39 protein-coding genes and 1 pseudogene are annotated in these 41,521 nt (G+C 71.7%); 29 read left to right on the forward strand and 11 right to left on the reverse strand.

Annotated elements, in window-relative coordinates; genetic code table 11:
- Positions 1-122: 122 nt before the first annotated feature.
- Positions 123-4,673 carry an FtsK/SpoIIIE domain-containing protein gene (locus AFL01nite_RS14050; RefSeq protein ID WP_146828453.1) on the reverse strand — a complete coding sequence of 1,517 codons (4,551 nt, stop codon included), beginning with the start codon at positions 4,671-4,673 and terminating at the stop codon, positions 123-125.
- A gap of 198 nt (positions 4,674-4,871) precedes the next feature.
- On the opposite strand from AFL01nite_RS14050, the gene AFL01nite_RS14055 reads away from it, so the two are divergent.
- Genes AFL01nite_RS14055 through AFL01nite_RS14100 form a run of 10 tightly spaced genes read left to right on the forward strand, consistent with a single transcriptional unit; the run spans position 4,872 to position 13,579 of the window.
- A complete protein-coding gene (locus AFL01nite_RS14055) occupies positions 4,872-5,636 on the forward strand; it encodes an SAF domain-containing protein (protein WP_146828455.1) in 765 nt (254 codons plus the stop codon).
- Complete coding sequence (locus AFL01nite_RS14060) at positions 5,633-6,409, forward strand: CpaE/TadZ family protein (protein WP_146828457.1); 777 nt, start codon at positions 5,633-5,635, stop codon at positions 6,407-6,409. Before AFL01nite_RS14055 ends, AFL01nite_RS14060 begins: the two co-directional genes overlap by 4 nt.
- The gene (locus AFL01nite_RS14065; protein WP_146828459.1) at positions 6,409-7,716 is read left to right on the forward strand and encodes a TadA family conjugal transfer-associated ATPase; all 1,308 of its coding nucleotides are present in this window, start codon (positions 6,409-6,411) and stop codon (positions 7,714-7,716) included. Before AFL01nite_RS14060 ends, AFL01nite_RS14065 begins: the two co-directional genes overlap by 1 nt.
- Entirely contained in the window at positions 7,716-8,570 is an 855-nt protein-coding gene (locus tag AFL01nite_RS14070) for a type II secretion system F family protein (RefSeq protein ID WP_146828461.1), read from the forward strand. Before AFL01nite_RS14065 ends, AFL01nite_RS14070 begins: the two co-directional genes overlap by 1 nt.
- The gene (locus AFL01nite_RS14075; protein ID WP_146828463.1) at positions 8,567-9,466 is read left to right on the forward strand and encodes a type II secretion system F family protein; all 900 of its coding nucleotides are present in this window, start codon (positions 8,567-8,569) and stop codon (positions 9,464-9,466) included. The genes AFL01nite_RS14070 and AFL01nite_RS14075 overlap by 4 nt, the downstream gene beginning before the upstream one ends.
- Before the next feature lie 28 nt (positions 9,467-9,494).
- Positions 9,495-9,698: a Flp family type IVb pilin gene (locus AFL01nite_RS14080; protein ID WP_146828465.1), complete on the forward strand. Its 204-nt coding sequence runs from the start codon at positions 9,495-9,497 to the stop codon at positions 9,696-9,698.
- A gap of 4 nt (positions 9,699-9,702) precedes the next feature.
- On the forward strand, positions 9,703-10,092 hold the full coding sequence (locus tag AFL01nite_RS14085; RefSeq protein WP_146828467.1) for a TadE/TadG family type IV pilus assembly protein: 390 nt from the start codon (positions 9,703-9,705) through the stop codon (positions 10,090-10,092).
- Positions 10,089-10,508 carry a TadE/TadG family type IV pilus assembly protein gene (locus AFL01nite_RS14090; protein ID WP_146828469.1) on the forward strand — a complete coding sequence of 140 codons (420 nt, stop codon included), beginning with the start codon at positions 10,089-10,091 and terminating at the stop codon, positions 10,506-10,508. The genes AFL01nite_RS14085 and AFL01nite_RS14090 overlap by 4 nt, the downstream gene beginning before the upstream one ends.
- A complete protein-coding gene (locus AFL01nite_RS14095) occupies positions 10,505-10,909 on the forward strand; it encodes a TadE/TadG family type IV pilus assembly protein (RefSeq protein ID WP_146828471.1) in 405 nt (134 codons plus the stop codon). Before AFL01nite_RS14090 ends, AFL01nite_RS14095 begins: the two co-directional genes overlap by 4 nt.
- Before the next feature lie 21 nt (positions 10,910-10,930).
- Positions 10,931-13,579: an AfsR/SARP family transcriptional regulator gene (locus tag AFL01nite_RS14100; protein WP_146828473.1), complete on the forward strand. Its 2,649-nt coding sequence runs from the start codon at positions 10,931-10,933 to the stop codon at positions 13,577-13,579.
- On the opposite strand, the gene AFL01nite_RS14105 is transcribed toward AFL01nite_RS14100, so the two are convergent.
- The 3 genes from AFL01nite_RS14105 to AFL01nite_RS14115 all read right to left on the reverse strand — a co-directional run bounded on the left by AFL01nite_RS14105 (position 13,580) and on the right by AFL01nite_RS14115 (position 16,086).
- Complete coding sequence (locus tag AFL01nite_RS14105; protein WP_146828475.1) at positions 13,580-13,822, reverse strand: hypothetical protein; 243 nt, start codon at positions 13,820-13,822, stop codon at positions 13,580-13,582.
- 111 nt (positions 13,823-13,933) lie between these two features.
- The gene (locus tag AFL01nite_RS14110; RefSeq protein ID WP_146828477.1) at positions 13,934-14,371 is read right to left on the reverse strand and encodes a hypothetical protein; all 438 of its coding nucleotides are present in this window, start codon (positions 14,369-14,371) and stop codon (positions 13,934-13,936) included.
- Between the two features lie 5 nt (positions 14,372-14,376).
- Complete coding sequence (locus AFL01nite_RS14115; RefSeq protein WP_146828479.1) at positions 14,377-16,086, reverse strand: alpha/beta hydrolase; 1,710 nt, start codon at positions 16,084-16,086, stop codon at positions 14,377-14,379.
- 111 nt (positions 16,087-16,197) lie between these two features.
- Between AFL01nite_RS14115 and AFL01nite_RS14120 the strand changes: the two genes are divergently transcribed.
- The 3 genes from AFL01nite_RS14120 to AFL01nite_RS14130 are packed head-to-tail and all read left to right on the forward strand — an operon-like array spanning position 16,198 to position 19,602.
- Positions 16,198-17,406 (forward strand): cysteine desulfurase family protein, encoded by a 1,209-nt coding sequence (locus AFL01nite_RS14120; RefSeq protein ID WP_146828481.1) that lies wholly within the window; start codon positions 16,198-16,200, stop codon positions 17,404-17,406.
- Positions 17,403-18,500 carry a tRNA 2-thiouridine(34) synthase MnmA gene (gene mnmA, locus AFL01nite_RS14125; protein ID WP_146828484.1) on the forward strand — a complete coding sequence of 366 codons (1,098 nt, stop codon included), beginning with the start codon at positions 17,403-17,405 and terminating at the stop codon, positions 18,498-18,500. The genes AFL01nite_RS14120 and mnmA overlap by 4 nt, the downstream gene beginning before the upstream one ends.
- Positions 18,501-18,537: 37 nt before the next feature.
- Complete coding sequence (locus tag AFL01nite_RS14130) at positions 18,538-19,602, forward strand: NAD(P)-binding domain-containing protein (RefSeq protein ID WP_371862839.1); 1,065 nt, start codon at positions 18,538-18,540, stop codon at positions 19,600-19,602.
- On the opposite strand, the gene AFL01nite_RS14135 is transcribed toward AFL01nite_RS14130, so the two are convergent.
- On the reverse strand, positions 19,590-20,117 hold the full coding sequence (locus tag AFL01nite_RS14135) for a GNAT family N-acetyltransferase (protein ID WP_146828488.1): 528 nt from the start codon (positions 20,115-20,117) through the stop codon (positions 19,590-19,592). The two genes, AFL01nite_RS14130 and AFL01nite_RS14135, sit on opposite strands and share 13 nt — an antisense overlap.
- Before the next feature lie 41 nt (positions 20,118-20,158).
- On the opposite strand from AFL01nite_RS14135, the gene AFL01nite_RS14140 reads away from it, so the two are divergent.
- The gene (locus tag AFL01nite_RS14140; protein ID WP_246119731.1) at positions 20,159-21,091 is read left to right on the forward strand and encodes a uroporphyrinogen decarboxylase/cobalamine-independent methonine synthase family protein; all 933 of its coding nucleotides are present in this window, start codon (positions 20,159-20,161) and stop codon (positions 21,089-21,091) included.
- Positions 21,092-21,095: 4 nt separating this feature from the next.
- Here the strand turns inward: AFL01nite_RS14140 and AFL01nite_RS14145 are convergent, their stop codons facing one another.
- On the reverse strand, positions 21,096-22,097 hold the full coding sequence (locus AFL01nite_RS14145) for a DNA topoisomerase IB (protein ID WP_146828492.1): 1,002 nt from the start codon (positions 22,095-22,097) through the stop codon (positions 21,096-21,098).
- Between the two features lie 94 nt (positions 22,098-22,191).
- Between AFL01nite_RS14145 and ligA the strand changes: the two genes are divergently transcribed.
- The 4 genes from ligA to gatB all read left to right on the forward strand — a co-directional run bounded on the left by ligA (position 22,192) and on the right by gatB (position 27,892).
- Positions 22,192-24,468 (forward strand): NAD-dependent DNA ligase LigA, encoded by a 2,277-nt coding sequence (gene ligA, locus AFL01nite_RS14150; RefSeq protein ID WP_146828494.1) that lies wholly within the window; start codon positions 22,192-22,194, stop codon positions 24,466-24,468.
- A 120-nt stretch (positions 24,469-24,588) separates the two neighbouring features.
- On the forward strand, positions 24,589-24,891 hold the full coding sequence (gene gatC, locus AFL01nite_RS14155; protein ID WP_146828496.1) for an Asp-tRNA(Asn)/Glu-tRNA(Gln) amidotransferase subunit GatC: 303 nt from the start codon (positions 24,589-24,591) through the stop codon (positions 24,889-24,891).
- On the forward strand, positions 24,888-26,393 hold the full coding sequence (gene gatA / locus AFL01nite_RS14160; protein ID WP_146828498.1) for an Asp-tRNA(Asn)/Glu-tRNA(Gln) amidotransferase subunit GatA: 1,506 nt from the start codon (positions 24,888-24,890) through the stop codon (positions 26,391-26,393). The genes gatC and gatA overlap by 4 nt, the downstream gene beginning before the upstream one ends.
- Complete coding sequence (gatB, locus tag AFL01nite_RS14165; RefSeq protein ID WP_146828500.1) at positions 26,390-27,892, forward strand: Asp-tRNA(Asn)/Glu-tRNA(Gln) amidotransferase subunit GatB; 1,503 nt, start codon at positions 26,390-26,392, stop codon at positions 27,890-27,892. The genes gatA and gatB overlap by 4 nt, the downstream gene beginning before the upstream one ends.
- 6 nt (positions 27,893-27,898) lie before the next feature.
- On the opposite strand, the gene AFL01nite_RS14170 is transcribed toward gatB, so the two are convergent.
- Complete coding sequence (locus tag AFL01nite_RS14170; protein ID WP_186813962.1) at positions 27,899-29,104, reverse strand: HNH endonuclease signature motif containing protein; 1,206 nt, start codon at positions 29,102-29,104, stop codon at positions 27,899-27,901.
- Between the two features lie 134 nt (positions 29,105-29,238).
- Between AFL01nite_RS14170 and AFL01nite_RS14175 the strand changes: the two genes are divergently transcribed.
- Genes AFL01nite_RS14175 through AFL01nite_RS14185 form a run of 3 tightly spaced genes read left to right on the forward strand, consistent with a single transcriptional unit; the run spans position 29,239 to position 31,566 of the window.
- Positions 29,239-29,541: a DUF1540 domain-containing protein gene (locus AFL01nite_RS14175; RefSeq protein WP_146828504.1), complete on the forward strand. Its 303-nt coding sequence runs from the start codon at positions 29,239-29,241 to the stop codon at positions 29,539-29,541.
- 52 nt (positions 29,542-29,593) lie between these two features.
- Positions 29,594-30,073 (forward strand): pyridoxamine 5'-phosphate oxidase family protein, encoded by a 480-nt coding sequence (locus tag AFL01nite_RS14180; protein WP_146828506.1) that lies wholly within the window; start codon positions 29,594-29,596, stop codon positions 30,071-30,073.
- Between the two features lie 32 nt (positions 30,074-30,105).
- Positions 30,106-31,566 (forward strand): protein adenylyltransferase SelO, encoded by a 1,461-nt coding sequence (locus AFL01nite_RS14185; RefSeq protein ID WP_146828508.1) that lies wholly within the window; start codon positions 30,106-30,108, stop codon positions 31,564-31,566.
- A gap of 143 nt (positions 31,567-31,709) precedes the next feature.
- Here AFL01nite_RS14185 and AFL01nite_RS14190 read toward each other — a convergent pair whose 3' ends face one another.
- The 4 genes and pseudogenes from AFL01nite_RS14190 to AFL01nite_RS14200 form a co-directional block, all read right to left on the reverse strand.
- The gene (locus AFL01nite_RS14190) at positions 31,710-32,513 is read right to left on the reverse strand and encodes an alpha/beta fold hydrolase (protein ID WP_146828510.1); all 804 of its coding nucleotides are present in this window, start codon (positions 32,511-32,513) and stop codon (positions 31,710-31,712) included.
- Between the two features lie 90 nt (positions 32,514-32,603).
- The gene (locus tag AFL01nite_RS14195; protein ID WP_146828511.1) at positions 32,604-32,954 is read right to left on the reverse strand and encodes a nuclear transport factor 2 family protein; all 351 of its coding nucleotides are present in this window, start codon (positions 32,952-32,954) and stop codon (positions 32,604-32,606) included.
- Between the two features lie 416 nt (positions 32,955-33,370).
- Positions 33,371-33,550, reverse strand: coding sequence for a hypothetical protein (locus AFL01nite_RS15655; protein ID WP_371862840.1), 180 nt, complete (start codon positions 33,548-33,550; stop codon positions 33,371-33,373).
- 39 nt (positions 33,551-33,589) lie between these two features.
- Positions 33,590-34,113: pseudogene (locus AFL01nite_RS14200) on the reverse strand (SDR family oxidoreductase); the annotation flags it as partial.
- 144 nt (positions 34,114-34,257) lie between these two features.
- Here AFL01nite_RS14200 and AFL01nite_RS14205 point away from each other — a divergent pair.
- From AFL01nite_RS14205 to AFL01nite_RS14240, 8 genes are all read left to right on the forward strand, one after another.
- The gene (locus AFL01nite_RS14205) at positions 34,258-35,097 is read left to right on the forward strand and encodes a helix-turn-helix transcriptional regulator (RefSeq protein ID WP_146828513.1); all 840 of its coding nucleotides are present in this window, start codon (positions 34,258-34,260) and stop codon (positions 35,095-35,097) included.
- A gap of 81 nt (positions 35,098-35,178) precedes the next feature.
- Positions 35,179-35,430, forward strand: coding sequence for a type II toxin-antitoxin system Phd/YefM family antitoxin (locus tag AFL01nite_RS14210; RefSeq protein WP_146828515.1), 252 nt, complete (start codon positions 35,179-35,181; stop codon positions 35,428-35,430).
- Positions 35,427-35,687: a Txe/YoeB family addiction module toxin gene (locus tag AFL01nite_RS14215; protein WP_146828517.1), complete on the forward strand. Its 261-nt coding sequence runs from the start codon at positions 35,427-35,429 to the stop codon at positions 35,685-35,687. The genes AFL01nite_RS14210 and AFL01nite_RS14215 overlap by 4 nt, the downstream gene beginning before the upstream one ends.
- A 98-nt stretch (positions 35,688-35,785) precedes the next feature.
- Positions 35,786-36,784 carry a patatin-like phospholipase family protein gene (locus AFL01nite_RS14220; RefSeq protein WP_146828519.1) on the forward strand — a complete coding sequence of 333 codons (999 nt, stop codon included), beginning with the start codon at positions 35,786-35,788 and terminating at the stop codon, positions 36,782-36,784.
- 52 nt (positions 36,785-36,836) lie between these two features.
- Positions 36,837-37,451, forward strand: a complete 615-nt coding sequence (locus tag AFL01nite_RS14225) for a SatD family protein (protein WP_246119734.1) — start codon at positions 36,837-36,839, stop codon at positions 37,449-37,451.
- Entirely contained in the window at positions 37,451-38,143 is a 693-nt protein-coding gene (locus AFL01nite_RS14230; protein WP_146828523.1) for a hypothetical protein, read from the forward strand. Before AFL01nite_RS14225 ends, AFL01nite_RS14230 begins: the two co-directional genes overlap by 1 nt.
- Positions 38,144-38,184: 41 nt before the next feature.
- Complete coding sequence (ilvD, locus tag AFL01nite_RS14235; RefSeq protein WP_146828525.1) at positions 38,185-39,879, forward strand: dihydroxy-acid dehydratase; 1,695 nt, start codon at positions 38,185-38,187, stop codon at positions 39,877-39,879.
- Positions 39,880-40,026: 147 nt separating this feature from the next.
- A complete protein-coding gene (locus tag AFL01nite_RS14240; protein WP_146828527.1) occupies positions 40,027-41,454 on the forward strand; it encodes an SDR family oxidoreductase in 1,428 nt (475 codons plus the stop codon).
- Positions 41,455-41,521: the final 67 nt, after the last annotated feature.

Here is a 41,521-nt window from a genome sequence, read left to right on the forward strand (position 1 = left end):
TGCCAAGGAAGCCGATCAGCACCCGGTGCTGACGCCCCTGCAGTCGCCTCGCTGACCTGACTCAGCGCAGCACGAGCCCCCGGATCATCGATCCGGGGGCTCTGTCGTCGTCCGGGCGCCTGTCAGGCCTTCGGCACCTGCACCCAGCGGTAGCCCGTGGGGTTGATGAGCAGGCCGCGCCCCGGCGGCACGGCGGCACCGACCGAGCGGGGGAGGCGGGCGTTGAGCACGTCACCGTCGTTGGACGCCCGCGGCGACAGGACCAGACCGGTGCGCCCCCGCTTGAGGTCGGACGGCAGGCCACGGTAGACCGCGCCCAGCTCGTCGATCCCGCCCGCGATGATCATCGCGTTCGCGGTGTCGCGCATCCCGCCGTACGTCTCGCCGAGCAGCTGACCCAGCGGCGAGTCCGCCCCCACCACCTCGAAGTCGTCGACGACCACCAGGTGCTGGGTGTTCAGCCGCGAGAGCGCCTCACGGATCTCCTCGAGGGGCTCGGAGCCGGTGAAGACCTGCAGGCGCTTGTCGTCGAGGTCGCGCAGCGGTGAGCGGCGCGGGGCGATGACCAGCACGTCGCGACGGGCGTACAGGTGCTGACCCACGGGGACGAGCAGGGCCGAGCTGCGACCCGAGCGCGGCGGGCCCGCCACGAGGAATCCCGGCCCCGTGGCGAGGGGGTCGAAGCCCTCGAGGCTGAGGGTGTCGCCGCCGACGCCGATCGGGATGAAGCTCGGGCTCAGGGCCGCGTCCGACGGCTCGAGGCCGAGCGCCTCGTCGAGGCTGATCGCGACGGGCAGCTCGTCGATGCGGTGCGGGCGCAGCCCGCGGGGGAGGTCGCCGTACCGCTCGGCGATGGTGCGGCCCAGCTCGTGGATCGCCCGGACCTGGGCGGTGCCCTCGCCGGAGGCGTCGATCATCGCGAACTGCACCTCCTGCGGGCGCTCGCCGGCGCGGAAGCCGCGGCCGGGCGGGATGTGCGCGGGCACCTGCTTGGTGGGCAGGCCCACGACGGAGAAGTCCGAGGGGTCGCTCATGGACAGCACGATGCGGTCGTCGACCAGGAGCGAGTAGCGCCCCAGGATGCCCGAGCGGTCGGCGCCGATCACGAGGCGGATGCCGGAGCCGACGCCCTCCTGGAGCAGGCCGACGAGACGCTCGAGCAGGACGCCGCCGTCGACGGACTCGAACGCGGTGGTGAATCCCTCGAGCCGGTCGAGCAGGACCACGAGGTACGGCATCCGCTCGGGACCGTCGACCGCCGCGCGCTGCTCGGCGATGTCGGCGAAGCCCTGCTCGGCCAGCGTCTGCTGGCGCTTCGTCAGCTCGCGGCCGAGGTGGTCGAACAGCCGGAAGATCCGGTCGATCTGCGTGCGGGTGACGACGGCGCCGACGTGCGGCAGCGACATGAGGGGCAGCAGGGCGTTGTTGCCGGCGTCGATGCCGAAGACGTGCACGTCGGTCGGCGCGGTCTGGCGGGCGATCGCGGCGGCCATCGTGCGCAGCGACCACGAGCGGCCCGAGCGCGACTGGCCCGCGATCACGAGGTGGCCGTCGCGCTGCAGGTCCCAGCTGGCGACCTCCTGCTGCTGCAGGTGCGGCAGGTCGCCGCGGCCGAAGACGATCGGGGGGATGTCGGCGCGGGCGCCGATGTCGGGAGCCGGCTCGACCTCGAGCTCGTGGAGCGTCAGCGTCTCGGGCAGCGGCGGCAGCCACGGCTTGCGCATGGGCGGGAGGCCGACGACGTCGTTGGCCTCGCGCAGCGCAGCGACGAGGGTCGCCAGGTCGGTGGGCACCGAGACGTCGTCCTCCTGGGCCTTCGCGGTGGGCGGCGCGACCAGTTCGTCCACTCCGAAGCCCCGCGAGCGCAGCTCGGCGCGCTCGTCGCCGGCGGGGCGGCCGCCGACGCGCGAGCTCTGGAACGGCGTGAGCGAGGAGTGGCCCAGGCGGGCGTACGCGCGGCCCGGGAACGACTTGGGGATCTCAGCGGCCACCTTCGACTCGATGACGTCGTCGGAGTCGTTCGCGTCGGTGACACGCAGGGCGATGCGCAGGTTGGTGTTGGACTTGATCTCGGCGTTGACCACGCCGGCGGGACGCTGGGTGGCGAGGATCAGGTGGACGCCGAGCGACCGGCCGCGCCGGGCGACGTCGACCAGGCCGGTGACGAAGTCGGGCAGCTCGGCGACGAGGGCCGCGAACTCGTCGATGATGATCAGCAGGCGCGGCATCGGCTCGTCGCCGGGCTTGCGCGCCGCCAGGTAGTCCTCGATGTCCTTCGCCGCGGCGTCGGCCAGCTGGTGCTCGCGGTAGCGCAGCTCGGCGCCCAGCGACTCGAGGGCGCGGGTCGTGAGGTGGCCGTCGAGGTCGGTGACCATGCCGACCGTGTGCGGCAGGTGCTGGCAGTCCATGAAGGCCGCGCCGCCCTTGTAGTCGATCAGCACGAAGTTGAACTCGTCCGGGCGGTTGCCCACCGCGAGCGACGCGATGATCGTCTGGAGCAGCTCGGACTTGCCCGAGCCGGTGGTGCCCGCGATGAGGCCGTGCGGTCCGTCGGCGCGGACGTCGATCCGGAACGGGCCGTCCAGTCCCTCGCCGATCACCGCCTGGGTCGTGCGGCCGCCGCCGGCCCAACGGCGCGCGAGCGCGTCGCCCGTGGGGGCGTCGAGTCCGAGCACGTCCAGCAGGCGGCTGGCGGCGGGCAGACTCGAGCTCAGGTCCTCGGTGCTGACGTCCCGGATGGGCGCCAGGGCCCGGCCGAGGCGCTCGAGCCAGCGCGGCTCGACGATGTCGCGTCGCACGCCGTCGATGTGCTTCTGGGCGGTCGTCTCGAGGTCGAGCAGGTCGCCCTTGAGCTCGATGACGGCGCGGCACTCCTCGGGCAGCTCGCGGGCCGTGCGGTCGAGGCAGACGAAGTAGACGTGGACGAACGCGCCCGACTTCAGCAGCGACGTCATGCCCGGCGCCATGCGCAGCTCGCGCGCGCCGTCGAGCACGACGACGACCGAGGGGAGCGCCTCGCGCTCGTCGGTGTCGAGCTCCTTGCGGCGGTCGACCAGCGCGGTGAGCTCGGCGATCATGCTCGAGCGGTCGTCCTCGTCGAAGGCGAGCCGCGCGGCGCGGCGGTGGTCCTCGCTCGTGCGCGCGTGCGGGAGCCACTTGACCCACTCCCAGGCCGGGGCGTTCTCGCGGTCGGTGAAGACCCACAGGGACGCGTCGGTGGGGGAGTGCAGCGCGGCGACCTGGGCGACGAGCCACGAGGTGGTGGTCAGGCAGTCCTCGCGGGTGCCGCACACGCCGAGCACCGCGGTCGGGGCGAGCGGCACGACGACGGGGACGTCCGGGGCGGTCCAGCGCAGCGGGCCCTCGTGCTGCTCGCGCGTCGGGTCCTTGACGATGACGTCGGAGGGCAGGTCGCTCGTGCCGAGCCGCAGCTCGAGGAAGTCGGGGTCCCACCGGCGACGCTCCCACAGTCGCGACCGCGGACCGGTGGCGAACAGCAGGACCGACGCGGGGTCGGGGTAGATGGAGCGCCGCTGGCCGCGCTCGTCGGTGATCGAGGCGACCGCCGCCTGCTCGATGTCGGCGCGGCGGCGGTGGAACTCGGCCAGCTGCTCCTGGTAGCGGACCTTCTGCTGGCGCCGGGTGCCCGTGGCGTTCAGCAGCATCATGATCGGCATCAGGATCATGAACATCAGCGAGAAGATCGAGCCGGTGCGCCAGTACATGAAGCCGCTCATCACCATCGGCGACAGCATCATGAGGACCGGGATGGGCGACTTCTCGGGCCGCTTCGGCTCGGACGGCAGCGAGAACTCGCGCATGCGCTCGGGCGGGTGCAGCCGCGGCGGTCGGTTGTAGTCGAGCTCGGGGCCGTTGGCCGACGGCGACAGGGAGGCGTCCGGCGCCTTGACGCCGCCCAGCTCGAACAGGACGTCGGCGACGCCGAGGACCATCCCCTCCGACCACGGCTTCGAGCCCGTGACCGGCTCGCGGTCGAGCCGGACGAGGGGCACCGGAGCACCGGGGTCGACCTGACGACCCTCCTGCAGCGCGCTGACTCCCGGGCGCTTGCGGCGGAAGCGACGCTGCGACCGGGTGGCGATGCTCGCCTCGAGCACGATCGGCTCGCCGGCGGGCTCGCGCCGGGGCGGCACGGGGAGCGTGACGCCGTGGGCGGACGCGTCGGCCGTCACCTCGACCCGGCCGTGGGCGTCGACCTCGAGCCGCGCGGCAACGTCGGGGGCGTGGGCGACCCGGATGGCGCAGTGCTCGGCCGAGCCCACCGTCCACGTGCCGATGCCCAGCCGGTGCACGCGCCCGGCGCCGCGGCCCGAGCTGAGGCGCACCTCGACGACACCCTGCGGCTCCTGCGCGCGGTGGCGGCTGGGTCCGCCCAGTCCGACGACGGCGCCGTGGCGGATCCCCGCGGTGGCGAGCGTCGCGTTCGGGTCGAGTCGGCGTCCGCCCAGGTACAGGCCGGGCCCGTGGCGATCGGTGCCACGGCGCGCATCGAGGTCGATGACGTCCGCGACGTCGGCGTGGGGACTGCGCTGGCCGAGGAGCTGCTGGAGCAGGGACTCGAGGTCACCGACCGTGCTCGTGGGGGAGTAGGCGACGATGGCATCGCGGCTGTCCCCCGACGAGGCCGCCTCCGCCGTGACGAGCAAGCGCATGGGTCACAGGGTAGAGGGTGGTCCGGTGGGGTTTCCCGGTGTGACGCAATCCTCTCCGCCGGTGCCCGGTGAGCAGGACGGGCCAGCCCGATCGGGCTAGACTGTGCTGGTTCCTGTGGGGGGCCACGCGAGGGACACGCATCACGGCCACCCCGGGAACGCACCACCAGTCTGCGAGGGGGAGCCCAGCTCATGTCGATGCGCACCAGCACCGAGTCGGTCAGCGACGCGGTCCAGGATCGTCAACGTGCCCGGACGGCACGCGGAGTGGGCGGTCGTGCCGCGCCCGGCGCCTCGCGCCCGGCACCGCCGCGTCGCCGCCGCCCGGCGTTCGCACTGCTCGGAGTCCTGCTGATCCTCGGCGGCGCCGCGCTCGCCGGACTCCTCGCGCTGCGGATGGACTCGCGCGACCCCGTCCTCGTGCTCCGGTCGGACGTGCCGGCCGGCACCGAGATCACGCGCGACCTCCTGGGTCAGACCAACGTGGCCTCGGACTCCGACCTGATCGTCCCGGTCGGCGCCCTGTCGAGCGTCCTGGGCACGTACAGCCGGGTCCCGCTCAATGAGGGTCAGCTGCTCGACACCTCGATGCTCGTGCGCACCAACCCCCTCGGCGGCGGCCGCGTGGCCGAGGTCGGCGTGCCCCTGGTCGAGGGCCGGGTGCCCGACGGCCTCGACTCCGGCGACCTCGTGCGCGTCGTCCGCATCGGCGAGAGCGGCGAGCCGGGAACGCCGTTGGCCCTCGCACTCGTGATCCAGCCCCCGGTCAGCTCCAGCGGCGGCGGTGTGCTGGGCGGCGGCGGCGACGCGAAGGGCTCGGCGGCGACGCTGCTGGTCCCGATCGAGGTCGCCGACGCGATCGTCGACGCGGCGGGCAACAACCGCATCGGCATGTCGCTCGTCGACCGTGGGGTGGCGGTGACCGACTCCGAGCGGCTCCGCAGCCTGGCGGGTGACCGATGACCCTCATCAGCTTCGTCTCGGCCAAGGGCTCTCCCGGCGTCAGCACCGCGGTCATCGGCCTCGCGGCCCGGTGGGGCGGTCCCGTCGTGGTCGCCGACCTCGACCCGATCGGCGGCGACGTGGCCACGCGTGAGCGCGACGCGGACGACCACGCCCTCGAGGAGCACCGCGGGCTGGTGTCCCTGGGCGCCGCGGTCCGCGCCGGCGACGAGGTCGACCTCGTCGACCACCTCCAGCAGACCCGCGACGGCGTCGACGTGCTCGTGGGCGCGTCCGGCCCGCGCCAGGCCCAGAGCCTCGGTCCCGCCTGGCCGCACCTGCAGCGCACGCTGCGCGCGTACCCCGGCGACGTCCTCGTCGACGCCGGCCGCTTCGTGGCCGGCTCGCCGGCCGGTCCGGTCGTGGAGGGCTCCGACGCCGTCATCTTCCTGGTCCGCTCCGAGATCGCGGCCGTGGCGCACCTGCGCGACCGCCTCACGACGGTGCGCGAGCCGTGGGCCCTCGGGCGTCCGGGCTCGACGGCCGTCGGCGTCATCGTGGTCGGCGATCCTCGCGACCAGCGGGCCGTCGACGACATCGGCCGCCTGCTCGCGTCCTCCGAGCTCGACGTCACGATGCTCGGCACCATCGCCCACGACCCGAAGGTGGTCCTGCGCGGCCCGGCGTCGTCGTCGCGCGCCGTGCTGAGGTCGGTGTTCTCGCGGTCGCTCGTCGACATCGTTCCCCGCATCCGGGCCTTCGCGGCTCCGTCGGCCGTCGGACAGGAGATCTGATGGACCAGCAGCTGCTGCGCGCCCTGCGCGAAGAGGTCGCCGACACGCTGGCCCGCCAGCGTCGTGAGGACGCCGCCGCCGGCCTGCCGGCCATGTCCAGCGAGGACGAGCGCCAGTTCGCCCGGGCGATCATCGCCCGCGTGCTGGAGTCGTACGCGCGCCAGGAGATCGCGGCCGGCCGCACGCCGCTGTCGCACGCCGAGGAGGCCGAGCTGGCCGACGGCATCCACGCCGCGCTGTACGGCGTGGGCCGTCTCCAGCCGCTCCTGGACGACCCCGAGGTCGAGAACATCGACATCAACGGGTGCGACAACGTCTTCGTCGGCTACTCCAACGGCGAGGAGAAGCGAATGCCTCCCGTCGCGGACAGCGACGACGAGCTCGTCGAGCTGGTGCAGGTCCTGGGCGCCTACTCCGGCCTGACCAGCCGCCCGTTCGACACCGCCAACCCGCAGCTCGACCTGCGCCTGCCCGACGGCAGCCGTCTCTCGGCCGTCATGGGCGTCACGCAGCGTCCCTCGCTGTCGATCCGTCGCTCGCGCCTGAGCCGGGTCTCGCTCGACATGCTGGTCGAGAGCGGCACCATGACGCCCGAGCTGGCCTCGTTCCTGTCCGCCGCCGTGGCCGCGCGCAAGAACATCATGATCGCGGGCGCGACGAACGCCGGAAAGACCACGCTGCTGCGTGCGCTGGCCAACGAGATCCCGTCGCAGGAGCGCCTCATCACGGTCGAGCGCGCGCTGGAGCTGGGCCTGGGCGAGTTCCCCGACCTGCACCCCAACGTCGTGGCATTCGAGGAGCGGCTGCCCAACTCCGAGGGCCAGGGCGCGATCCAGATGTCCGAGCTCGTGCGCCGGTCGCTGCGCATGAACCCCAGCCGCGTCATCGTCGGCGAGGTGCTCGGCGACGAGATCGTCACGATGCTCAACGCGATGAGCCAGGGCAACGACGGCTCGCTGTCGACCATCCACGCGAACTCCTCGCTCGAGGTGTTCAACCGCATCTGCACGTACGCGATCCAGTCCAAGGAGCGGTTGCCCGCCGACGCCACGATGATGCTCATCGCCGGCGCCATCGACTTCGTGATCTTCGTGCAGCGACGCAACGAGTACAGCAGCGGCGGCGCCCTGCGCCGTGTCATCACGTCGGTGCGCGAGGTCAACGGCGTCGACGGCCAGGTGCTCTCCAGCGAGGTCTTCGCCGAGGGTCCCGACGGCGTCGCCCACGCGGCCGCGGCGGTCAGCTGCATCGAGGACCTGCAGGTCCACGGCTACCGTCCCACGGCGTACGAGGGTCAGGCGTACTGATGGGCTCGCAGGCGATGCTCGTCACGCTCCTCGGCGCCGTGATCGGCGCCGGGGTGCTGCTGCTCGTGATGGGCCTGTCCGACCACGAGCCCTCGCCCGTGCGCTCCGGCCCCTCGCTGCGCGACCGGATCCAGGGCAACGCCCGGCGCGCCCTCATCGGCGTGGGAGTCGGCCTGCTGATCCTGCTGCTCACGTCGTGGCCCGTCCTGGCCATCGCGGTCGGCCTGCTGGTGTGGTTCTCGCCGATGCTGTTCGGCGGCCTCGCCAGCGAGAAGCGCGCGATGGCGCGCCTGGAGGGCCTCGCGGCCTGGACCGAGTCGCTGCGCGACACGATCGCCGGCGCCGTCGGCTTGGAGCAGGCGATCCCGGCCACCGCGTACGCCGCGTCGCCGGCGATCCAGCCGGCGCTGATCCGGCTCACCGACCGGCTCCGCGTCCGCACCAACCTCTCCACCGCGCTGCAGGGCTTCGCGGACGACATCGACGACCCCAGCGCCGACCTCATCGTCGCGACGCTGATCCTCAACTCGCGCCTGCGCGGACCGGGCCTGCGCGAGGTCCTGACGTCGCTGGCGAAGTCCGCCCGAGCCGATCTCGACATGCGCCGGCGGATCGGCGCCAGCCGGTCCAGCACGCGCCGCAGCGTGCAGATCGTCATGGGCGTCACGGTCGTGTTCGTCCTGGGCCTGTCGATCTTCAACCGGTCGTACGTCGAGCCCTACTCCACCCCGATCGGACAGCTCGTCCTGCTCGTGGTCATCGGCCTGTTCGCGGCCGGCTTCATCTGGATGCGCCGCCTGTCGGAGTACGAGATGCCCGAGCGGTTCCTGCTGGGCAAGGTGGAGGCGCCATGACCCTCATCCTGCTGTGCGGCGCCGTGGCCGGCGCCGGCGTCTGGCTGCTGCTGAGCCGCTCGCCCGCGTTCGGCGCCACCGCCGCGTCCGAGCTGGCGCGCCTCGACACCCAGCGCCGTCGTGGCGTGCGGCCCTCGCTCGTCGCGGCCGAGGACGACTCGCGCTCGCTGCGGTTCGGCACCCGCGTGGCGTCCTACCTGAACGCGCGCGGGATCGAGCTGCCCGCGGGGATCCGCTCGGACCTGTCGGTGCTGAACCGCTCGGTCGAGAGCCACCTCGGCTCGACGCTGATCGCCGGCATCGTGGGGGCGTTCGCGCCCGCGATCGCCCTGGCGCCGCTGATGTTCATCGGCGCGGTCAGCCCGGTCCTGCCGCTGTGGCTCGCGATCCTGGGCGCCCTGCTGGGCATGGTGGTCGGGCAGCTGCAGCTGCACTCGGAGGCCGTCGACCGCCGGCGCGACTTCCGCCACGTCGTCAGCGCGTTCCTGGACCTGGTGTCGATGAACCTCGCCGGCGGCCGGGGCGTGCCCGAGGCCCTCACGGCCGCGGCCGGCGTCAGTCAGGGCTGGGGCATGGTCCGGCTGCGCGAGACCATCGAGAACGCCCGCCTGCAGGGCGTCACCCCCTGGGCGGCCCTCGGACGCCTCGGCGACGAGATGAAGGTCGAGGAGCTGCGCGACCTCGCCGCCGCGCTCGCCCTGGTCGCCGAGGACGGCGCCAAGGTGCGCGACTCCCTGACCGCCCGCGCGTCCTCGATGCGCCAGCGCGAGCTGGCCGACTCCGAGAGCCGGGCGCAGGAGCGCTCGCAGTCCATGCTCGTGGCCCAGCTGCTGCTGGCGTCGGGCTTCCTCGTCTTCCTGATCTACCCTGCGCTGTCCGGCATCGCAGGGCTGTAAGTCCACCGCACCACGAAGGAGAAGAACCATGGTCCATCCCGCACTCGGATACCTCGTCACCCTGCTGGGTGCCCGCCTCGACAAGGCGCGCCGCGAAGAGGGCGCCTCGGCCGTCGAGTGGGTCGTCATCGCCGCCGTGCTCGTGGGCATCTGCACCGCGGTCGGCGTCATCCTCACCACCGCCCTGCGTGACGAGGCCACCAACATCGGCAACGACATCCAGAGCCCCTGATCTGATGCGTTCTCGGGCACGGGATGAGCGGGGGGCCAGCGCGATCGAGCTGGTGCTCTACACACCCCTGCTCATGATCACGATGATCATCACGATCCAGTTCTCGCTGACCTACCTGGCGAAGCAGTCCGCGAGCGCCGCCGCCCGCGAGGCCGCCCGCACGGCGCGCGTCACCGACAGCGCCGAGGCCGGTCGGGTGAAGGGCGTCAACTCGGCCAACACGCTGGGCCAGGGCGTGCTGCAGAACCCCCAGGTGCAGGTGCAGCGGGTCGGCGACTCGATGCGCGCGACGGTGTCCGGCCGTGCCCACCAGCTGCTGCCGTTCCTGGAGTCGCCTCGCGTGCGCGAGATCGCGCAGGGCCGGGTCGAGGAGTTCGAGGCGGACACGCCATGACCCTGTCCCGCCGTCCGCGCCTCGAGCGCGGCTCGATGTCGGTCGAGGTCGTGCTCATGGTGCCGATCCTCGTCCTGTTCCTGCTGCTGGTGCTCATGGGCGGTCGCTACGTCACCGTGCGCGCCGACATCGAGTCCGCCGCCCGCGACGCGGCCCGGGCGGCCTCGTTCGAGCGCACCGAGCCGGCGGCCCGCCAGGCCGCCTACGACGCCGCGAACGCCAGCGACATGGACGACCGCTTCTCCTCGTGCGTCGTCCCCAGCATCCAGGGTCCGTTCGAGGCCGGCGGCGTCGTGACCGTCACGGTGCGGTGCACCGTCTCGAACCGAGGACTCACACCCCTGGGCGTGCGTGGCACCGAGACGTTCGAAGCCACCAGCAGCGCCCCGATCGACCGATACCGGAGGTTCGGATGACCCGCCGTGAGCGTGGCAGTGCCACGATCTTCGTCCTGGGCATGTCGCTCGTGCTGATGCTGTGCGCCGGTCTGGTGATCGACGGCGGCATGGGCATCAACGCCCGCATGCGCGTCGCCGACGACGCCGAGCAGGCCGCGCGGGCCGGCGCCAACGCCGTCGACCTGGCGCAGCTGCGCAGCGGGGGAGCCCTGGCGATCGACCCGGGCCTGGCCCGGATGTACGCGCTGGACTTCCTCAACGCCCGCGGCTACGGGGCGGGCGCCTACGACGTCAATGTCACCGGCAACTCCGTGCAGGTCGTCGTCACCGACACCAGCGACACGACCCTGCTCAAGCTCATCGGCATCAACCAGTACCCGGTCAGGGCGGAAGCCACGGCGACCGCGGCCACCTCCTGAACCTCCCCGAGGAGATCTCCCATGACGGACCCCACCACGACGCCGGACGCCAGCCGATTCGAGACGCTGGCGCCGCCGCCGCCCCCTGAGGGCTCCTCGGTCGTGTCGCGGATCGGGGCCGCGCTGGCGCTGGTCGGGCTGCTCATCGGCCTGCCGGTCGCCCTCGTGCTGCTGGGTGGCTCGCCGCCGATCCCCACCGAGCTGCCCGCGCTGCGCGACCTCGCCCGTCAGCTCGGTCCGGAGGACCTCGTCACGGTCCTGGTCGGCATCGTGTGGCTGCTCTGGCTCGTCTTCGTGGTGTGCGTCGTGCTCGAGATCATCGCCACCCGCCGCGGCGGCCTCGCCCGCACGGTCCCGCTGGCAGGTCCGTTGCAGCACCTGGCGCGAGCCCTCATCGGCGGCCTGCTGGTGACGGGCCTGGTCGCCGGTCCGGCCGGTGCCGCCACCGGTCCGTCGCAGTCCGACCTGGCTCCTGCCACCACTCCCGTCGCCACCGCCACCGTCGACTCGGCCGCGCCCGCGCCCGCCGAGAAGCCGTCTCGCGCCGACCGCGTCGCCGACCGGATCGCCGGCGAGCTCGTCTACACCGTCAAGGCGCCCAAGGAGGGCTACCACGACAACCTCTGGGACATCGCCGAGCGGCACCTGGGCGACGGCTTCCGCTACAAGGAGATCTACGAGCTCAACAAGGACAAGGTGCAGGTCGACGGCCGCAAGCTCGAGCTGGCGCGGCTGATCCAGCCGGGCTGGCAGCTGGTCATGCCGGCCGATGCGGTCGGCGTCGACAAGGTGCCCGCGCAGCAGGCTCCGGTCACGCCGCCGCCGTCCGGTTCGTCCGGTGGCGGGGGAGCGCAGGCGGGCGGCGCCGCCGACGCGGAGATGTCCGTCACCCAGGTCGACTCCGAGTCCACCGCGTGGTGGATGGGCGCCGGCCTGCTGGCCAGCGGCCTGCTCGGAGCGCTGGCGGTCTCGCGCCGTCGCCGCCCCGGTGGCGAGCCCGACGACGCGGCCAAGGAGACCGAGGCCGACCTGCGGCTCGCGGCCGATCCCGAGCGCGCCGCCGTCCTCGAGGCCGTGCTGCGCGACCTCGCCTCGTCCTGCGAGCGGGCGGGCGTCCCCGTCCCGGCGGCGTACGCGGCCGTCGTGGGTCACGACGAGGTCGAGCTGCACCTGGCGCCGGCCGTGCCCGAGGCCGTCGAGGGCTGGGAGGCCGTCGACGGCGGAGCGATGTGGCGGTCCACGCAGGACCTCGCCGCGATCGAGTCCAGCGCCGACGTCGATCCGGCGTACCCCTCGCTGGTCAGCCTCGGCGTCGACACCGACGGCCGCGACGTCCTGGTCGACCTCGCGTCGTCGGGCGGCCTCATCACCATCGGCGGCGACCTGCACGTCAGCAGTGAGATCGTCACGTCGCTGGCGCTGCAGGCGGCCGTCAGCCCGTGGTCGCGGTCCGTCCAGGTGGTGGCCACCGGTCTCCCTCCGGCCGTCGCCTCGGTCGCCGAGCGGATCTCGCTCGTCGCCGACGTCGAGGCCGCCGCGGGCGAGATCGAGGCCGCGCGCGAGCAGGACGTCCTCACGGGGCGCCAGTTCGACGACCAGGTCACGGTCCTGGCCGTGGGCAGTCAGGTGCCCGGCTTCGCGATGGAGCGCCTCGCCACGCTCGCCGGCTCCCGGCCCGGCCTGGCGGCGGTCGCGATCGGCGACCACGAGGCCGCCCGTTGGCGCCTGCACGTCGACGAGCACGGCACGCTGCACGTCCCGCAGCTCGGGCTCGCCGTCACCGCCAACCGGATCGGGGCGCACCATGCCGAGTCCGTGGCGTCGCTGTTCGCCTCCGCGGGGCTCACGACGCGTCCCGACGACGGCGATCGCCTCCCGATCTCCCTGCCCCGCCGCGACGCCGACGACGCCGCCTGGCTCACCGCCACGAGTCGCGTGGGCGTGCTCGGGCCGGTGCTGGTCGACGGTCCGGGCGAGCAGACCGAGCGTCGTGCCGCCGTGCTCACCGAGATCGTGGCCTTCCTGGCCCTGCACCCCGAGGGCGTGCACCCGACGGTGCTGGCCGGTGCGGTGTGGCCGCTCGGCGTCACCCCCGAGGTGCGCGACGCCAACATCGAGCGCGCCCGCGTGTGGCTCGGCACCGACCGCGAGGGCGGTCACCGCCTGCGCGAGACCCTCGACGGGCGTCTGTCGCTCGGCCCGGACGTCGTGTGCGACTGGGACGCGTTCCGCCACCTGGTGATCGCCAGCCGCCGGGCCGACTTCCCGCGCGACGAGATCGACCTGCTGCGCCGAGCGCTCAAGCTCGTCCGCGGGCCGGCCTTCGAGGACGCGCCGCGCGGTCGCTACGCCTGGGTGGCCACGCTCGACCTGCCGCGGACGATGGGCGAGCTCGTCATCGACGCGGCGATGCGACTCGCGCAGCTCATGCAGAACGGCGGCGACCCCGCCGGCGCTGCGGCCGCTGCCGGTGCGGTGCTGCGGGTCTACCCGACGCACGAGGAGGCGTGGCGCATCGTGCTGCGCGCACGTCACGCGGCCGGCGGCACCGCCGGTGTCGCGGCGGCGGTCGATCAGCTCGAGGCCGCGCTCGCGGGCGAGCCGATGGATCCGACGACGGCGACGCTGGTCGACGAGCTGCTGCCGGGGGCGGGCTCGCAGATCTCCTGATCAGCGGACGCTGACCTCGCGGTTCTCGGGGTCGACCGGGTCGCGCTTGACGGTCCAGCCGTCGGCGTCGAGGTCGTCGGCGATCTCGCCGGTCAGCCGGTGGACCGCAGCGGCTTCGGTCGTGACGTGCACCGTGTCGCTGGGATCGAGACCGCTGTCCTCCTGACCCGGGACGCAGTCCGGGCTCTCGTCGAACCTCACCTCGGGAGAGGAGCCGACGCGCACGGCGAGGTCGTCGACCATCGTCCGCAGCTCGGTCGCTCGGGCCTCCGCCCGCTCTTCGAGCTCGGCTTCGCTCTCACCGCAGCCGGACAGGAGCGCGACGCCGATCAGCCAGCACCACGGCCAGGCGCCTCACTTCACGCAGCCCCCGGAGCCGCCGACCGATGCACGCCCGTCGGACTCGCTGATCTTCGCGCCCATCGTGAAGGTGTCCTTGGCGAATCGGACGCTGACGACCTGGTTCTCGGGGTCGACCGGGTCGACCTTGACCTCCCAGCCCTCGGCCGCGAAATGGTCGGAGATCTCACCGCGGAGCCGGTCGGCGGCGCCGTCGTCGACGGCCACGCGCACCGTGTAGGACAGGTCGATGCCGCTGTCCTCCCGGCCCGGGACACAGTCGCCCATCTCGTCCTGCACGACCTCGGGGGCGGTGCCGACGCGGGCCGCGAGATCGTCGACGAACCCGCGCGCCTTCGCGGCGCGGGCCTCTGCGCGTTCCTGCAACTCCATGTCGTCCTCCTTGCCGCACCCTGCCAGGACGATCCCGCAGAGCATGAGTGCCACCACCATGCGCCTCATTCGATGTCGATCCGTTCGCCGTCGTCACGCCAGCCGTCCTGGATGACGACGGGCGGCCCCTGGTAGGTCTGGATGTACTCGTAGTTCGGCGACCGGTACGTCTCGACGACGCCGCCGGTGAAGACCTCGTACATGTTCTCCCAGGCGTCGCTGTGCTCCTGGAAGACCCGGGTGTGGGCGTCGAGCCCGGTGTTCGGCTCGCCGTCGACCGTGTCGCCGGTGTGCAGGCGGGTCGTGCCGTCGAACGTGTCGGGATCGGCGCCGTGACCGATGTTGTCGCCTGCCTGCGTGCCCTGCGAGAGCGAGATCGGGTCGTCGGGCGCGGTCATCGAGTAGCGGTCGACGTTCCGTTGGGAGGCGGGAAGGTCGCCCGGCTCGTGGACGTCGTGGCCCATGCCGGCGGACTCGATGTGCAGGACCCGGTCCGCGACCAGGCCGGCCAGCTCCGACCGGCCGACGACGGCGCCGCCGTAGGAGTGGCCGGCGACCGCGACCTCCGGGTCCGACGCGCTCGAGCGCTGGATCTCGAGGTCGAGGTCGCGCGAGAACTCGGCCAGGCGGGGGCCGAGGTCCTTGCTGTAGTTCGCGAACGGGGCGTCGCTGACCACGCCGTCGGGCAGGTCGCCACCCATCCACGAGATCATCGTCAGGCCACCGGTGGGGTCGTTCGCCGCGAACTGCCGCGAGCGCCGGGCGACGCCGCCCTCGTAGTTCGACAGATCGGTGCCGGTGCCCGGCACGAGGACGCCGACGTTGTTCGTCCGGGAGTCGATCGTGCCGTGCATCTCGGCGATCGCGCCGTCGCCGGCCGGGTCGAAGTACACGATCGTGCGCTTGTCGTCCAGGATCGACTCGTAGAGCGCGATGCGGTCCTCGAGGTCGCCGATCGGCCCCTCGAGGTCGTCGTTGTTGCGACCGAGGAAGTCCCAGTCGCCCTGGTTCTCCTCGTGCTGGTCGCGCAGGCCGGCGAGCTCGGACCGCTCGGCGGCGAGGGCCGCGACCACGTTGACGGTGTTGGCGTGGGCCCGGTTCGCGAACGGCACGCCCGACATGTTGCCGACGAGCGACGGGTAGGTCATCGCGAGGATCGCGGCCTGGTCGGGGGAGAGGCCGGCGAAGAGGTCGCGGGCGTCCAGCTTGCGCTGGTCCAGCACGGCGCCGGCGCCGCCGGGTGACGTCATGAAGGGCTGCGTGAGCCCCAGCAGTGTCCCGGCGGGCCCCGACCCGGACGGGCGGGTGTTCTGCAGGGCGGTGGCCACCTCGGGGTGGTCGATGATGAACTGCCGCAGCTCGGTGGCCGTCATGGCCGACCCCGGCGGCAGCTCGCGACCGACGGATCCGAGGGTGAGCAGCAGGGCGTGCAGCTCGTCGCCCTCGAGCCCGGTCGCCTCGACGAAGCCGGGGCCGAAGGTCTGGTCGGCCACCGTCTCGAGCATCGTGGACGGGTCCCACCCGGTGTCGGGCACGGTGACGGTTGTGGTGCCGTCGCCGTCGGCGTCCAGCAGGAGGGCGACGACGGAGAGCTCACGCAGCATCGGCAGCTGCTCGTGGAGCCAGGTGGCCTTCGCCGGCAGCCCCGAGAGGCTGGGCAGCGCGATCGGCGACGCGGCGTTGGCGGCACGGACCTCGGCATCGATCGCCTCGGCCAGCCGCCGGATCGCCTGCGCGGCGTTCAGCAGCCGGGCGTGTTGCAGCTCGACCTTCACCCGTCCCCCCTCGGTCCGTGTCCGGCCAATGTAGGGGGAGCCGTCACCGCGGGCAACCAGGACGCCGACGGCCCGCTGCCGGGCTCGTGCGCCCCCATTACTCTGGAGACGATGACCACGACCCCCGATCGCGTCTACCTCGACCACGCGGCCACCACCGCGATGCGGCCGGAGGCGGTCGAGGTCATGCACGCCGAGCTGCTCCGCACGGGCAACCCCTCCAGCCTGCACGAAGCCGGCCGTCGCGCCCGCCGTGTCGTCGAGGAGTCGCGCGAGCTCATCGCCGAGCGACTCGGCGCCCGGCCCAGCGAGGTCGTGTTCTGCTCCGGCGGCACCGAGGCCAACAACCTCGCCATCAAGGGCCTGTACTGGTCGCGACGGTCCGAGGACCCGCGCCGCGACCGCGTCGTCTTCAGCTCGATCGAGCACCATGCGCTGCTCGACCCGGTCACGTGGCTCGCCGCGCACGAGGGCGCGCGCATCGACGTCACCCCGGTCGACCGGCAGGGGCGGGTCCGCCTGGACTCCCTGCGCGAGTCGATCGAGGAGACCCCGGGCGACGTCACGGCCATCACCACGATGTGGGCCAACAACGAGATGGGCACGATCCAGCCCGTCCGCGAGGTCGTCGAGATCGCCCGCGAGCACGGCATCCCCGTGCACTCCGACGCGGTGCAGGCGGCCGGCTACCTGCCGCTGGACTTCGCCGCGACCGGCCTGGACGCGATGACGGTGACGGGCCACAAACTCGGGGGCCCGGTGGGCATCGGCGCGCTGGTGATCCGCCGTGAGGTCACGGCCACCCCGCTGCTGCACGGCGGCGGCCAGGAGCGCGACCTGCGGTCGGGCACGGTGGGCACCGCCCTCATCGCCGGCTTCGCCACCGCCCTCGACCTGACGATCCAGGAGCAGGAGCGGTCCTCGGTGCGCATCGAGGCGCTCCGCGCGCGCCTGGTCGAGGGGATCACCCGGCTCATCCCGGACGCCGTCGTCAACGGCGACCCGGAGACTGGGCCGCAGCACCGGCTGCCCAACATCGCGCACGTCACGTTCCCCGGCTGCGAGGGCGACGCGCTGCTCATGCTGCTGGACGCCCAGGGCGTCGAGGTCTCCACGGGATCGGCATGCCAGGCCGGCGTGCCCCAGCCCAGCCATGTCCTGCTGGCGATGGGCTTCGACGACGCCGCGGCACGCGGCTCCCTGCGCTTCAGCCTCGGCCACACGTCCACCGAGGCCGACGTCGACCGCCTGCTCGAGGTGCTGCCCGCCGTCCACGAGCGCGCCCGTTCGGCAGGCCTCGTCCGGAGCCGCGGCCGATGAGGCTCATCGCGGCGATGTCCGGCGGCGTCGACTCCGCCGTGGCGGCGGCACGAGCCGTCGAGGCCGGTCATGACGTCACGGGCGTCCACCTCGCCCTGAGCCGCAACCCCAAGTCCTACCGGTCGGGCGCCCGCGGCTGCTGCTCGATCGAGGACGCCGGCGATGCCCGCCGCGCGGCCGACGCGATCGGCATCCCGTTCTTCGTGTGGGACATGAGCGACGAGTTCGCCGACGAGGTCGTCGACGACTTCATCGCCGAGTACACCGCCGGTCGCACCCCCAACCCGTGCCTGCGCTGCAACGAGAAGATCAAGTTCGCGGCGGTCCTCGACCGCGCGGTCGCGCTCGGGTTCGACGGGGTGGTCACGGGCCACTACGCCCGGCTGGTCACCACCGCCGGCGCCGCCGGCGAGGTCGTCGAGCTGCACCGGGCGGTCGACCACGGCAAGGACCAGTCGTACGTCCTCGGGGTCCTCACCCAGGACCAGCTGCGGCGCTCGGTCTTCCCCTTGGGCGACGACCCGAAGACGCTCGTGCGCGAGGAGGCCGCGCGCCGCGGGCTCCAGGTGGCGAACAAGCCCGACAGCCACGACATCTGCTTCATCGCCGACGGCGACAACGCGGGCTGGCTCGCCGACAAGCTCGGACCGCAGCCCGGTCCCATCGTCGACGAGACCGGCGCCGAGGTCGGCGCCCACGACGGTGCCTACGCGTACACGATCGGCCAGCGTCGGGGCCTGCGCCTCGGGGTGCCGGCCGAGGACGGCAAGCCGCGCTTCGTCCTCGACATCGAGCCGGTCACCCGCACCGTCACCGTCGGGCCCCGTGAGCACCTCGCGGTGGGATCGATCGAGGGCATCAAGCCGCTGTGGTGCGCCGAGCCGCCGACCGAGACGCTGGAGTGCACGGTGCAGCTGCGGGCCCACGGCGACGAGCACCGGGCCACGGTCGCCGTCGACGGCGACACCGTGCGGGTCGAGCTGTTCGACCCGGCCATGGGCATCGCCCCGGGCCAGGCCTGCGTGATCTACGACGGCACCCGCGTGGTCGGGTCGGCCACGATCGCCAGCACGCGCCGCGTCGTCCCCGCCTGACGGGAATCGGCGGGGTCCCGGCGGCGTTGACCTGGGCGTGTGGGACAGCATCGTCATCGGAGCCGGCCAGGCCGGCCTGTCGACCTCGTTCCACCTGCGCCGGCTCGGCGTGCGGCACCTCGTCCTCGACGCGAACCCGATGCCGGGAGGGGCGTGGCAGCACCGCTGGGACGCGCTGACCATGGCCGACGTGCACGGGGTCGCCGACCTGCCGGACGCGCCCTTGCCGACGGTCCACGGGCCTGAGGCGGCCAACACGTTCGTGCCCGGCTACTTCGACGCGTACGAGGCACGCAACGACCTGCCGGTCGTCCGTCCCGTCACCGTGCGGACGGTGCGCGACGAGGACGGCGCGCTGCGGGTCGAGTCCGCGGACGGCCGCGTCTGGCACGCCCGCACCCTCGTCAACGCCACCGGCACATGGCGCCGACCGTTCGTGCCGTACTACCCGGGCCGTGAGGAGTTCCGCGGCGAGCAGCTGCACACGGCCGAGTTCGGCGATCCCGAGGACTTCCGTGGCCGCCGGGTGCTGGTGGTCGGCGGGGGACTGTCGGCCGTGCAGTTCCTGGGCCTGCTGCGGCCGATCACCGACACCGTGTGGGTCACGCGCCGCGAGCCGGTGTGGCGCACCGAGGAGTTCGACGCGGAGGCGGGTCGTGCCGCCGTGGCCCTCGTCGAGGAGCGGGTGCGGAAGGGCCTGCCGCCGCGCAGCGTCGTGAGCGTCACCGGCCTCATGCTCCGCCCGCAGGAGCAGGAGGCGGCCCGCCTGGGCGCCTACGAGCGCCGGCCGATGTTCAGCCGGATCGAGCCCGACGGCGTGCGCTGGGCCGACGGCACGTTCGAGCCCGTGGACGTGATCCTCTGGGCCACCGGGTTCCGTCCCGACGTCGAGCACCTCGCCCCGCTCGGGCTGCGCTCGCCGCTCGGCGGGATCCAGCTCGGCGACACGACCGCCACCTCCACCACGGCCGTCGCCGATCCGCGGGTGCAACTCGTGGGGTACGGCCCGTCCGCCTCCACGATCGGCGCGAACCGGGCCGGCCGGGTGGCGGCCCGCGCGGTGGCCCGTGGTCTCGAGAAGGCCGCGGCTCAGGCCAGCTGACGCTCCAGGACGAGGTCGTCCTCGGTGTGGTCGCCCACGACGAAGCGCCGCTCGCCCACCACCTCGAACCCGTGCTTGGCGTAGAAGCGCTGCGCCCGGGCGTTGCGGCCGTTGACCCCGAGCCACACGCTGGCCGCACCGTGAGTGCGGGCGGCCTCGACGACCGCCGTCATGAGCTCGGCGGACACGCCCGTGCCGTGGGCGGCCGGGTCGGCGTAGCACTTGCTGAGCTCGACCGTGGGGCGCTGGCGGACCAGCGACGCGAGGTGCTCGTCGTACGGCTCGCGCGCGAAGGTGAGGGTGTACCCGCTGAGGGCGCTGTCGTCCTCCGCCACCAGGACCTCGGCCTCGGGCGCCGCGAGGTACTCCGCGAACCGCTCGACCGAGAGGTGCTGCGCGATGAACGCGGCCATGCTCGTCTCCGGCATGTCGGGCGGGCAGGCGAGCGGGAACGTGCGCGCGGCGAGGTCGGCCAGCTCGGGCAGGTCGGCGGGCGTGGCGGGTCGGACGGTCACCGGATGATTCTCGCAAGGTCGGCTGGGGGATGATCGTGGGCATGCGAGCCACAGGGATCGGATCGATGCCGGGCGAGGAGTTCGCACCGGTCGCCCGGTACGTCGTCGAGACCCTCGGAGCCGAGGGGATCGTGTTCGTGCCCGAGCTGCCCGACCGCGGCGCCCCGTCGGGGATGCTCGGCCGCACGCTCGGCCTCGTGCCGCTGCCGATCGACCTGCAGCCCGCCGGCTGGAGGCTCGCGCCGGGGGAGGGGATGGATCAGCGCCGGGCGCGGTCTGCGCTCCGCCAGGACCTGGACCTCCTGGAGGAGCTGCTGGACGGCCAGGAGGTCGTGGTCAAGCAGCAGGTCACCGGTCCGCTGACGCTCGCGGCCACCGTCGAGCGGCCGCGCGGCGACAAGGTCACGGCCGACCACGGGGCCCGGCGTGAGCTCGCCGACGCCCTCGCCGAGGCGCTGGTGGACCACGTCGCCGAGCTCCGCCGCCGATTCGCCGGCGAGCTCGTCATCCAGGTCGACGAGCCCGCGATCACCGCCGTGCTGGCGGGCTCGATCCCCACGGCCAGCGGGTTCGGCCGGCACCGCTCGATCGACGCACCCGTGGCCGACGCCCTGCTGCGTCCCGTCGTCGACGCGATCCGCGCGGCCGGCGCGCGACCCGTCGTGCACACCTGCGCCCCGGACGTGCCCGTCTCCCTGCTGGCCGGCGCCGGCTTCGAGGCGATCGCCTTCGACGTCTCCCTCGCGCAGCCGTCCGACGTGTGGGCCGAGGTCTTCGAGTCGGGCACCGACCTGTGGTTCGGCGGCGCGGACGCCCCCGCGGTCGAGGACTTCATGGGCCGGCTCGGCTTCGCCGTGGAGTCCTTCGCCGGCCGAGGCGCCGTCACCCCCGCCTGCGGCCTCGCCGGCCGCACGCCCCCGGAGACCCGGCGGGCCCTGGAGTCGGCCGTCTCCGCGGCCGCGTCCTTCGGCTGAGCGCTCAGTCGGCGTCGCGCAGCAGCCGCAGCGTCTCCCGCTCGATCGCGTTCCGCCGCTCCAGCGCGTCGATCTCCTGCTCGAACGACTGACGGGGGATCACCGTGCCGGACTCGTAGAGGCTCACCAGGCGCGGATCGACATAGGAGCTGCGCACGACGGCCGGGGTGTTCCCCAGCGCGAGGGACACCTCGGTCATCGCGCTCCGCACGGCGCGCTCGCGTGAGGCCTTCGTGTCGCCGGGCTCGTCGGAGAGTGCCAGCACCTCGGCCGCCAGCACGGTCGCGGCCCAGGTGCGCAGGTCCTTCGCGGTGATCTCGAGGCCACTCTGCTCGCGCAGGTAGGTGTTCACGTCGGAGGAGTCGAGGAAGTAGCGCGACCGCTGCGACCGGTACTCCAGCAGCCGGGGTCCGCCCCCGCGCCGGCGGCGCATCCGGTTGATGGCGTCCACGACCGGCTCGTCCTCCAGCAGGACGCTGTGCTCGACCCCGGACTTGCCCACGAACGTGAACAGCAGCGCGTCCCCCTTCGCGCGGACGTGCCGTCGCTCGAGGGTGGTCAACCCGAAGCTGCCCTGCTTGGCGTAGACGTCGTTGCCGACGCGGAAGGAGCCCGAGTCCAGCATGCGCACCGCGACGGCCGCGGCATGCTCGCGCGACCCGTCGGAGGCCGTGACGTGGTCGGTCACGAGCGCTCGCAGCTTCGGCAGCTCGCGGGCGATCTGGCTGACCCGGTCGAACTTCTCGACGTTGCGCTGCCGGACCCATTCGGGGTGATAGAGGTACTGGGTGCGGCCGGCCTCGTCCACCCCGGTGGCCTGCAGGTGGCCGTTGGGCCAGGGGCTGATCCACACGTCCTGCCACGCCGGCGGAATCGCCAGGCTCTCGACGCGCTCGCGCTCCTCGCCGGTGACGACCGAGCCGGACTCGTCGCGGTAGGTCCAGCCACGACCGGCACGTCGCCGGGTCCACCCCCGGGTCCGGGTCGTCACGCGGCGCAGTCTCATGTTCCGCACCCTAGATCGGTCGGCGGCAGCGGCAAGTCGGCGGAGCGGCGGCGTCGTCGTGTCGGTGTCCGAGGGTCGCACTAGGCTCGGCGCCATGGCGGAATCGCGTGAAGACGGAGTGCCCGACGAGGACCCCGGAGCCGAGGCTTCCCGGGCCGAGGCGGCCGAGCTGACCGAGCAGATCGAGCGTGCGCGCGACGCCTACTACGGCCAGGACACGTCCCTCGTCGACGACGCCACGTACGACGGTTGGATGCACCGCCTCGAGGAGCTCGAGCGGCTCCACCCCGAGCTGCAGGGCCAGGACTCGCCCACCCTCAACGTCGGCGCGCCCACCACGTCGGCGCTGCCCCCGATCGAGCACGCCGAGCGCATGCTCAGCCTCGACAACGTCTTCTCGCCCGAGGAGTTGCGCGACTGGTGCGCCAAGACCGAGCGCGCCGCCGGGCGGTCCGTGCGCTGGCTCAGCGAGGCCAAGATCGACGGCCTCGCGATCAACCTGCGCTACGAGAACGGGGTGCTCGTCACCGCTGCCACGCGCGGCGACGGTCGGGTCGGCGAGGACGTCACGGTCAACGCGCTCAAGGTCGCGGGCATCCCGAAGCACCTCGACGGCGAGGGCCACCCGCCGCTGGTCGAGGTGCGCGGCGAGGTCTTCATCGGCATCGAGGAGTTCGAGCGGCTCAACGCGTTCCAGGCCGAGCTGCGCGACCGAGCGGTGGCCGAGTCGCTGAAGCGCGGCGTCGACGAGGAGCGCGCCACCGCCAGCGCGGCCCGGCGCTTCCCGGCGTTCGCCAACCCGCGCAACGCCGCCAGCGGCGGCCTGCGCCAGCAGCTCGACAAGAAGTCCGGGCTCGAGCTCGAGGCCGGCCACGAGCGCATCGCGGTGCTGGGTCTCTACGTCCACGGCATCGGCGCGTGGGAGCGGCCGCCGGTCAACGCGCAGAGCGAGGTTTACGACCTGCTGCAGGAGTGGGGCCTGCCCACCAGCCCCAACACGCGGGTGTTCGACAGCGTCGACGACGTGCTGGAGCGCGTGGCCGAGCTGGGCGGCCAGCGCCACTCCCTCCAGCACGAGATCGACGGTCTCGTCGTCAAGGTCGACGAGCTGGCGCTGCACCCCGAGCTGGGCGAGACCAGCCGGGCGCCGCGCTGGGCGATCGCCTACAAGTACCCGCCCGAGGAGGTGCAGACCACGCTGCTCGACATCGTCGTGTCGGTCGGCCGCACCGGCCGGGCCACCCCGTACGCGCAGATGGAGCCGGTGCGCGTCGCCGGCAGCGTCGTGCGGCAGGCCACGCTGCACAACCAGGACGTCGTCAAGGCCAAGGGCGTGCTGATCGGCGACACCGTCGTGCTGCGCAAGGCCGGCGACGTCATCCCCGAGGTGCTGGGCCCGGTGGTCGAGCGCCGCGACGGCAGCGAGCGTGCGTTCGTCATGCCCGAGGGCTGCCCCGAGTGCGGCACGCCGCTGCGGGCGATGAAGGAGGGCGACAAGGACCTGCGGTGCCCCAACGCCCGCACCTGCCCGGCCCAGGTGCGTGGCCGGGTCGAGCACGTCGGCTCACGCGGAGCCCTCGACATCGAGGCGCTCGGCGAGGTCACGGCCGCCGCGCTCACACAGGGCACCGGGGCGCCGCTCGACTCCGAGGCCGGCCTGTTCGACCTCACGATCGAGCAGCTCGTCCCCATCGAGGTCACCGTGCGCGACGCCGAGACCGGCGAGGCCAAGCTCGACGACAAGACGGGCGAGCCGGTCGTGCGCACGCCGTTCCGGGTCAAGACCGGCGAGCCGTCCAAGCAGGCCCAGGTGCTGCTCGACGAGCTCGAGAAGGCCAAGACCAAGGACCTGTGGCGCCAGCTCGTCTCGCTCAACATCCGCCACGTCGGGCCGGTCGCCGCGCGCGCCCTGGCGCAGTACTTCGGCTCGATCGACGCGATCCGCGCAGCCACCCGCGACGAGCTCGCGGCGGTCGAGGGCGTCGGCGGGATCATCGCCGACTCGGTGATCGCGTGGTTCGAGGTCGACTGGCACCGCGACATCGTCGACCAGTGGCGGGCCGCGGGCGTCCGCTTCGCGATCCCCGACCACCCCGGCCCGGGCGCCGCGTCGACCGCCGGGGGAGTGCTCGACGGACTCACGATCGTCGTCACCGGCGGACTCGAGGACTTCACCCGCGACTCGGTCAAGGAGGCGATCATCGCCGCCGGCGGCAAGGCCTCGGGTTCGGTCAGCAAGAAGACCGACTACGTCGTGGTCGGCGAGAACGCCGGCTCGAAGGCCGCCAAGGCCGAGGACCTCGGCCTCACCATCCTCAACGAGGCCCAGTTCAAGAAGCTGCTCGACGGCGGCCCGGACGCCCTGGCCTGACCGGAGCGCTGGGAGTGACGTTTGGGGGGTCGACACGCCGGTGAGGACCCCGCAAACGTCACTGCCAGCGCCCGGCGACCGGCGTCCGGCATGTCGACCCGCCCCACTAGGATGAAATCCATGTCGTCACCCGAGATCTCCCGCGATGACGTCGCCCATCTGGCGAGTCTTGCGCGGATCGATTTGTCCGAGTCCGAGCTCGATCGCCTCGGTGCCGAGCTGCCCGCGATCCTCGACTACGTCCAGGTCGTCCAGCAGGCGGCCGGCGACGACGTCCCTGCCATGAGCCACCCCGTGCCGGTCACCAACGTGTTCCGCCCCGACGAGGTGACACCGAGCCTGACGCCCGAGGCGGCGCTCGCCGGTGCTCCCGCCAGCGAGGAGCAGCGCTTCCTCGTGCCCAAGATCCTGGGAGAAGAATGAGCGACCTGACCCGTTCGACCGCGGCCGACATCGCCGCGGCCCTGGCCGACGGCTCCACGACGTCGGTCGAGGTCACGCAGCAGCACCTCGATCGCATCGGTGCCGTCGACGACCGCATCCACGCCTACCTGCACGTCGATGCCGAGGGCGCTCTCGCCACCGCGGCTGACGTCGACCGCCGCCGCGAGGCGGGCGAGTCCCTGCACGGTCTCGCCGGCGTGCCGATCGCCGTCAAGGACGTCCTCACGACCACGGGCCTGCCCACGACGTGCGGCTCGAAGATGCTCGAGGGCTGGATTCCGCCGTACGACTCCACCGTCGTCGCGAAGCTCAAGGCCGCGGGCCTGCCGATCCTCGGCAAGACCAACATGGACGAGTTCGCGATGGGCTCGTCCACCGAGCACTCGGCGTACGGGCCCACCCGCAACCCGTGGGACACCGACCGCATCCCCGGCGGCTCCGGCGGCGGCTCGGCCGCTGCGGTGGCCGCGTTCGAGGCTCCGCTCGCCGTGGGCACCGACACCGGCGGCTCGATCCGCCAGCCCGGCGCCGTCACCGGCACGGTCGGCGTCAAGCCCACCTACGGCGGTGTCTCCCGCTACGGCCTCGTCGCCATGGCCAGCAGCCTCGACCAGGCCGGTCCGGTCACCCGCACGGTGCTCGACGCGGCCCTGCTGCACGAGGTCATCGGTGGCCACGACCCCCGCGACTCCACCAGCCTGAACGTCCCGGTGCCGCCCGTCGTCGCCGCGGCCCGCCGCGCCGACGTCGCCGGCCTGCGGATCGGCGTCGTCACCGAGCTCGGCGGCGAGGGCTTCCAGCCCGGCGTCCGCCAGCGCTTCGAGGAGTCCATCGAGCTGCTGGCGAAGGCCGGCGCCGAGATCGTCGAGGTCTCGTGCCCCAGCTTCGCGCACGGCCTGGCCGCGTACTACCTCGTCATGCCGAGTGAGGTCAGCAGCAACCTCGCCAAGTTCGACGCCATGCGGTACGGCCTGCGGGTCGCGCCCGAGGGCATCGACGGTCCCAGTGCCGAGCAGGTCATGGCCGCCTCGCGCGACGCCGGCTTCGGCGACGAGGTCAAGCGCCGCATCATCCTGGGCACCTACGCCCTGTCGAGCGGCTACTACGACGCCTACTACGGCTCGGCCCAGAAGGTGCGCACGCTGATCGCGCGCGACTTCGAGGCCGCGTTCGAGAAGGTCGACGTCCTGGCCTCGCCCACGTCGCCCACGGTCGCGTGGCCGCTGGGCGAGAAGCTCGACGACCCGCTGGCCATGTACGCGCAGGACATCGCCACGATCCCGGCGAACCTCGCGGGAGTGCCCGGCATCTCGCTGCCGATCGGCCTGTCCGACGGCCTCCCTGTCGGCATGCAGTTCCTCGCCCCCGCGATGGCCGACGACCGGCTCTACAACGCCGGCGCCGCCCTGGAGCGCTTCATCGCCGAGCGCGACGGTCGCCCGTTCGCCGCCCAGGCACCCGAGTTGGAGGTCGCCCGATGAGCATCACCGCCACGAAGCTCGTCCCGTTCGACGAGGCCCTGAGCCGGTACCAGCCGGTCATGGGCCTGGAGATCCACGTCGAACTCAACACCGCGACGAAGATGTTCTGCGGCTGCCCCACCGAGTTCGGCGCCGAGCCGAACACGCAGGTCTGCCCGGTGTGCCTGGGCCTGCCCGGCGCGCTGCCGGTGGTCAACGCCAAGGCCGTCGAGTCGGCGATCCGCATGGGTCTGGCGCTCAACTGCCAGATCGCGCCGTGGTGCCGGTTCGCGCGGAAGAACTACTTCTACCCGGACATGCCGAAGAACTTCCAGACGTCGCAGTACGACGAGCCGATCGCGTTCGACGGCTTCATCGACGTCGACGTTGATGGCGAGACGTACCGGATCGACATCGAGCGCGCGCACATGGAGGAGGACACCGGCAAGTCGCTGCACGTGGGCGGCAGCACGGGTCGCATCCACGGCGCCGAGCACTCGCTGCTCGACTACAACCGCGCCGGCATCCCGCTGATCGAGATCGTCACCCGCACGATTGAGGTCCCCGGCGACAAGGCCCCGGCCGTGGCTCGCGCCTTCGTCAACCAGATCCGCGACCTCATGGTGGCGCTCGGCGTCTCCGATGCGCGCATGGATCAGGGCTCGATGCGCGCCGACGTCAACCTGTCGCTCAAGCCGCTCGGCTCCGACCAGCTGGGCACCCGCACCGAGACCAAGAACGTCAACTCGTTCCGCTCGGTCGAGCGGGCCGTGCGCTACGAGATCGGCCGCCACGCGGCGATCCTCGACGGCGGCGGCTCGATCCTGCAGGAGACGCGTCACTTCCACGAGTCCGACGGCACCACGTCCGCGGGCCGCCCGAAGTCCGACGCCGACGACTACCGCTACTTCCCCGAGCCCGACCTCGCGCCCGTGGCGCCGGACCCGGCGTGGGTCGAGGAGTTGCGTGGCACGCTGCCCGAGCCGCCGGCCGAGCGTCGCAAGCGCCTGCAGTCCGAGTGGGGCTTCAGCGACCTCGACATGCGCGACACCGTCGGCGCGGGCGCCCTCGACCTCGTGGTCGAGACGATCGCCGCCGGTGCGGCTCCGCAGGCCGCCAAGAAGTGGTGGCTCGGCGAGCTGGCCCGCACGGCCAACGAGCAGGGCAAGGACCTGCCGGCACTGCCGATCACGCCCACCCAGGTGGCGCAGATCCAGGGCCTCATCGACGCCAAGCGCATCAACGACAAGCTGGCCCGCCAGGTCTTCGAGGGCGTGCTCGCCGGTGAGGGTGAGCCCGAGGAGGTCGTCGCCTCCCGGGGGCTCGAGGTCGTCTCCGACGACGGAGCACTCGGCGACGCCGTCGACCGCGCCATCGCCAACGATCCCGACGCCGCGCAGAAGATCCGCGACGGCAAGCAGGCCGCCGCCGGTGCGCTCATCGGCTTCGTCATGAAGGAGATGCGCGGCCAGGCCGACGCCGGCCGGGTGCGCGAGCTGATCCTCGAGAAGCTGTCCTGAGCGTGCTCAGGCGTTGAGTCGGTAGGGGTCGACGAAGTCGATCACGGTGACGACCGGCGGGCACGGCAGGTAGCGCTCGACGTAGCGCCGTGGCGTGTCGAGGTGCCGGTCGTCCAGGTGACCGTGGGACTTCATGTTGTGGTGCTTGCGACACAGGCAGCGGAGGTTCGACGCCGAGGTCGCGCCGCCTGAGTCGTAGTCGATTGCGTGGTCCTGGTCGGTCTCGTGGACCGGTGCCCGGCACCCGGTGACGCGACAGGTCCCGTCGCGCCATCGCAGTGCCTTTCTCAGCGACTCGGGTGGTCGATAGCTGAGGACTGTGGTGTCGAGCACCTCGCCGACGGGGTCGAGGACCAGGCGTCTGAGGATCGCGTGCTCGGACTGGGCCAGCTCGCGGACCCACTCGCTGCCGACCGGCTCGCCGTCGTGGGTGAGGCCGGGACCGTCCGTCAGTCCGATGAGGTCGGTGGCGGCGATGCTGATCGCGATCTCGGCGCGGATGTCGGTGTGGGTGCCCTCGGAGCACGTGAGCCAGTGGGCGAGCAGGTCGGCCATCTTCTGGTCGCGCGTGCGGCGGTCCTTCTCGTCGGTGTCGGGATCGATCGAGGGCAGCGCGTTGGCGGCCTTGCGGAGTCGGTCGCCGACGGCGAGGGCCACGCCGGTGGGCAGCAGCGCGTTGAGCCAGCTGGTGCCGTCGTCGTTGTGGGTGATGGAGACGCGCCGGTCGTCGATGGCGCGGGCGGTCTCCTTCTTGGTCTCCTCGGGCTCGAGCCTGGCGCGCAGGCGCCGCAGCCAGGACCGGAGCTCGGCCACGGTGTGGGTGGCCGCGTACTCGGGCGCGGAGTGCTCGAGCTTGGCCCACGCCTCACGGGTCTGGAGCCGCTCGGCGCAGTCGGCGATCGCGGAGACGCGTGCCGCGTCGAGGTCGCCGGCGCGGAACGCCTCCCACACCGCCGGCGTGCGCTCACGGAGCGCCTCGGCTTCGAAGATGATCGCCCAGATCGCTCGCTCGGTGACGTTGAAGGCCTGCGCCAGGTCGAGCACGACCTCACGCCGGGCGAGCTCCTTGGACAGGACGATGTCGTCGGTTCGGTCGATCTCGGCCGTCCGCTCGGCGTGGTGGGTGACGACGACCGACCACTCCTCGAACTCCGCCATCGCGCGACGGCGACGTGCGATGTCGCACACCGTGGCGATGCCTCCCGAACTCATGCAACCAACGTAGTGGGCCCCACCGACAGAACTTGAGGGCTCGGGATCTGTCCACATTGCCTGCGTTCTGAGTCTTCCCTCAGTGCGGGGTGGCGGTCGTACCGTCGAAGACACGACCACTGCCGGAGGCGAACATGTCGATCACCGAAATGCCACCCGTCCACGACTGCGCGGTCGCGGGCTGCTCGTACAACGCCGACTCGGAGTGTCACGCCGGAGCCATCAGCATCACCGGCTCGTCGGCCGGCTCGGCCGGCTGCGGCACCTTCATCGACATCAGCATGACCGGTGGCCTGCCCACCGCGACGGCGATGGTCGGCGCCTGCCACCGCGTCGACTGCACCCACAACGACGCCCTGGAGTGTCACGCGGACTCGATCCGCGTCGGACCGGGCGCCGACCCGGCCGACTGCCTAACGTACCACCGCGTCGCCTGAGCGTCACCGTCTCCGGGAGGCGCGACTCCGGAGGCGGTGCGAGGCTCGAAGCATGACTCACCATGACCAGCTCGAGACCGTCACGAAGATCATGCGCGACACCCGCATCGCCGTCCTGACCTACGTCTCCCGGGAGGGCACGTTGGTGTCCACCCCGATGGGCACGCAGGACTTCGAGCACCCCGGCACCACGTGGTTCCTCACCGAGGCCAGCAGCGAGAAGGTGCAGGCTCTGGCTGCCGATCCGCGGGTGAACGTTTCGTACTCCAGCGACGCCGGGTGGGTCTCCCTCAGCGGCACCGCCCACGTCGAGCAGAACCGCGGCAAGGTCGAGGATCTGTGGGACGCGTCCGCCGGCGCCTTCATGTCCGGCGGCCCCGAGGACCCCGACAACATCGCCCTCCGGATCGACGCCACCTCCGCCGAGTACTGGGAGTCCCCGGGCAAGGTCAGCGCGGCTGTTCAGTTGGTGAAGGGGCTCGTCACCGACCAGCAGCCTGATCTCGGCGACAGCGGCACCATCGGTCTCTGAGCGGGTCTCGTGACGTCCGTACGCTGGACAAGGTGACAACGACTCCCGTGACGGCACAGCTCTCGAACCGCTTCGCGACGGAGCTCCCTGAGCTGGCCGTGGCGTGGCAGGCCGAGCAGACACCGGACCCGAAGGTGTTGGTGCTCAACGATCTGTTGGCCGCCGAGCTCGGCCTGGACGCGGCCTCACTGCGCACCGCCGACGGCGTCGGACTGCTGACCGGCACCTCGGTGCCGCCAAATGCCACGCCCGTCGCCCAGGCCTACGCCGGCCACCAGTTCGGCGGCTACTCGCCGCGGCTCGGCGATGGTCGAGCGCTGCTGATGGGTGAACTGACCGACCGCGAGGGACGGCTCCTCGACCTCCACCTGAAGGGTTCCGGGCGCACGCCGTTCTCTCGTGGCGGCGACGGGTTCGCGGCCGTCGGACCCATGCTGCGCGAGTACGTGATCAGCGAGGCGATGCATGCCCTCGGCGTGCCGACGACGCGCTCGCTGGCGGTGGTCGCCACCGGACGCGACGTGCGCCGCGAGACGATGTTGCCCGGCGCCGTGCTGGCCCGGGTGGCGAGCAGTCACCTCCGCGTGGGCACCTTCCAGTACGTCGCTTCGACCCGCGACCTGGAGCTGCTGCGACGTCTCACTGACCACGCGATCGAGCGCCACCACCCGGGGGCCGCCCGTGCCGAAAACCCGTACCGGGCGCTGTTCGAGGCTGTGGTCGAGGCGCAGGCCGACCTCGTGGCGCGGTGGATGCTCGTCGGGTTCGTCCACGGCGTCATGAACACCGACAACGTGACGATCTCCGGCGAGACGATCGACTACGGGCCGTGCGCGTTCATCGAGGCGTACGACCCGGGCGCGGTCTACAGCTCGATCGACGTCGAAGGGCGTTATGCCTACGGCAACCAGGCGGCGATCGCCCAGTGGAACCTCGCGCGATTCGCGGAGTCGCTGCTGCCGTTGTTCGCGGACGACCAGGACACCGGGGTCGAGCTCGCGATGGAATCGCTCGGCACGTTCGCCCCGAGGTACGCGACCACGTATGCGGCGGGTCTGCGAGCCAAGCTCGGTCTTCCCGAGGGCTTGGAGGACGCCGTCGCGGCGGAGCTGGGGGAGGAGCTGCTAGCTCTTCTTCACAGCAACCACGTCGACTGGACCAGTGGCTTCCGCGCCCTGGGGTCGGCGGCCCGCGGTGATGCAGAGCCCTTTCGCGGGCTGTTCATCGAACTGGCGGCGATCGACGAGTGGCTGTCGCGTTGGCAGGCGGTCGGTCCCGACCCGGCCGCAATGGACCGCGCCAATCCCGTCCACATCCCACGGAACCATCTCGTGGAGGAAGCGCTCGAGGCCGCGACGACCGGCGATCTGGGCCCGGTCCAGCAGTTGTTGCAGGTCGTTCAGCGCCCGTTCGAGGAGCGTCCCGGCCTTGAGCGATACGCCGCGCCAGCGCCGGAGGACTTCGGGCGATACGTCACGTACTGCGGCACCTGACGGACTGTCAGCGATTCGTCCCGCGGACTGCGTACGCACCAAACCCAGGGCACCCGGTGATCGCTGGCACCGGCCGCGCGTGCCTTCTGGGCGACTCAGCGCCCCATTTGCGGTGAAGTGACGCAGCCGTTGGCGACGTTCGCCTAGCGCGCACGCGACGGCGGATCGGTATGACAGAACTCGCGCACGGCCCGGTTCACCTGTTCGGGCCGTTCCAGATGGCTCAGGTGCCCGGCGTCGTCGATCACGACGAGCGTCGAATTCGGGATCGCCTCGTGGAACTGGTGCGCGACGCTCAGGGGCGAGCGAACGTCCTGCCGTCCCCAGACCAGCAGGGTGGGGACGGCGATCTGAGGTAGCAGGTCGGTGAGATCTGTCTGGGCCATGATCGGCAACTCGATGCGAAGGGTGTCCGGTCGGACATCGGCAGCGATGGCCGCGAGCAGGGGGACGAACTCTGCCGGCGGGTCGTTGGCGAAGAGCCCGGGAAGGGTGGGGTCGAAGACCTCACCCTGGACGGAGAGCATCCTGTCCGTGCTCGCAACCCGTGCCCGCACCTCCTCTGCGGGCAGCGACCCCTTCCACCCGGCGTAGGTGCCGATCAGGATCAGGGTCGCGACGAGCGCAGGGTGACGGCGGTAGAGCTCGAGCAACACCGTGCCTCCCCAGGAGAGGCCTGCGATGTGAGCCGGCCCGAGATCGAGGGTCTCGAGCCATGCGGCGAGTCCATCCGCGATATCCGCCAGGTCGAAGTCGTCGGGGAGATCCGATGAACTGCCGGCCCCCGGTTCATCCCAGGCGATGACGGTGAACTCGTCGGTCAGGTCCGCGAACTGAGGTGCCCAGATTCGGCTGTCCTCAGCCGCGCCGTGGACGAAGACCAAGGGCGGTCCCTCGCCGTCGCGTTGGTAGGCGATCGTGAGACCCCCCGCCTCGACAAGCTGCACCTCTCCAAAGTACTCGGGCCGATCACGGTTGGGCTCCAGAGGCACAGGCGGTGGTGGGACGCACACATCACGGCAGGCGTGCTGCCGGTGTCAGTTCGGCCTAGTCCCTGGGTCTGGCGTGAGAGCGACGTCGGTCCAGACCTCCGTCATCTCCGATATTCGAGCGTCGCGAACGGTGATGAAGGTGGCCACCTCGAAATGGACGAGCCGGCCTTCCACGAATACCGTGACCTGACAGCGACCCACCGCTCGCTTGTCGGATCCCACCAGGTCCTCCAGGACCATGTGGTCGAAGCCGGGATACTCGGCGTTCAGTCGCACCCATGAATCACGACCGAACGTCTCGCCCGTATGGACGTACCGACAGATGAAGTCGTCGTGCAGAAGCGCGGGCAGTGCATCCCAGTCGTGCGCGTCAATGACGTCACAAAGGCGCGTCATGAGCTCGCAAGCGTTCACATGCGCCCCCTCGCGGACGTCTCAACGCAGAGAGGGTCGCTCCTCACCGCCGATGACAGTGTGCCATCGGTAGGAGCGGATGTTCCTTCGGCCGTACACCTGGATGGCGCTCGGTGACGGTCTCTGGCCACGCGCCGTCCACGAAGGACACCCCCGCTTCCAATGTGACACCGGAGGAATCCGTCGACGCCCACGCGCATCGGCGCCAAGGAATCAGTCTTGTCGTCGACAAGCGTCTACCCGATCGGCGTCACCTGGGCCGCAACCGCTCGGCTGCCCAGTTTTCGCCATCCGCAGCCTCCAAGGAGTTGTCCACCGGACGAGCGATGTGATCGGTCGGAAGTGCGTTTCAGTGGGCGAAATGGCGCCACCGCCGGACGGCCGGTTCTCGTTGCGCCTCAATGAGAGCTGAGCACCGCCAGCACGTCGTCGAACCGGCCCTCGGCCTCGGCGAAGCGCAGGAACTTGACGCGCTCGACGAGGATCTCGTCCGCGTCAGGCTGGTCGGTGAGCAGCGTCATGACCTCGGTCAAGAACCTCGCGAGCGGCATCGCGCGGTCGTCCTCGGTCTGGCTCAACAGTGGCGTCTGGACCGCCGGCGGGACCAGCTCGAGCACCTGGACCCCGGTGTCGGCCAGCTGCACGCGCAGGCTCTGCGTGTACGAGTGGATGGCTGCCTTCGTCGCGTTGTACGTGGGTGTGAAGGCAGCGGGACGAACGCCAGGCCCGACGAGACGTTCATGACGACGGCGTCGTCCCGGCCGACCAGAAACGGCACGAAGGCGTTCAGCATCCGGATGGGTCCCAGCAGGTTGGTGGTGATCGTGTCCTCGGCGACCGGCAGCGCACTGCCGTCGAGCAGGTTCTCCGGCAGCATGATGCCCGCCATGTTGATCAGCACGTTGAGCTCGGGGTGCGCGGCCGTGACGCTCTTGTACGCCGAGGCGATGGACTCCGGATCGCTGACGTCCAGGACGACCGACTCCATCCCGCGGTGAGCAGCGACCGTCTCGTCGAGCAGGTCCGCTCGGCGGCCGGCGATGATGACGGTGTTGCCGAGGGCGTGGAACCGCTGTGCCAGTCCCAGGCCGAGGCCCGAGGTGCCGCCGGTGATGAGCATGGTGTTGTTCGTGGTCTTCATGGTCTTCCTTCTCGCGTGGGGACCTTCAGTCCATCGGCCGGCGGGAACGGGCACCAGTGACGGTCGAACCACTGATCGACGGTCAGTGGTTGAGGGTGGGGGACTGCGCGAGACTGGACACCCCGCCCATCACTGGAGGAACCCATGAAGAGCCCTGAGCTGGCTGACTTCCTGCGCAGGCGGCGCGAGGTCATGCAGCCGGAGGACGTCGGGCTCTCCCGCGGCCCGCGCCGCCGGGCGGTGGGCCTGCGGCGCGAGGAGGTCGCCGAGCTCGCCGGCATGTCGACCGACTACTACGCCCGACTGGAACGCGGTGACGGGCCGCAGCCGTCGGAGCAGATGGTCGAGGGCATCGCGCGGGCGCTGCGGCTCACCCTGGCCGAGCGCGACCACCTCTTCACCCTGGTCGGGCACACCGCACCCCGCCGGACGCGGCGCAGCGACCACGTCAGCCCCGGCCTCATGCGCGTGCTCGACCGGCTCGCCGACACCCCGGCCCAGGTCATGGCTGGTCCGGACGCCACGCTCATCCAGACCGCGCCCGCGGTGGCTCTGCTCGGCGACCAGACGCACTTCACCGGCCTCGCACGCAGCAACGTCTACCGCTGGTACACCGACCCGACGTCGAGGCTGATCTATCCCGAGGAGGATCGCGCGCACTACGGCGCGGTGTTCACCGCCCAGCTCCGTAGCGCCGCTGCCCCGCATGGCCCGGGCTCGCGCGCCGCGGCGGTGGTGGCCAGCCTGCTGGAGCAGAGCCCGGAGTTCGTCGAGGTCTGGAGCCAGCACGAGGTCGGCCTCCAGCACACCGACCAGAAGCGCTTCGACCATCCCGAGGTCGGCCGACTGGAGCTGCACTGCCAGTCGTTGCTCGACCCCGACCAGGACCAGACGCTGCTCGTGTTCACGGCAACCCCGGGCAGCGAGAGCCACGAGAGGCTGCAGCTGCTCGGGGTCATCGGCAAGCAGGAAATGCGCGCCTGACCGAGCGGCCCGACAGACTCGACTGACGCCTTGGCGACGGCAGGGTCCTGACGTACACTTTCTTGTACTCAAGGAGGCGCCATGAAGACCATGTCGTACAGCGAATCACGCAAGCGGTACGCGGAAGTTCTCGATTCCGTGGTGGACGATCGCGAGGAGATCGTCATCACGCGGGCCGGCCACGAGCCGGCGGTCATCGTCTCCCTCGACGACTACGAGTCTTTGAAGGAGACCGCCTACCTGCTACGCAACCCGGCCAACGCTCGACGACTCCTGGGTTCCATCGAGGAGCTCGAGGCCGGACGTGGCACGGAGCAGGAACTGCTCGATTGAGCATCGTCTTCAGCTCGGCCGCGTGGGAGGACTACCTGTGGTGGCAGCAACAGGACCGCAAGGTCCTGAAGCGGGTCAATCTGCTGATTCGCGACATCGAGCGGAACGGCAACGAGGGCATCGGGAAGCCCGAACCGCTCAAGCACGGGTTCCAGGGCTACTGGTCGAGACGAATCACGGACGAGCACCGACTCGTGTACAAGATCGCGGACGACGACATTCGTATTGCCGCGTGTCGATACCACTACAGCGACTGACCGCAGTCGCTGTCGCGTATGGGACGAGTGGACACATCCCGAATACAAGGGTTGCCGGCCCCCGAGCCGCAGGCTCGGCCACGACCTAGAGTCGAAGCGTGGATGACAAGCGCACGATCGACCTCGTCCTCGAGGGCGGCGGAGTCAAGGGCATCGCCCTCGTCGGCGCCGCGACGGCCCTGGTCGAGAACGGCTACTCCTTCGCCCGGATCGGCGGTTCGTCCGCCGGGGCGATGGTCGGGGCGATCATGGCCGCGATGCAGCATGCGAACGAGCCGTTCAGCCGGGTCGACGACATCATGCGCACGATCGACTACATGGCGTTCCTCGACCGGCGTCCGGGCGCGAGGTTCCTGAAGTGGTGGCCTCGCGGCGCCGACGCGTGGGGTGCGCTCTTCCACCTCGGTGCCCACCCGGGCCGCCACATGGAGGACTGGACGCGCGGCGTGCTGGCCGATCTCGGCGTGAAGAACTTCGGCGACCTGGCGTTCGATGACCCCGGCAGCGCGTTGCCCCCGGGCCAGTCCTACCGGCTCGTGATCACCGCCAGCGACCTGTCCCGCCAACGGGCGATGTTCCTGCCGTGGGACCTGGCCGCCCATGGCAAGGACCCGGACGAGTACTCGGTGGCCCGGGCGGTCCGCGCCTCGGCCGCGATCCCGTTCCTGTTCGAGCCGGTCCGGCTGAAGTCGAAGTACGGGATGCTGACGCTCGCGGACGGGTCCCTGCTGCGCAGCTATCCGATCGAGATCTTCGACCGCAACGACGGCAAGCCCAGCCGGTGGCCGACGCTGGGCGTGCGGCTGAGCTCGCCGGCGGGGGAGCGGGCCAAGGCCAAGCCCGTCACGTCGCCGGTGTCGCTGCTGACGAACCTGATCAAGACCACGGTCGACTCCACCCAGGTGCGCCACGTGAGCGACCCGGCCGCGATCGACCGCAGCATCTTCGCCAAGCCGAAGGGCGTCCGTTGGACCGACTTCGACCTCACGACCGAGCAGCGCACCAGCCTGTTCGAGGCGGGCCACCAGGCGGCGACGACGTGGGTGGCCAAGCACCCCGCCGGGCCTCAGGCGTCGGAGCCGGTCCACACCCAGTGAAGCCATGATCTTCATTTCCGTTGAATAAAGGTATATGCTTCATTTCGTGGAAATGAAGGCGTCACCTTCACCCTGTGCGGCGCTGATCGGCGACCTCGTCGCCTCGCGCAGCGCCGTCTCGCGCATCGGTGCCCAGCAGTCGCTCATCGCGGCGCTGGAGCTGGCACGCGACCTCGTGCCGTCGATCCAGGCCCCCGCACCCACGATCGGCGACGAGTTCCAGTCGACCCATGAGACCGTCGCGCAGGCCATGCTCGCCGCGCTGGTCGTCCGGCTGGCACTGCCGCCCGAGATGGACGCGCGGGTGGGCATCGGCTTCGGGACCATCGAAGTCGTCGGTCGCTCCGAGTACGGTCTCACCCAGGACGGCCCGGCCTGGTGGAACGCGCGCGACGCGATCGGCGAGGTCGAGCAGCGCGCCGGACGCCAGTCCGGCCTGCGCACGTGGGTGCACGAAGGGGGAACGGTGAACGCCTATCTGATGGTCCGCGACCACGTGGTCAGCGGCTTCGACGGCCGCCAGCGACGGCTGGTGCTCGGCCTGCTGCAGGGCCGCACCCAGCGTGAGCTGGCCGAGCAGGAGGGCATCTCGGCCTCGGCCGTCTCGCAGTCCCTGCGCCGCAGTGGCGCACTCGCGGTCGTCGAGGGTCTGGACGAGGTGCGCTGATGGCGCTGCTCGCCCTCGTCCTGCTGGCCATCTGCCTGGCCGAGTACCTGCGCCACATCGACACCCTGTGGGTCATCGCCCTCGAGGTCGTGGCGATCATCGCCGTCGTTGGCCTCGTCGCGCACGGCCTCGGCTACGGTCCGGCCGGGTGGCTGCCGGCCGTCGTCGGCCTGTGGTGGGCCAGCGCTCGCACCCTCCCGTCGTGGCGGGTGCCCGGCATGATCGCCTCGGGCGTCGCCGCCGTGCTGGCGCTCGTGGCGTCGCCGTTCATCGACCGCGACCGTCCGCCGCTGCTCGACTGGTTCGAGGACCTCGGCGTCCCCGGCCTGCTCGGCGTGGGCCTCGACGAGTTCGTCCTGGCGCTGGTCGTGGCCGTCGCGCTCATCGGGCCGGCCAACGCCGTCGTGCGCGAGGTGCTCGACCACGTCGGCCGCGGCCTGCTGAAGGAGGAGCGCCGGCTCAAGGGCGGCCGCGTCATCGGCCCCCTCGAGAGGGTCATGGTGTTCGCCTTCGCCGTCGGCGGCAACTACGGGGGAGTGGCCGCGATCCTCGCCGCCAAGGGCATCCTGCGGTTCCCCGAGATCTCGCGCGACGTGGACGATGAGGAGGGCGACGGCTCGCGCGCCGAGTACGTCCTCGTCGGCAGCTTCGTCAGCTGGTTCCTCGCCCTGGCGCTCGTGCCCCTGTTCTGACCGGGCGCAGGCGTGTCGGGAGCCGGTCGTACGATGCCGTTATGGCCGAGACCCCCGACACCCCCGAGATCGACATCAAGCCGCGGAGCCGCGACGTCACCGACGGCTTGGAGAAGACCGCCGCCCGCGGCATGCTCCGCGCGGTCGGCATGGGGGACGACGACTGGGTGAAGCCCCAGATCGGTGTCGCGTCCAGCTGGAACGAGATCACCCCCTGCAACCTCTCGCTCGACCGCCTGGCCAAGGCCGTCAAGGAGGGCGTGCACGCGGGCGGCGGCTACCCGCTCGAGTTCGGCACCATCAGCGTCTCCGACGGCATCAGCATGGGCCACGAGGGCATGCACTTCTCCCTCGTCAGCCGTGAGGTCATCGCCGACTCGGTCGAGGTCGTCATGTCGGCCGAGCGCCTCGACGGCTCCGTCCTGCTGGCCGGTTGCGACAAGAGCCTGCCCGGCATGCTCATGGCCGCCGCCCGCCTCGACCTGTCGAGCGTCTTCCTCTACGCCGGCTCCACCCTGCCGGGCAGCGTCGACGGCAAGGACGTCACGATCATCGACGCCTTCGAGGCCGTCGGCGCGTGCATGAAGGGCCTCATCTCCCGCGAGCAGGTCGACAAGATCGAGCGCGCGATCTGCCCCGGCGAGGGCGCCTGCGGCGGCATGTACACCGCCAACACGATGGCCTCGGCCGCCGAGGCGCTCGGCATGAGCCTGCCCGGCTCGGCCGCGCCGCCGGCCCCCGACCGCCGCCGCGACGACTACGCCAAGAAGTCCGGCGAGGCCGTCGTCGAGCTGCTCCGCAAGGGCATCACTGCCCGCGACATCATGACGCTCGAGGCCTTCGAGAACGCGATCACCGTCGTCATGGCGCTCGGCGGCTCCACCAACGCCGTGCTGCACCTGCTGGCGATCGCCCGTGAGGCCGGCGTCCCGCTGACCCTCGACGACTTCAGCCGCGTCGGCGACAAGGTCCCGCACCTGGGCGACCTCAAGCCGTTCGGCCGCTACGTCATGAACGACGTCGACAAGGTCGGCGGCATCCCCGTGATCATGAAGGCGCTGCTCGACGCGGGTCTCATGCACGGCGATGTCATGACCGTCACCGGCAAGACCATGGCCGAGAACCTGGCCGACATCGAGCTGGACCTCGACGGCGACGTCATCCGCCCGCTCGACAAGCCGATCCACAAGACCGGCGGCCTGACGATCCTGCACGGCACGCTGGCTCCCGAGGGCGCGGTCGTCAAGAGCGCCGGCTTCGACGAGTCGGTCTTCCGCGGCACCGCCCGCGTGTTCGACGGCGAGCGCGCCGCAATGGACGCGCTGGAGGACGGCACCGTCGTCGCCGGCGACGTCGTCGTCATCCGCTACGAGGGCCCCAAGGGCGGCCCGGGCATGCGCGAGATGCTCGCCATCACCGGCGCCATCAAGGGTGCCGGTCTCGGCAAGGACGTCCTGCTGCTCACCGACGGTCGCTTCTCCGGCGGCACCACCGGCCTGTGCGTCGGGCACGTCGCGCCCGAGGCCGTCGACGGCGGCCCCATCGCGTTCGTCCGCGACGGCGACCCGATCACGCTCGACGTGGCGAACAAGCGCCTCGACGTCGAGATCGACGACGCCGACCTCGAGCAGCGCAAGGAGGGCTGGGAGCCGAACCCGCCCAAGTACACCTCCGGCGTGCTGGCCAAGTACCGCAAGCTCGTCAGCTCGGCCGCGCACGGCGCCGTCACGGGCTGAGTCGCCACGGAGTCGCCACGGAGGCGGTGAGCCTGGTCCCACCCGGAGAGCGGGTGTGGGACCAGGCTCACCGCTCTCGGCGGGCGGTGGGACCACCCGCACCGCCCACGGGGGATTCGGCCCGGGAGCGCACCGTAGAATCGTCCGGTGCCGAACTTCACCGACGACGAACTCGCGACCGCCCTCAAGGTGCTCGGCGAGGCGCAGCACCTCGGTGACGAGGACGAGGCGTACGTGGCCCTGCGTCGTGCCTGCGGCAAGTTCTACAAGGACGTCAAGAAGCAGCGCCGCCGGGCCAAGCGCGACGCCGTCAACGAGGCCGACCGCAGCGTCGTCGCGCTGACCGCCACGGGCTCGCCGCGCCGGATCGACGACGAGACCGCCGGCATCCCGCTGGTCTCCAACGCCCGAGGCGCCTCCGCGGGCGTCCTGCAGGTGCCGCGCGGCTGCTACATCTGCAAGGACAAGTACACGGTGGTGGACGCGTTCTACCACCAGCTCTGCCCGAAGTGCGCCGCGCTGAGTCATGCCAAGCGTGACCAGCGCACCGACCTCACCGGCCGTCGCGCCCTGCTCACCGGCGGCCGCGCCAAGATCGGCATGTACATCGCGCTGCGGCTGCTGCGGGACGGCGCGCACCTGACCATCACCACCCGCTTCCCGCGCGACGCCGTGCGCCGGTTCCAGGCGCAGCCCGACAGCGAGGAGTGGATCGACCGGCTCAAGATCGTCGGCATCGACCTGCGCGACCCGGCCCAGGTCATCGGCCTGGCCGACGAGGTCGCCGCTGCCGGCCCGCTCGACATCCTCATCAACAACGCCGCCCAGACCGTCAAGCGCCAGCCTGGCGCGTACCAGGCCATCGCCGACGCGGAGGCGCAGCCGCTGCCCGAGGGCTTCGTCCCCGAGCTGGTCACCTTCGGTCACACCAGCGACGCGCACCCCGCCTCGCTCGTCGGCTCGGTCGCGTCGCACCCGGCGCTCGCGGGCGACGCCGTCACGGCCGAGGAGCTCACGTCCCTCGCGCTGCAGGCCGGCTCGGCCGATCTCGAGCGCATCGACGCCGGCGGCCTGCTGCCCGACCTCGTCGACACCAACAGCTGGGTCCAGGCCGTCCACCAGGTCGACGCCCTCGAGCTGCTCGAGGTCCAGCTGTGCAACAGCGTCGCGCCGTTCATCCTGATCAGCCGCCTCCGTCCTGCGATGGCCGCGTCCGCCGCGCGGCGCAAGTACGTCGTCAACGTCTCGGCGATGGAGGGCCAGTTCTCGCGCGGCTACAAGGGCCCGGGCCACCCGCACACCAACATGGCCAAGGCGGCGCTCAACATGCTCACCCGCACCAGCGCCCGCGAGATGTTCGAGGCCGACGACATCCTCATGACGGCCGTCGACACCGGCTGGATCACCGACGAGCGCCCGCACGTCACGAAGCAGCGGCTCGCGCAGGAGGGCTTCAAGGCCCCGCTCGACCTCGTCGACGGCGCGGCGCGCGTCTACGACCCGATCGTCCAGGGCGAGGAGGGCGTCGACCTGCACGGCGTCTTCCTGAAGGACTTCGAGCCCTTCCCGTGGTAGGCGGGCGCGCTCGTTCCTCGCGCTCACTCCCGCCGATTCGCTGAGCGAATCTGCGGGCCCGCCTGGC

It is taken from the genome of Aeromicrobium flavum, from assembly GCF_007992115.1.
GTDB classification, from domain to species: Bacteria; Actinomycetota; Actinomycetes; order Propionibacteriales; family Nocardioidaceae; genus Aeromicrobium; species Aeromicrobium flavum.

What these genes read in the sequence shown, in the direction of transcription:
- AFL01nite_RS14110 (WP_146828477.1), bottom strand. Translation starts at nt 14,371, where the DNA reads ATGGTGGTGGCACTCATGCTCTGCGGGATCGTCCTGGCAGGGTGCGGC.
- gatB (WP_146828500.1), top strand. Translation starts at nt 26,390, where the DNA reads ATGAGCATCACCGCCACGAAGCTCGTCCCGTTCGACGAGGCCCTGAGC.
- ilvD (WP_146828525.1), top strand. Translation starts at nt 38,185, where the DNA reads ATGGCCGAGACCCCCGACACCCCCGAGATCGACATCAAGCCGCGGAGC.
- AFL01nite_RS14055 (WP_146828455.1), top strand. Translation starts at nt 4,872, where the DNA reads ATGCGCACCAGCACCGAGTCGGTCAGCGACGCGGTCCAGGATCGTCAA.
- AFL01nite_RS14060 (WP_146828457.1), top strand. Translation starts at nt 5,633, where the DNA reads ATGACCCTCATCAGCTTCGTCTCGGCCAAGGGCTCTCCCGGCGTCAGC.
- AFL01nite_RS14175 (WP_146828504.1), top strand. Translation starts at nt 29,239, where the DNA reads ATGTCGATCACCGAAATGCCACCCGTCCACGACTGCGCGGTCGCGGGC.
- AFL01nite_RS14180 (WP_146828506.1), top strand. Translation starts at nt 29,594, where the DNA reads ATGACTCACCATGACCAGCTCGAGACCGTCACGAAGATCATGCGCGAC.
- AFL01nite_RS14090 (WP_146828469.1), top strand. Translation starts at nt 10,089, where the DNA reads ATGACCCTGTCCCGCCGTCCGCGCCTCGAGCGCGGCTCGATGTCGGTC.
- gatC (WP_146828496.1), top strand. Translation starts at nt 24,589, where the DNA reads ATGTCGTCACCCGAGATCTCCCGCGATGACGTCGCCCATCTGGCGAGT.
- AFL01nite_RS14210 (WP_146828515.1), top strand. Translation starts at nt 35,179, where the DNA reads ATGAAGACCATGTCGTACAGCGAATCACGCAAGCGGTACGCGGAAGTT.
- AFL01nite_RS14075 (WP_146828463.1), top strand. Translation starts at nt 8,567, where the DNA reads ATGACCCTCATCCTGCTGTGCGGCGCCGTGGCCGGCGCCGGCGTCTGG.
- AFL01nite_RS14050 (WP_146828453.1), bottom strand. Translation starts at nt 4,673, where the DNA reads ATGCGCTTGCTCGTCACGGCGGAGGCGGCCTCGTCGGGGGACAGCCGC.
- AFL01nite_RS14170 (WP_186813962.1), bottom strand. Translation starts at nt 29,104, where the DNA reads ATGAGTTCGGGAGGCATCGCCACGGTGTGCGACATCGCACGTCGCCGT.
- gatA (WP_146828498.1), top strand. Translation starts at nt 24,888, where the DNA reads ATGAGCGACCTGACCCGTTCGACCGCGGCCGACATCGCCGCGGCCCTG.
- AFL01nite_RS14195 (WP_146828511.1), bottom strand. Translation starts at nt 32,954, where the DNA reads ATGACGCGCCTTTGTGACGTCATTGACGCGCACGACTGGGATGCACTG.
- AFL01nite_RS14145 (WP_146828492.1), bottom strand. Translation starts at nt 22,097, where the DNA reads ATGAGACTGCGCCGCGTGACGACCCGGACCCGGGGGTGGACCCGGCGA.
- AFL01nite_RS14085 (WP_146828467.1), top strand. Translation starts at nt 9,703, where the DNA reads ATGCGTTCTCGGGCACGGGATGAGCGGGGGGCCAGCGCGATCGAGCTG.
- AFL01nite_RS14205 (WP_146828513.1), top strand. Translation starts at nt 34,258, where the DNA reads ATGAAGAGCCCTGAGCTGGCTGACTTCCTGCGCAGGCGGCGCGAGGTC.
- mnmA (WP_146828484.1), top strand. Translation starts at nt 17,403, where the DNA reads ATGAGGCTCATCGCGGCGATGTCCGGCGGCGTCGACTCCGCCGTGGCG.
- AFL01nite_RS14065 (WP_146828459.1), top strand. Translation starts at nt 6,409, where the DNA reads ATGGACCAGCAGCTGCTGCGCGCCCTGCGCGAAGAGGTCGCCGACACG.
- AFL01nite_RS14230 (WP_146828523.1), top strand. Translation starts at nt 37,451, where the DNA reads ATGGCGCTGCTCGCCCTCGTCCTGCTGGCCATCTGCCTGGCCGAGTAC.
- AFL01nite_RS14140 (WP_246119731.1), top strand. Translation starts at nt 20,159, where the DNA reads ATGCGAGCCACAGGGATCGGATCGATGCCGGGCGAGGAGTTCGCACCG.
- AFL01nite_RS14100 (WP_146828473.1), top strand. Translation starts at nt 10,931, where the DNA reads ATGACGGACCCCACCACGACGCCGGACGCCAGCCGATTCGAGACGCTG.
- AFL01nite_RS14225 (WP_246119734.1), top strand. Translation starts at nt 36,837, where the DNA reads ATGAAGGCGTCACCTTCACCCTGTGCGGCGCTGATCGGCGACCTCGTC.
- ligA (WP_146828494.1), top strand. Translation starts at nt 22,192, where the DNA reads ATGGCGGAATCGCGTGAAGACGGAGTGCCCGACGAGGACCCCGGAGCC.
- AFL01nite_RS14080 (WP_146828465.1), top strand. Translation starts at nt 9,495, where the DNA reads ATGGTCCATCCCGCACTCGGATACCTCGTCACCCTGCTGGGTGCCCGC.
- AFL01nite_RS14105 (WP_146828475.1), bottom strand. Translation starts at nt 13,822, where the DNA reads ATGGTCGACGACCTCGCCGTGCGCGTCGGCTCCTCTCCCGAGGTGAGG.
- AFL01nite_RS14070 (WP_146828461.1), top strand. Translation starts at nt 7,716, where the DNA reads ATGGGCTCGCAGGCGATGCTCGTCACGCTCCTCGGCGCCGTGATCGGC.
- AFL01nite_RS14095 (WP_146828471.1), top strand. Translation starts at nt 10,505, where the DNA reads ATGACCCGCCGTGAGCGTGGCAGTGCCACGATCTTCGTCCTGGGCATG.
- AFL01nite_RS14120 (WP_146828481.1), top strand. Translation starts at nt 16,198, where the DNA reads ATGACCACGACCCCCGATCGCGTCTACCTCGACCACGCGGCCACCACC.